The sequence below is a fragment of the Micrococcus sp. KRD096 genome, assembly GCF_017168495.1.
GTDB lineage: Bacteria > Actinomycetota > Actinomycetes > Actinomycetales > Micrococcaceae > Micrococcus > Micrococcus luteus.
Genome location: NZ_JABFAY010000017.1, coordinates 130050 through 176496, shown reverse-complemented (window position 1 = coordinate 176496; position 46447 = coordinate 130050). Strand labels below are relative to the sequence as shown.

Sequence of the window (46447 nt, the reverse complement as noted above, 5' to 3'; positions counted from 1 at the left end):
GGGTGGCGGAGGACATGGTCGGCTCCCGTTCGTCGGGTGGAGTGGGGGGGCGGTCCGTCACGCGGACGCCTGGGCCATTATGCGGCCCGGCCTATGCTGGGGGACGCACCCGGACCCCCTCGAAGGAGCGCCCCCTCGTGACCTCTGCCCAGTCAATCCCCACCGTCCTGGACACGGTGCCCCTGAAGCGGGCCCTGATCTCCGTGTACGACAAGACCGGCCTCGAGGAGCTCGCCACCAGGCTCCACGCCGCGAGCGTGCAGATCGTCTCGACCGGCTCCACCGCCCAGCGCATCGCCGCCGCCGGCGTGCCGGTGACCGAGGTCGCCGAGGTCACCGGGTTCCAGGAGTGCCTGGACGGCCGCGTGAAGACGCTGCACCCGCGCGTGCACGCGGGCATCCTGGCGGACCGTCGTCGCGAGGACCACGTGACCCAGCTGCGCGCGCTCGAGGTGGAGCCGTTCGACCTCGTCGTCGTGAACCTCTACCCGTTCGTGGACACCGTGAACTCGGGCGCCGCGGAGGACGCCGTCGTCGAGCAGATCGACATCGGCGGGCCGTCCATGGTGCGCGCGGCGGCGAAGAACCACGCGTCCGTGGCGATCGTCGTGGACCCGGCCCGCTACGGCGAGGTCGTCCAGGCCGCGCAGTCCGGCGGCTTCGACCTGCGCGCCCGCCGGCGCCTGGCCGCCCTGGCCTTCGCCCACACCGCGGCGTACGACAACGCCGTGGCCGCCTGGACCGCCGCCCACTTCGGCGAGGACACGCACGCCGACGAGATCCCCGTGTTCCCGCCCTACGCCGGCTTCTCCCTCGAGCGCGCGCAGATCCTGCGCTACGGCGAGAACCCGCACCAGCCCGCGGCGCTGTACCTGGACTCCTCGGCGGCCCCCGGCATCGCGCAGGCCGAGCTGCTGCACGGCAAGCCGATGAGCTACAACAACTACGTGGACGCCGACGCCGCGGTGCGCGCCGCCTTCGACCACCCGGTCCCGGCCGTGGCGATCGTCAAGCACGCCAACCCGTGCGGCGTGGCCGTCACGGACGAGGGCACGGATATCGCGCAGGCGCACGCCAAGGCCCACGCGTGCGACCCGGTCTCCGCGTTCGGCGGCGTGATCGCGGCCAACCGCCCCGTCACCGCCGCCATGGCCGCCCAGGTGAAGGACGTGTTCACGGAGGTCGTCGTGGCCCCGGCGTTCGAGCCCGAGGCCCTGGCGATCCTCTCCGCCAAGAAGAACCTGCGCCTGCTGAGCCTGCCCGAGGGCTTCCTGCGGGACGCGGTGGAGGCCAAGCAGGTCTCCGGCGGCATGCTGCTGCAGATCGCGGACGCGGTGGACGCGGACGGCGACGACCCGGCCACCTGGACCCTCGCCGCCGGCCCCGCCGCCGACGACGCCGTCCTGGCCGACCTGGCCTTCGCGTGGCGCACCGTGCGCGCGGCCAAGTCCAACGCCGTGCTGCTGGCCCATGACGGCGCCACGGTCGGCGTGGGCATGGGCCAGGTCAACCGCCTCGACTCCTGCCGCCTGGCCGTCGAGCGCGCCAACACCCTGGGCGCCGCGCAGACCGGCGGGCAGGACGTGAGCAGCGCCGGCGGCGCGGAGAACGTCTCCGGGGAGGGCGCCCCCGAGCGGGCCCGCGGGTCCGTGGCCGCCTCGGACGCGTTCTTCCCGTTCGCGGACGGGCTGCAGATCCTCATCGACGCCGGCGTGAAGGCCGTCGTCCAGCCGGGCGGCTCCGTCCGGGACGAGGAGGTCGTGGCCGCGGCCGAGGCCGCCGGCGTGACCCTGTACCTGACCGGGGCGCGCCACTTCTTCCACGGCTGAGCGCGGCGCGCCGCTGCCGGACGGGGGCCCGGACCGGGCCCCCGCGACCCCCAGGAGGTGACGAGGCGATGACCCGCCGCGAGGTTGAGAGCGTCGAGGACCGCATCCGCGAGCACCTGCGCAGGGACGACCTCGACAGCGCGGTCGAGCTGCTGCGCGCGCTGTCTCCGGGCGACGCGCTCGAACTGCTCGACCGCTCCGAGCCGCGCATGGTCCCCGTGCTGTTCCGGCTCCTGGACAAGTCGACGGCGGTCCACGTCTTCGCGGCGATGGAGACGGGCCAGCAGTCCGACCTGGTGCGCCAGCTCCAGGACGGTCAGGTCCAGGACCTCTTCGCCGAGCTGCGGGTCTCGGGCCAGGCCCGGCTGCTCGACGAGATGCCGGCCACCGTGGCCCGGAAGATGCTCGCCGGGCTCGACGCCGAGGCGCGCGGCGAGGTCGGTCGGCTCCTGGGCTACCCGGCGGACTCGGTGGGCCGCCGGCTGCGCATGGCGCCGGTGCGTCTGCGCGAGGACTGGACCGTGGCCGTGGCCCTGCAGAACCTCCGGGACCACGGCGGCCGGGAGCAGGCCGCCATCGTCTCCGTGCCGGTGGTGAGCCCGCAGGCGCGCCTGACCGGCGTCGTGGACGTCCCCGTCCTGGTCACGCAGCCGCTCGACGCGCGGGTCTCGGCGATCATGCGGGAACCGGTGTCCGCGGTCGCCACCGAGGACGCCGAGGAGGTGGCCCGGCTCTGTGCGGACCGCCGCCTGTGGACGGTCCCCGTGACGGACTCGGAGGGGCGCCTGATCGGCGTGTTCACCGTGGCCGACGCCCTCGAGGTCCTCGACGAGGAGTCGACGGAGGACGCGGCGCGCGCCGGTGGTGTGGAGCCCCTCGGCCGGCCCTATTTGGCGACCTCCGTGCTGGCGCTGATGCGCTCGCGCATCACGTGGCTGCTCGTGCTCGCGGTCGGCGCCACCCTCACCGTGCAGGTGCTCGGCGTCTTCGAGGACACGCTCGAGGAGATGGTCGTCCTCTCCCTGTTCATCCCGCTGATCATCGGCACCGGCGGCAACACGGGCAACCAGGCGGCCACCACGGTCACCCGGGCGCTCGCCCTCGACGACGTCCGGCCCCGCGACGCGCCGCGCGTGATGTTCCGCGAGCTGCGTGTCGGCATGGCCCTGGGCGGGTGCATCGGCCTGCTGGGCCTCGTGATCGCCGGGCTCGTGTTCTCGTGGCCCGTCGGTCTCGTGATCGGGGCGACGCTGTTCACCGTGTGCTCCTTCGCCGCCACCGTCGGCGGTCTCATGCCGTTGGCGGCCCGCACGATCGGCGCCGACCCCGCCGTGTTCTCGAACCCGTTCATCTCGACGCTCGTGGACGCCCTCGGCCTGGTCGTCTACTTCTTCATCGCCCAGGCCGTGCTCGGCATCTGAGCCGGCCACGGTCCACGCCGCCCTGCCCGCCTCGGCGAGGCGTTCCGGGGCGGGCCCGCCGGTCCGGCCGCGGGCGCTGACGCCGAGCCACACGAGCCACACACGGTGTGGCGCGTCCGGGGCGCCGGGTAGATTGGCGGGGAGTCACCCGTTCCCTGCCGACGAGGGCCGCGTCTCGAGTGCGGCCAGAAGGAGAGATCATCCGCATGTCGAAGATCATCTACACGCTCACGGACGAGGCCCCCATGCTGGCCACCGCGTCGCTGCTGCCGATCGTGCGCGCCTACGCGGGCACCGCCGGCGTGGAGCTGGAGACCCGTGACATCTCGCTGGCCGGCCGCATCCTCGCCGCGTTCAAGGACGTCCTGCCCGAGGACCAGCGCACCGCGGACGCCCTCGCCGAGCTCGGCGAGCTCGTGAAGTCCCCCGAGGCGAACGTCATCAAGCTGCCGAACATCTCCGCCTCCGTGCCGCAGCTGCGCGCCGCGATCAAGGAGCTGCAGGCGGACGGCTACGCGCTGCCGGAGTACCCGGACGAGCCGAAGACCGACGAGGAGAAGGACGCGAAGGCGCGCTACGACTCGGTCAAGGGCTCCGCCGTGAACCCGGTGCTGCGCGAGGGCAACTCGGACCGCCGCGCCCCGAAGGCCGTGAAGGCGTACGCCAAGCGCTTCCCCCACTCGATGGGCGAGTGGACCCCGGACTCCAAGACCGCCGTCGCCACCATGGGCGCGGACGACTTCCGCGCCAATGAGCAGTCCGTGACCCTGCCGGCCGCCGACGTGCTGACGATCGAGTTCACCGACGAGGACGGCAAGACCACCGTGCTCAAGGAGGGCCTGAAGGTCCTCAAGGGCGAGGTCGTGGACGGCACGTTCATGTCCGCCAAGGCCCTGGACGCGTTCCTCGCCGAGCAGGTCAAGCGCGCCAAGGAGGAGGGCATCCTCTTCTCCGCGCACCTGAAGGCCACCATGATGAAGGTCTCCGACCCGGTGATCTTCGGCCACGTCGTGAAGGCCTACTTCTCCGAGCTGTTCGAGAAGTACGGCGAGCAGCTGGCCGCCGCCGGCCTGTCCGCGAACAACGGCCTCGCCGCGATCGAGGGCGGCCTGGACAAGCTCGACGCCGAGACCGCCGAGGGTGTGCGCGCCGCCATCGCCGCCGCCTACGAGAACGGCCCGGACGTGGCCATGGTGAACTCCGCCAAGGGCATCACCAACCTCCACGTGCCCTCCGACGTGATCGTGGACGCCTCCATGCCCGCCATGATCCGCACCTCCGGCCGCATGTGGAACAAGGACGACCAGACCCAGGACACCCTGGCCGTCATCCCGGACTCCTCCTACGCCGGCGTCTACCAGGCCGTGATCGACGACTGCAAGGCCAACGGCGCCTACGACCCCACCACCATGGGCACCGTCCCGAACGTGGGCCTCATGGCGCAGAAGGCCGAGGAGTACGGCTCGCACGACAAGACGTTCATCATGGACGCCGCGGGCACCGTGGCCGTGAAGAACTCCGCCGGGGAGACCCTGCTCTCCCACGACGTCGAGGCCGGCGACATCTGGCGCGCCTGCCAGACCAAGGACGTCCCGGTGCGCGACTGGGTGAAGCTGGCCGTGACCCGCGCCCGCGCGTCCCAGACCCCGGCCGTGTTCTGGCTGGACGAGACCCGCGCCCACGACCGCGAGCTCATCAAGAAGGTCGAGGAGTACCTCAAGGAACACGACACCGAGGGCCTGGATCTGCGCATCCTCTCCCCGGTGGAGGCCACCAAGCTCTCGGTGGAGCGCATCCGCCGCGGCGAGGACACCATCTCCGTGACCGGCAACGTGCTGCGTGACTACAACACGGACCTGTTCCCGATCCTCGAGCTGGGCACGTCCGCGAAGATGCTGTCGATCGTCCCGCTGCTCAACGGCGGCGGCCTGTTCGAGACCGGCGCGGGCGGCTCCGCCCCGAAGCACGTGCAGCAGCTGCTGGAGGAGAACCACCTTCGCTGGGACTCCCTCGGCGAGTTCCTCGCGCTGGCCGTGTCCTTCGAGCACGAGGCGGTCGCGAACGAGAACCACCGCGCGCAGGTCCTGGCGGACACCCTGGACGCCGCCACCGGCACCCTGCTGATCGAGGGCAAGTCCCCGAAGCGCAAGGTCGGCGAGCTGGACAACCGCGGCAGCCACTTCTACCTGGCGCTGTACTGGGCCCGCGAGCTGGCGAAGCAGACCGAGGACGCCGAGCTGGCGGCCGCGGCGAAGCCGATCGCCGAGGAGCTGGGGGCCCAGGAGGAGACCATCCTGGCCGAGCTCAACGGCGTGCAGGGCTCCCCGGTGGACCTGGGCGGCTACTACGCGCCGGATATGGAGAAGGTCACCTCCGTGATGCGTCCGTCCGCGACGCTCAACGCGATCGTGGACAAGCTCTCCGTCTGAGCATCTGAGCGCCGGGGGCCGGGCCGCGTGCGTGGAGCGCGCGGCCCGGCCCCTTCTCGTTCCCCGGCGCCCGACGCCGACCCCCGGCCACCCGGCCACCCGAGACGGCTCCCCGCCCGCAACGCGGGTTGAGTTGTCACGGGTGTGCGTGCCCCGGACCCGTGACAACTCAACCGACGTTGCCGTGGCGAGGGGGTGGTCAGCCCGCGTGGGCCGCCTCGTGGGCCAGCAGGGCCTGCTTCGCGGCGGTGCCGTAGAGGTAGTGGCCGGCGGCGCCGTCGGCGCGCACCACGCGGTGGCAGGGCACGACGACGGCCACCAGGTTGGCGGCGCACGCCCCGCCGGCGGCGCGCACGGCCCGCGGGGCCCCGCACCGTTCGGCCAGGCCGCCGTAGGTGGCGGGGGAGCCGGGGGCGATGCCGCGCAGCTCCCGCCACGCCCGCTGCCGGAACGCGGTGCCCGGCTGGGTGACGTCGAGGGCGTCGAGCGCGGCCACGTCCCCCGCGGCGTAGGCGGCCAGGGCGTCGGCGACGGGCTGGGACACGCCCGGGCGCGGCTCCACGGGGCGCGGGTTCATCTCGCGGTCGGCGGTCTCCGGGTCCAGGGCCACGAGCCGGTCCATGAGCGTCTCGAGGAGGCGCCCGATCGCGGCGGCGGGGGGCTCCGAGTCCTCCGGCACGGCCACGCCGGAGGCGCGCACCGTCTGGTCCTCGGGGGAGAAGACGGCCACGAGGGTGAGCTCGGTGGCGGGCAGGGCGGCGGCGGTCCAGCGCAGCTCGGGAAGCAGGTCCATCCCCTCATTGTCCTGCACGGCCCGGCCCGGACAGGTGTTCGCCCGTCCGCTCCCTGTGTCAGGCTGGCGTCCATGACCGAGATCACCGTCTTCGAGCACCGCACCCTCCTGCGCCACCCGCGTGAGGTCGTCTTCCGCTGGCTGGAGAACCCCGGCGCGCTGGAGCGGCTCACCCCGCCCTTCGCCGGCGAGGTGGTCCAGGGACCCACGGACGGCCTCCGCGTGGGCTCCGAGTCGCGGCTGCGCATCCAGGCCCCGGGGGCGGCCGGCCTGTTCGCCGGCGCGGCCCATGGGATGCTCACGGGCCTGCTGCCGGACGCCGTCGCCTCCCGCCTGCCCGGTGGGGCGGCACCCGCGGTGCCGTGGCGGGCCCGCCACACGGCCTACGAGGAGGGCCGCATGTTCCGGGACGAGATGGTCTCCGGCCCTCTCGCCTCCTGGCGGCACACGCACCTGCTCGACGACGCTGCGCCCGGTGAGGCGGACACGGCGGACGGCCGGCGGGGCACGGTCGTGACGGACCACATCGAGTACGCCCTGCCGGGGGAGTCCCTGGTGTCCCGCGTGCCCGGTCTGGGCGCCGCGGCCTCGCGCCGCACCCACGAGGCCTTCGAGGCGGAGCTGGGCCGCCAGTTCGCCTATCGGGCCCGCGTGATGGCCGATGACCTGGACTTCCACGCCGCCCATCCCGGCCCCCTCGTCGGCGGGCCGGCTCGCACGGTCGCCGTGACGGGGTCCGGCGGACTGATCGGCCGGCAGCTCTGTGCCCTGCTCACCACCGGCGGCCACCGCGTCATCCGGCTCGTGCGGAGCCCGAAGAAGGCCGGCGCGCTGGACGCGGCGCTGTGGGACCCCGGCCGGGAGACCGTGGACGAGGACGCCCTGGCCGAGGCCGACCTCGTCGTGAACCTGGCGGGCGAGCCCATCGCCGGCCGGTTCTCGGACGCGCACAAGGAGGCCGTGCACGACTCGCGCGTGCGCGGCACGCGCACCCTCGTGGACGCGCTCGACCGGATCGCCGATCGGGAGGGGGACGACGCGCGGGCGCGGGCGCTCGTGAACGGCTCGGCGATCGGGTACTACGGGGCGGACGCGGGCACGGGCCCGTTCGGCAGCGGCCTCGTCGAGGATCTGGAGCCCGGGGACGACTTCCTCGCCGAGGTCGTCGCGGACTGGGAGGCGGAGGCCCGGCGCGCCGAGGGGGCCGGGATCCGGGTCGCGATGCTGCGGACCGGCGTGGTCCTGAGCCCGGCCGGGGGCATGCTGCAGCAGGTGCTGCCGCTGTTCCTCGCGGGTCTCGGCGGTCCGGTCGCGACCTCGGGTGGGGAGAGCCACGACGGCAGCCCGTGGCTGAGCTGGATCGGCGCGGATGACATCGCGGGGGCCTTCGCCCACGCGGTGCTCGACGACGGCGTCACCGGCCCGGTCAACGCGGTGGCGCCCGAGCCGGTCACGGCCCGGGAGTTCGCCACCGTGCTCGGGCGGGTGCTGCGCCGGCCCGCGGTCATCCCGGTGCCCGAGGCCGGGCCGCGCCTGCTGCTGGGCGAGGAGGGCCGGGTGGAGACCGTCGCGGCCGACCAGAAGGTCCTGGCGGACCGGCTGGTCTCCTCCGGCTACGAGATGCGCGACCCCGAACTGGAGGGCGCGTTGCGCCACGTCCTCGGGCGGTGACGGGGGTGGGGGCAGCGTCCCACGGGGACGCTGCCCCCGCGGGTCGTCAGTCCTGCAGCGCGCCGGTCTCCCGGATGAGCTGGCCCAGCGCGGTGAACGCGTCGCGGGCCAGCGCCTCCCACAGGGCCAGGGCCAGCTGGGGGAAGCCCTCCTGGAGCGCGACCATCACCTGGGCGGTGAGGACTCGCGCCGTGACCGGCCCGCGCGCGCGGACGGTGGAGGGCTGGCGGCCGGGCTGGCCCAGGGCCATCTCGCCGAACGTCATCCCCGGGGTGAGCAGGGTGCGGCGCACGCGGCGGCTGCCCGTGCCCTGACCCGAGAGCTCCACGGTGCCGGAGACGATCACGTAGATGCCGCCGAACGGCTGGCCGGCGCGGCGGATGATCTGGCCGTCCGAGTAGACCCGCTCGTCCATCATGGACTCGAGCAGACGCGCGTCGTCCGCGGAGAGGTGCTGCAGCAGGGGTGCTACGGCCGCCTCCTGGGCGTCCCGCGGCAGCAGGTGGGGGGCGTGCCGGGAGAGCAGCCGCTGCTCGGCCCACTGGGCGGCCCGCGAGCGGGAGTCGAAGAACACGAACTGCGCGCCCTCGGCGGCGGGGTCCACCCCCTCGGCCTCATCCTGCAGCGGCTCGGGCAGGTCCACCTCCACGGACTCCTCGACGGCCGACATCAGCTCCTTCATCTCGGCGGCGTCCCGGTCCACGACGACGACGTCGAGCCCGTTGCCCAGCGCGCGGGCGAACCACTGGGCCACCAGCAGGCGGGCCGGACGGGAGATGGAGCTGACCGAGCGCATGTCCACCACGAGCGTCTCGAGGGCCTCCGGCAGACCGCGGCTGACGCGGGCGATCGCGTCCACCTGGCTGAAGCCGAGGTGACCGCCCAGCTCCATGACGTGCACGGTGTCCGCGAACCGCCCGAGCGCCTCGAGGACGACGGCGCTGCGCACCGTGCCCGAGGGCGCCTGATCGATCCGGTAGTGGGTGCGCAGGGCCGCGCGCGGGGAACCGGTGACCACCGACGGGTGCAGCTCGAAGTCCTCGACGATGGTCCGCAGGGCGGCCATCGCCGCGGCGCCGAGCCCGTTCTCGTCCGTCGTGTCCGACTGCAGCGCCAGACCGAGGTGGCCCGGCACCACCACGAGCACCGTGCCGCCGCGCGTGGACGCCCAGCCGGGCTGGCCGACGTCGTACGCCCACCGGGAGTCCCGGGTGTCCATGCCGCAGGAGTCCATCACGGACAGCACACCGCGGACCGTCTCCTCGCTCAGCACCCGGTCCCCGGTGACGGGGTGGACACCGCCGTGCGCGAGGGTGCCGGCGAGCAGGGAGAGGTCCTCCACGGTCACGGCGGCGGCACGCACCGTGGCGATGTCCTCGAGCAGCGTCTCGGGGTCGGCGTCCAGCGTGTCGAGGGACTTCATCAGCCAGGCAGCGGACCGGGTGTGATGCTGGGCGCGGTTCTCCGCACGCGCGGCCGACTCCGTGACGGTGACCTCGCGGTCGAACAGGGCGGAGAGCAGCTGCATCATGCGTGCGGTGCGGTCGCGGCCACCGCGGCCCTTCACCAGGGAGGCCGTGGCCACCGCGCCCGCGTTCTGCAGCGGGTTGTGCGGCAGGCCCGTGACGGCGTCCACCTCGACCCGATGGTCCAGGTCGCGCACGGGGGCGGCTCCCACGCGCTCGCCCACCCGCACCGCGCCGAGGTCCTCGAGGGCCTGCGCGTGGAACAGGGGAGAGGCGAGCGTGGCCAGGGGCACGGCCGTCATGGATCCGGAGACGTAGCGGTGCCCGTCCACCATGAGCATCGCGACGCCCAGCCCGTCCGGGACCTCCCCCTCACCCGCGTGGGCCGACGTGAGGCGATCGAGGTGCTCCTGGACGGGTGTGGTCATGGGTCACAGCCTAGTCAGTGGGGCGGCCCCGGGACAGCGCGACGGAGGCGGGCACAATGGGTCCCGATGCCCACCCCCGTCGATCCCGTCTCCGTCCCCGCCTGCCTCTCCGCCGCTCTGGGCCGCCTCAGCACCGGCCTGACGTTCGCCGCCGCCCTGCCCGAGCTCGAAGACGCACTGGACGCGCGCGGGGCGGCCGTCGTCGAGGCGCCCCCGGGCACGGGCAAGACCACCGTGGTCCCGCCCGCGCTCGCGGTCCGGCTCGCGGACCACGGCGGTGGGCGCGTCCTGGTCACGCAGCCGCGGCGCGTCGCGGTGCGCGCGGCGTGGCGGCGGCTGCGCACGGCGGTGCTGGCCGCCGCGGCCGACGCGCAGCCCGGCGCCGACCCCGACGCGCAGGCTCGGCTCGGGGACGCCGCCGTCGGGTACGCCGTGCGCGGCGACGCGGCGGGCGGCGGGGCCTCGGCCGTCGAGTTCGTGACCCCGGGCCTGCTGCTGCGCCGCCTCTTGGCCGACCCCGGGCTCGACGGCGTGGGCGCGGTGGTCCTGGACGAGGTCCACGAGCGGGACCTGGACACGGATGTGCTCTTCGCCCTCCTCGCCGACCTGCGGCAGCTCCGTCCCGAACTCGTGCTCGTGGCCATGTCCGCCACCGTGGACGCGGCGGCCCTGGCCGCCCGCTGGGCCCGCGGCATGGGGGAGGAGGCGCCCCTGCCCGTGGTCTCCACCCCGGCCGTGCTGCACCCGCTGCGCGAGGAGCACGCCCCCTTCCGCGGCCACCGCCTCACCGCCGAGGGCCGCGTGGACCGGGCCTTCCTCGACCACGTCGCGGCCACGGCCGTGCGCGCCCACGCCGAGGCGCTCGAGGCCGACCCGACCGTGGATGCCCTCGTCTTCGTGCCCGGCGTGGCCGAGGTCGAGACCGTCGCGGGGCGCGTCGCCGCGCTCGCCCCGGACACCGAGGTCCGCGTCCTGCACGGCCGCCAGGAACCCGCCGACCAGGACGCCGCGCTCGCCGGCCGCGCCGACCCCGCCGTGCCGCGCGTCGTCGTCGCGACGGCGGTCGCCGAGTCCTCGCTGACCGTGCCGGGGGTGCGCCTCGTCGTCGACTCGGGCCTGGCTCGAGAGCCGCGCCGGGACCGGGGGCGCGGCATGGCCGGGCTCGTCACCGTCCAGGCCTCGCGCGCGGCCGCCGGCCAGCGCGCGGGCCGCGCCGCCCGCCTCGGCCCCGGCACCGTGGTCCGCTGCCACACCGCTGCAGCCCTGGGCACCGCGCCCGCAGCCCCGACGCCGGCCCTCGCCGTCGTCGACCTCGCGCCGGTGGCCCTGGCGTTCGCGGCGTGGGGCGCCCCGGGCGGCCACGGGTTGACCCTGCCCGAGGACCCGCCGGCCGACGCGATGGCCGCCGCCGAGCGCACGCTCGCCTCCCTCGACGCGGTGGACGCGGACGGGCGCATCACCCCGCACGGCGCCGTCCTGGCCGAGCTGCCCCTGGACCCGCCCCTCGGCCACGCCCTCCTGCGCGCGGCACCGTGGACGGGGCCCCGCCCCGCGGCCGAGGCGACGGCGGCCCTCGCCCTGGACCTGCGCGCCCCCGGGGCCGACCTCGAGGCGCTGGTCGCGGCCGTGCGGGACCGCCGGCACCCGGAGGCCGGGCGCTGGCGCCGGGAGGCGGACCGACTGGAACGACTCGCCCGTCGGCACGCGCACCACGCCCCGGACGAGCCCGGGCCCGAGGTGGCGGCGACCGCGCGGCGGCACCCCGCCGGCCTCGTGGCCGCCCTGGCCTTCCCCGCGTGGATCGCCCGACGCGCGGGGGAGGCGGGCGCGTACCTGCTCGCCTCCGGCACCCGCGCGGCCCTGCCCCGCGACGCCGTCGGCGGCGGCCTGGCGGGGCAGGAGTGGCTGGCCGTGGCCGAGGTCGCCCGCGTGGCCGGGGACGCGGCCGGCACGGGTGCCGTGATCCGCGCGGCCGCGCCGATCGACCGGCCGATCGTCGAGCTCGCCGGCGCGGGCCTGCGGCGCACCGAGGACACCGCCGACTGGCGTGGGGACCGGCTCACCGGCCGCCGCGTGGACCGGCTGGGCGCGCTCGTGCTGGCGCAGACGCCGGCCCCCGTCGCCCCGGCCGCCGCCTCGCAGGCCGTGCGCGCCGCACTCGCCGCGGACGGCCTCGCCCGGTTCGACCCGAGCGGTCGGGCCGAACGCCTGCGCCGCCGGGTGCACCTGCTCCACCGCGTCCTCGGCGCCCCGTGGCCGGACCTCTCGGATGCGGCGCTGCCCGGCCTGGACGCGCTGGTCGGCGGGCTCGCGGCCGACCTGGCCGCCGGGCGGTCCCTCGCGCACGTGGACGCCGAGGCGCTGCTGCGCGGTGCCCTGCCCTGGCCGGAGGCGGGCCGGCTGGACGAGCTCGCCCCCGAGCGCCTGCCCGTGCCGAGCGGGCGCGCCGTCGTCGTGGACTATCCGGCCGTCCACGAGGACACCCCGCCCGTGGTCGCCGCCAAGCTGCAGGAGTTCTTCGGGGCGCGTGTCACCCCCGCTGTCGCGGACGGTCGTGAGCCGGTGGTCCTGCACCTGCTCTCCCCGGCAGGTCGCCCGCTCGCCGTGACCGCCGACCTGCCCTCCTTCTGGGCCGGCCCCTACGCGCAGGTCCGCGCTGAGAACCGGGGGCGCTACCCCAAGCACCCGTGGCCCGAGGATCCCGCCGCCGCGGAGCCGACCGCCCGGACGAACCGCCGCGCCCGCTGAGAAAGGGGTCCGCGAAACGTGCAGGAATCGCTGTGATGCGTGATGATGGCCGTCACATCCGACTCGCATCGATTGAGGTTCCACTTGTGAGACACGACACGCGGGCACGTCAACGGCGCCGGGCCACGCTGGCCGGCGCCGTCGCCGCGGGCGCGCTGATCCTGGCCGGGTGTGCTCCGGCCGAGCAGACGCCCACCCTGACCTGGTACACCAACCCCGACGACGGCGGGCAGGCGAAGATCGCCGCCCAGTGCACCGACGCCGCGAACGGCCGGTACAGAGTCGAGACGTCCATGCTTCCGACGGACGCCGCCTCCCAGCGCGAGCAGCTGACCCGCCGCCTCGCCGCGGGCGATACGTCGATGGACATCATGTCCCTCGACCCGCCGTTCGTCCCCGAGCTCGCCGAGCCCGGCTTCCTGGCCCCCGTGCCGGAGGAGATGCAGGCCTACGCGAAGGACAACGCCCTGGAGGGCGCGCTCGCGGCCGCCAGCTGGAAGGACGAGCTCGTCACGGTCCCGTTCTGGGCCAACACGCAGCTGCTCTGGTACCGCAAGTCGGTCGCCGAGGCCGCGGGGCTGGACATGTCCCAGCCCGTCACGTGGGACCAGCTGATCGAGGCCGCCCGCAGCCAGGACAAGGACCTGGCCGTCCAGGGCGCCCGTGCGGAGTCCATGACCGTGTGGCTCAACGCGCTCATCGAGGGCGGCGGGGAGCAGATCGTCCCCAACGCCGAGGCGCCCACGGACGAGGTCACCACGAACCTCGACTCCGAGGCCGGCCGCACGGCCGCCCGGATCATCTCCACGATCGGCAAGGAGGGTCTCGGCAGCGCCGGCCTGCCGACGCAGGACGAGAACGCCTCCATGCTGCTCTTCCAGGGCAAGAACGGCTCGTTCATGGTCAACTGGCCGTTCGTCTGGCCGGCCACCCTCGGCTCCGTGGAGGAGGGCTCGCTGCCGGAGGACCTGCCCGAGGACATCGGCTGGGCCGTCTACCCCCGCACCGTCGAGGGCAAGGACGCCGCGCCGCCCGTGGGCGGCATCAACCTGGGGGTGGGCGCGAAGTCCGAGCACCAGGACCTCGCCTGGGACGCGATCTCCTGCATCACCACCACCGAGCACCAGAGCCAGTACTTCGTCGAGAACGGCAACCCGCCCGCCGACCCGGCGGCCTACGACGCCCCCGAGGTCGCCGAGAAGTACCCCATGGCGGACACCATCCGGGAGTCCCTCGAGCTCGGCGCCCCGCGTCCGCAGACCCCGTACTACAACGAGGTCTCCACCGCGATCCAGCAGCGCTACGCGCCGCCGTCGGGCGTCACCGAGTCCACCCCGGCCGAGACCGACGACTTCATCCAGGAAGTCCTGAGAGGGGAGCGTCTGCTGTGAGCCACGTCGACACCGCACCCGCCGCATCCACCCCGCGCGCCGCCGAGGGGCGCCGCCCCCGCCGGGTGAAGTCCCAGCGCGCGAAGTCCGAGGCGCGTCTCGGCTGGCTCCTGGCCGGCCCCGCGTTCTTCGTGATGCTGTTCGTGGTCCTGTACCCGATCCTGCAGGCCCTCTACGACTCGCTGTTCAAGTACCGGCTCACCGCGCCGGGCGACCGCGAGTTCGTGGGCCTGGGCAACTACGGCGTGATCCTCACGGACCCCGTGTTCTGGAAGGGCCTCGGGGTGACCTTGCTGATCACCGTGGTGACCGTGGTGGTCGAGCTCATCCTCGGCTTCCTGCTGGCCCTGGCCATGCACCACGCCATCAAGCAGACCCGCGGCCTGATCCGCACGATCATCCTGGTGCCGTACGGCATCATCACCGTGGTCTCCGCGTTCGCGTGGTTCTACATGTTCTCGATCGACTCGGGCTACATCAACGCCTGGTTCGAGTGGCTGCCGGGCGTCGACGCGGACCTGAACTGGTTCGCGCAGGGCAGCACCGCGCTGTTCGTGATCATGCTCTCCGAGATCTGGAAGACCACCCCGTTCATCTCCCTGCTCCTGCTGGCCGGCCTGGCCCAGGTGCCGGGCGACCTCACCGAGGCCGCCTCCGTCGACGGCGCCTCGTGGTGGCAGCGGATGAAGCTGGTCATCCTGCCGAACATGAAGGCCTCGATCATGGTGGCCGTCCTGTTCCGCGCGATGGACGCGTTCCGCATCTTCGACTCCATCTACATCATGACCAACGGCGCCTACGGCACCGAGGTCCTCTCGCTGCTGGCCTACCGCACGTCCATCGGCCGGCTCGAGATCGGCATGGGTTCGGCGGTCTCCGTGATCCTGTTCCTGTGCGTGGCCCTCATGGCGGTCATCGCCGTCAAGGGCTTCAAGGTGGACCTGGCCGACCGAGGAGGTTCCAAGTGAGCACCGCCGCATCCGCTCCCGCCCCCGAGGGCCGCGCGCCTGAGGGCCGCGCGCCCCACCGTCGCGGCACCGGGAAGGCCACCGCACTGTGGTGGATCCTCACCGTCGTGATCGGCGTGTGGTGCCTCTTCCCGCTGTTCTCGATCTTCGCGACCAGCTTCAAGACGCCCGCCGACCTCGCCAACGGCAAGCTGCTGCCCACCCAGTGGTCCACGGTGAACTACGAGGAGATCTTCGTGGGCGGCTCGCGCGAGCTGTTCCTCACGGCGCTGCGCAACTCGATCGGCATCACCGTGATCGCCACGATCATCGCCGTCATCCTGGCCACGCTGTGCGCCTACGCGATCGCCCGCCTGGACTTCCCGGGCAAGCGGATCGTGCTCACGGTGTCCCTGATGGTCTCGATGTTCCCCGTCATCTCCCTGGTGACGCCGCTGTTCAACATGTGGCGCACCCTCGGGCTGTACGACACGTGGGTCGGCCTGATCATTCCCTACCTGTCCCTGACCCTGCCGATCTCCATCTGGACCCTGGCCGCGTTCTTCCGCCAGATCCCGTGGGAGCTCGACCAGGCCGCGCAGGTGGACGGCGCCACCCCGCTCGAGGCGTTCCGCAAGGTGATCGTCCCGCTGGCCGCCCCCGGCGTCTTCACGACGGCGATCATCGCCTTCTTCATCGCCTGGAACGACTTCGTGTTCGGCATCTCCCTGACCTCCACCGAGACCGCGCGCACCGTGCCCGCCGCCCTGGCCTTCTTCACCGGCGCCTCGCAGTTCGAGTCGCCGACCGGGGCCATCTCGGCGGCCGCGATCATCGTGACCATCCCGATCGTGATCCTGGTGCTGGCGTTCCAGCGTCAGATCGTGGCCGGCCTGACCAACGGCGCGGTGAAGGGCTGAGGCCCGCACACGAGACCTCCTGAAAGGACCCCCCGATGGCCTCCATCACCCTGAACCACATCGACAAGACCTACGACGACGGCTTCCACGCCATCAAGGACGTGAACCTGGAGATCGAGGACGGCGAGTTCGTCATCCTCGTGGGCCCCTCCGGCTCCGGCAAGTCCACGCTGCTGCGCATGATCGTGGGCCTCGAGGACATCACCGACGGCGAGATGCTGATCGACGGCCGCCGCGTGAACGAGGCGGCCCCCAAGGACCGCAACCTCGCGATGGTGTTCCAGAACTACGCGCTGTACCCGCACCTGACGGTGTACGAGAACATCGCCTTCCCGCTGCGGCTGATCAAGGACAACAAGCCCTCCGAGGAGGAGATCGACCGCAAGGTGCGCGACGCCGCCCGCGTGCTCGAGCTCGAGGACCACCTCGAGCGCAAGCCCGGCAACCTCTCCGGCGGCCAGCGTCAGCGTGTGGCCATGGGCCGGGCGATCGTGCGCGAGGCGGACGCGTTCCTCTTCGACGAGCCGCTGTCCAACCTGGACGCCAAGCTGCGCGGGCAGATGCGCGCGGAGATCTCGCAGCTGCAGCGCCGCCTGGCCACGACCTCCGTCTACGTGACGCACGACCAGACCGAGGCCATGACCCTGGGCGACCGGGTGGCCGTGCTCAAGAAGGGCGAGCTGCAGCAGGTGGCCAGCCCGCGCGAGCTCTACGAGCAGCCGCTCAACCTGTTCGTGGCCGGCTTCATCGGCTCGCCGTCGATGAACTTCCTGCCCGCCTCGCTGAAGCAGAAGGAGGGCGGCCACGTGCTGTCCTCGCCGATCGGTGACATCCCGGTGCCGCCCGAGAAGGCCCGCGCCGCCGAGGGGCGGGACATCGTGTTCCTCGGCCTGCGGCCGGAGTTCTTCGAGGACGCCGAGCTGGTGGAGGACAGCCGCCGCGACCGGGGCTCCACCTTCGACGCGACGCTCACGCACCTGGAGTGGCTGGGCCACGAGCAGTACGGCTACATCGAGTTCGAGCCGGACCCGGCCGTGGCCGAGATGCTCTCCGCGCTGGCCAAGGACCTGGATGCGGATGAGCTGCGCCCCGTCGTCGTGGCCACCCTCTCCGGCGAGTCCCGCGCCCGGCCGGGCACGCCGACCCGCCTGTGGGTGGACACCACGCGGGTGCACCTGTTCGACCCGACGACCGGTGAGAACCTCACCCGCGACCCGGAGGTCGGCGCCGAGCTGACCCGCCGGGCCGGCGAGGAGCGCCGCCGCCAGATCGAGATGGCGGCCGAGCGTGACGCCGCCGAGCACGAGGCGGACGCGCCGCGCCGCTGAGCCGGCGCCGCGGGACGCCGGGGGCGGGTCAGTATCCGCCCTCGGCGTCCACCAGGCCCTCCAGCTCCGTCCCGGCCGCGCGGGCCCGCAGGTTCCGCTCGACCCGCGCGTGGAGCAGCGGGACGCACATCTCCGGGGTGTCCGCCGTGTGCGGCGTGATGAGGGCGCGCTCCTCGGTCCAGAGCGGGTGGCCGTCCGGGAGCGGCTCGGGGTCGGTGACGTCCGTGCCGTAGCCGTGCAGCCGGCCCGCCGCGAGGGCCTGGACGACGGCGTCCGTGTCCACCAGCGCCCCGCGGGCGACGTTCACGAGCACGGCGTCCTCGTCCAGGAGGGCGAGGCGGTCGGCGTCGAACATGCCGCGGGTCTCCTCGGTGGCCGCCGCGGCGATCATCACGACCTGCGCGCCGGGCAGGACCTCGTCGAGGCGGTCGGTCGTGACGGTGCGGTCCGCGCCGGGCACGTCGCCCGCGCGTCGGCGGACCGCGGTGACGTGCACGTCCCAGGTCTTGAGCAGGCGGATGTACTCCTGTGCGATCCCGCCGCCGCCCACGACCACGGCGGTCAGGCCGTTCAGGGTGCGACCGGAGGAGGGGCCCCATGTGGTGGCGCGGACGCGCGCGGGCAGGTCCCGCAGCAGGGCCAGGGTGAGCAGCAGCGCGTGTTCGGCCACCGGCGGCGCGTACGTGCCCTTGGCGGACGTCCACACGATGTCCGGGCGGCTGCGCACGAGGGGGACGAACGGCTCGATCCCGGCGAACGGGAGCTGCACCCAGCTCACGTGGGGGTGGGCGGCCAGGGCCGCGGCGAGCGCATCGACCGGGATCGGGCGGACCATCAGCAGGGCCGTGGCGGAGGTGTCGCCCTCGGCCACGGCGGCGCCGCCGACGTCGGCCACGGCTTGCTCGGCCAGCCGACGGGCGTGGGCGTAGGGGGTGCCGGCGACGTCCTGCGCCGCGGGGAGGACGAGCAGGCGCTCGGGGACGTCGTCGGGTCGGGTGCGGGGGAGAGCGGAAGTGGTGGGCATGGTGCCCACCGTCCCACATCCTCCGGGCCCGCTTCAGCCGGCGACGGCGTCCCGGTGCGCGGCGGACAGCCGCAGGTAGGTGGCCGCGTTCTTCTTGAGGCCCTCCCGCTCCTCGTCCGTGAGGGGGCGGCGGACCTTCGCGGGGACGCCCGCCACGAGCGAGCCGGCCGGGACCTGCGTCCCCTCGAGCACCAGGGCGCCGGCGGCCACGAGCGAACCGGCGCCGATGACCGCGCCGTTCATCACCGTGGCGGACATGCCGATCAGGCAGTCGTCCTCCACGGTGGCCCCGTGCACCACGGCGGAGTGGCCCACGGAGACACCGGCGCCCAGGGTGCACGGGAAGCCCTCGTCCGCGTGCAGCACCACGTTGTCCTGCAGGTTGGTGCCCGCCCCGACGCGGATGGGGGCGGAGTCACCGCGGGCGGAGACGCCGTAGAAGGCCGAGGAGCGCTCGGCCATCTCGACGTCGCCGGTGATCGCGGCGGTCGGGGCGAGGAAGACGGACTCGTGGATGCGCGGGGTGGCACCCGCGACGGTGATGATGTGGGCCATGCCACCAGCCTAGGCGGGCAGGACGACGGCGCCGCGTGGCGCCGTCGTCCCGGGCTCAGCTGAAGACGACGGTCCGCCGGCCGTCCGCGAGGACGCGGTGCTGGGCGTGCCAGCGCACGGCCTGCGCGAGCGTGGAGCCCTCGACGTCGCGGCCGCGGGCCACGAAGTCGGCGGCGGTCTGGGCGTGGGTCACCGGCTGCACGGACTGCGCGATGATCGGGCCCTCGTCCAGGTCGGCGGTCACGTAGTGGGCGGTGGCGCCGATGAGCTTCACGCCGCGTTCGTGCGCCTGGTGGTAGGGGCGGGCGCCCTTGAAGGAGGGCAGGAACGAGTGGTGGATGTTGATGGCCATCCCGGCCAGGTCCCGGCACAGCTCGTCCGAGAGGATCTGCATGTAGCGGGCCAGGACCACCAGCTCGATGTCGAACTGGGCGATCAGGTCGCGCAGCCGGTCCTCCGCGGCCTCCTTGGAGTCCCGGCTCGAGGGGTCCTTGGAGACGGGCACGTGGATGAAGGGCACGCCGTAGAAGGAGGCGAGCGGCTGCAGGTCCAGGTGGTTCGAGACCACCACGGGGATCTCGATGGGCAGGGTGCCGGCGCGCTGCTGGAAGAGCAGGTCGTTGAGGGTGTGCCCGTCCTTGGAGCACATCACGAGGGTGCGCATGCGGTGCGCCGCGTCCCACAGGCCCATGCGCATGCCGAACTCCTCGCGCACCGGCACGAGCGCCTGGTCGATGTCCTCCCGCGTGGCCGGGGTCACGAACTCCACGCGCATGAAGAAGTCGCCGGTGTCCGGGGAGTCGTACTGCTGCGACTCGGTGATGTCCGCCTCCACGCCCAGCAGGGCGCCCGTCACGGCGTGCACGATGCCCTTGCGGTTCGTGCAGGCCAGCGTGAGCACGCGGGCGTGCTCCGCGCCGGAGGCGGGGGAGGGGCTGGGGGAGAGGGCTGCCGTGTCCATGGCGTCGATGGTAGGCGGTGCCGGCCGCGCGGAACCGCGGGATGACGGGGCTGATCCCTGGTCGGGGGGCCGGGCCCCGTGTCATCCTCAAGACCAGGTTCCCCGCCGCGCGGCGGCGCGGGAAGCACGACGCGGCGCCCGGCCCGGCCGGTCGCCCCAGACGACCGAGGAGCACCCCCATGCCACAGTCCACCCTCTACTGGATCATCGCGGCGATCATCGTCGTGCTGCTGATCCTGATCATCCTCTCGGTGATCGCCTCCCGCCGTCGTCGCGAGGCCGAGGCCGAGGCCGCCGAGACCCGGCTCGAGCGTCGGGGTGTCACCGCGGACACCGCGGGTGAGCAGGCGGCCGCCCCCGCGGCCCCGACCCGCCTCTCCCGCCTGGACGAGGTGGTGGCAGAGAAGGACGCGCGCCCCGCAGCCGCGGTGAAGCCCGCCGGGGGTATGGCTGCGTTCGACACCGCCGCGGCGGACCGCGAGACCGACGAGTCCGTCGCCGGCGTGGCCGGCGGGGCGGGGGTGACCGTGGACCAGCACGACGCCCCGAGCACCGAGGCCGCCGCTGAGACCCACCGTCGCGATGCCGCGGTTCCGGCCACCCGGGGCACTCTGCGCCCCGCCGCGGCGGCGCCGAGCACGGCGCGCGAGACGGACACCGTGGGCCTGGGCGCGGCCGGTGTGGCCGGCGGCTCCGGCGTCACCCTGGACGAGCAGACGCCCGCGGCCGACGTCCCGGCGACCCCGGCCTCCCCGTCTCCGGTGACCGAGACCCCCGCCCCGGCGGCACCGGCCGCCGAGGCTCCGCAGCACAGAAGCCACCTCACCCCGGCTCCCGAGCACGTGCACGGGACCGTCCCCGCCGCCGAGGTCGCCACCGAGCACACCCCCACCAAGGAGTTCGCCACGGACGCGATCCCCGTCCCTCAGGGCGAGCACCTCGAGACGCACACGGTCGCCACCACCGCGCACGGCTCGGTCACCGTCGTGGCCACCGAGTCGGACCAGGCCCAGCAGAACGGCGCCGACGGGGCGGAGCGCTCGGCCGCCGGGTCCCTGCGCATCGACGGCACGCCCGGGGTGCCCGGTCGCGTGGCGGAGGCGGACCGCGAGCCGGCGCGCACCGATGACCACGGCGCGGACGTCGCGCAGCCGGCGGCGGTCGAGCCCGCGGCTGAGCGCCCGTCCCTCGAGGCCGCGGCCGAGCGCCCGTCCCTCGAGGCCACCCCGGCCACCCGACGGGCCGAGGCCCCGGAGACCCACGCCGGCACCACGCCGGCCACGCCCCTGGGCGGCGCCCCGGAGCTGGATCCGACCGCGGCCTCGTCCGGCCGTGCGGAGGACGCCACTCCGGCGACCCGCCGCGAGGCCCGCGCCGCGCAGTCGGCGGCAGCCGCCGGGACCGCCGCGCCGACGTCGTCGACGCCCACGACCGTGGCCCCGGACACCTCCACCTCCTCCGCCCCCACGGATGAGGAGCCCGCCGAGGACGACACCGAGGGCGCCGCCCTCCCGGACCTGCGGGCGGACCGCGACGAGACCCGAGCCTCGGACGCCGAGGGTGAGTCGAAGCTGGCCCAGGTCGGCGCCGTGGCGGCCTCCGCGTTCGAGACCGTGCGTGACAAGGTCGCCGTCCCGCTGCGGGACAACGTGGCCGTGCCCGCCAAGGACACGGTCGTGAAGGTGGTCAAGGACAAGCTGTCCCAGGCGCAGGAGCGCCGCTGGGGCAAGCGCTGACCGGAACAACCGCCCCACGACGACGGCGGCCGCCCCCTCGTGTGAGGGAGCGGCCGCCGCGCGTTCAGCGGAGCCCGCGCGGGCGCCCGCCGGGGGAAGGAGCCGTCAGATGCGGGCCTCGCCGCCGGCCTCGACGCCCGGGATGCCGTCGCCCTCGTGGCGCTTGACCTCGTCCTCGATGCGCTGGCCGATCGTGGCGTCCACGTTCTTCCAGTACTCGAAGGCGCGGGCCTGGACGTCCTGGCGGACGCCCTTCAGCGCGCCGGCCACGGTCTCCACGAAGTCCTCGCGCTCCTGGGCCGAGAAGACCTCGCGGACGAGGGTGCCGGCCTGACCGAAGTCGTCGTCGTCCGCGCGCAGGGCCTGGGCCTCGCGGGTCAGGGTGCCGTCGGCCTCCCAGCCGTCGTCCACCGGGCCGGTCTCGTCCGACCAGGAGTCGCCGTTGGAGTTCGGCGCGTAGGTGGAGCGGTCGCCGGTGTGGTCGTACCACATCTGGCCGTCGAAGGCGTAGTTGTGCACCGCGTTCTTGGGACGGTTCACCGGCAGCTGGTTCACGTGGGCGCCCACGCGGTACAGCTGGGCGTCGTGGTACGCGAAGGCGCGGCCCAGGAGCATGCGGTCCGGGGAGAGGCCGATGCCCGGCACGGTGTTGCTCGGGCTGAACGCGGCGGACTCGATCTGCGCGAAGTGGTTCTCCGGGTTGCGGTTCAGGGTCAGCGTGCCGACCTTGATGCGCGGGTAGTCCTTCTTGGAGATCGTCTTCGTCAGGTCGAAGGGGTTGAACCGGTAGGTCTTGCCCTCCTCGTAGGGGATCGCCTGGATGTAGAGGTCCCACTTGGGGTGGTCGCCCTTGGCGATGGACTCGAACAGGTCCTGGCGGTGGAAGTCGGCGTTCTCGCCGGCGATCTTGGTGGCCTCGTCGTTCGAGAGGCTGTGCACGCCCTGCTGGGAGATGAAGTGGTACTTCACCCAGTGCTTCTCGCCCTGGGCGTTGACCCACAGGTAGGTGTGGGAGCCGTAGCCGTTCATCTCACGCCAGGTGCGGGGCAGGCCGCGCGGGCCCATCAGGTAGGTCACCTGGTGCGCCGACTCGGGGTTGTTGGTCCAGAAGTCCCACTGCATGGTGGCATCGCGCAGGCCGGAGTCCGGCAGACGCTTCTGCGAGCGGATGAAGTGGGTGAACTTCATCGGGTCGCGCAGGAAGAAGATCGGGGTGTTGTTGCCGACGATGTCGTAGTTGCCCTCCTCGCTGTAGAAGCGCAGCGCGAAGCCGCGCACGTCGCGCCAGGTGTCCGGGGAGCCGAGCTCGCCGGCCACGGTGGAGAAGCGCAGGAGGGTCTCGGTCTTCGTGCCCGGCTGGAACACGAGGGCCTTGGTGTACTTCGACACGTCCTCGGTCACCTCGAACTCGCCGAAGGCGCCGGAGCCCTTGGCGTGCGGGCGGCGCTCCGGGATGTTCATGCGGTTGAAGTGCTGGTGGGTCTCCAGCAGGTGGGTGTCGTGCAGGACGATGGGCCCCTCGCTGCCCACGGTCAGGGACTGGCGGTCGCTGACGGCCGGGGCGCCGTTCTGGCGGGTGGAACCGGTCGCGTGCGGGGTCTTCTTCTGGTACTCCGTCATGGAACTCTCCTTCGTCGATCGACGTCGGCCGCGCACCGATCGGCGCGGTGGGCGGCGTCACCCCCGATCTTGGCATATTTCTGAATCAGTCAAAAGAACCGGGTGCCGGGGTCGGTCGCCGGGGCCGCGGGCCGCCGTCGCGCAGGCCCGACGACGGCGCCTGGTCACTAGGATGGAGGGCACCGGAGCCTTCCGGCCGCACAGACCCCCGTTCGAAGGGAACCCCCGTGACGCAGACGCCCGACATCAACACCCAGCCCCTCGCCGAGGTGGACCCGGAGATCGCCGCGGCGCTCGCGGACGAGCTCGGCCGCCAGCGGGGCACGCTCGAGATGATCGCCTCGGAGAACTTCGTGCCGCGCGCCATCCTCGAGACGCAGGGCTCGGTGCTGACCAACAAGTACGCGGAGGGCTACCCGGGCCGCCGCTACTACGGCGGCTGCGAGTTCGTGGACGTGGCCGAGAACCTGGCCATCCAGCGCGCCAAGGACCTGTTCGGCGCCGAGCACGCCAACGTCCAGCCGCACGCCGGCGCCCAGGCCAACGTGGCCGTGATGACCTCGCTGCTGGACCACGGGGACACGATGATGGGCCTGTCCCTGGCGCACGGCGGCCACCTGACGCACGGCATGAAGCTGAACTTCTCCGGCAAGAACTACAGCATCGCCGCGTACGAGGTGGAGCCGGACACCCACCGCATCGACATGGACAAGGTGCGCGAGAAGGCCCTCGAGGCCCGGCCGAAGGTGATCGTGGCCGGCTGGTCCGCCTACCCCCGTCAGCTCGACTTCGCCGCCTTCCGCTCGATCGCGGACGAGGTCGGCGCCCGGCTCTGGGTGGACATGGCCCACTTCGCCGGCCTCGTGGCCGCCGGCCTGCACCCGAACCCGGTGCCGCACGCCGACGTCGTCTCCTCCACCGTGCACAAGACCCTCGCCGGCCCCCGTTCGGGCTTCATCCTCTCCACCGAGGAGCTGAAGAAGAAGATCGACTCCGCCGTGTTCCCGGGCCAGCAGGGCGGCCCGCTGATGCACGCGATCGCGGGCAAGGCCGTGGCCTTCAAGATCGCCGGCTCCGCGGACTTCAAGGAGAAGCAGGAGCGCACCCTGGCCGGCGCGCAGATCCTGGCCGAGCGCCTGACCGCCCCGGACATGGCCGAGCACGGCATCTCGGTGCTCACCGGCGGCACGGACGTGCACCTGGTCCTGGTGGACCTGCGCGAGTCCCAGCTGGACGGCAGGCAGGGCGAGGACATCCTGCACGAGGTCGGCATCACGGTGAACCGCAACTCGGTGCCGTGGGACCCGCGTCCGCCGATGACCACCTCCGGCCTGCGCATCGGCACCCCCGCGCTGGCCTCCCGCGGCTTCGGCGAGGCCGAGTTCCGCGAGGTGTCCGACGTCATCGCCGAGGCGCTGAAGCCGAGCCCGGACGTGGAGGCGCTGCGCGCCCGCGTCGTGAAGCTCACCGAGGACTTCCCGCTGTACGACGGCCTCGAGGGCTGGTGAGCCGCCGATGACCGCGAAGGTCCTGGACGGCAAGGCCACCGCCGCCGCGATCAAGGAGGAGCTGCGCGGCCGCGTGGCCGCCCTCGCCGAGCGCGGGCACACCCCCGGCCTCGGCACCCTGCTCGTCGGTGAGGACGCCGGCTCGCAGAAGTACGTGGCGGGCAAGCACCGCGACTGCGCCGAGGTGGGCATCGAGTCCATCCAGCGTGAGCTGCCCGCGGACGCGACGGAGGAGCAGATCCTCGACGTCGTGCGCGAGCTGAACGAGGACCCGGCCTGCACGGGCTACATCGTCCAGCTGCCGCTGCCGAAGCACGTGGACACCCAGAAGGTGCTCGAGGCCATCGACCCGGACAAGGACGCGGACGGCCTGCACCCCATGAACCTGGGGCGGCTCGTGGCCTCGGTCGGCGGCGAGCTGGACTCGCCGCTGCCGTGCACCCCGGCCGGCTGCGTCGAGCTGCTGCGCCACCACGGTGTGGGGCTGGCCGGCAAGCACGTGCTCGTGATCGGCCGCGGCGTGACCATCGGCCGGCCCGCCGGCCTCGTGCTCACCCGCCGCGAGGTCAACGCCACCGTGACCCTGGCCCACACCGGCACCACGAACCTCGACGAGCTGCTGGCGAGCGCCGACGTCGTGATCGCCGCCGCCGGCTCCGCCCACATGGTGAAGCCGGAGCAGGTCAAGGAGGGCGTGATCGTCCTGGACGTGGGCGTCTCGCGCGTGACCGGCCAGGACGGGAAGTCCCGCGTCCTGGGCGATGTGGACCCGGCCGTGAAGGAGAAGGCGGCCTGGATGGCGCCGAACCCGGGCGGCGTCGGGCCGATGACCCGCGTCATGCTGCTGGCGAACGTCGTCGAGGCCGCCGAGCGCGCCGCCGAGGACGACGGCCGCGCCGGGGAGCGGGCCGGAGCCTGACCTCTCCCACTCCCGCGACGAACCCTGCGAATCGCAGGGTTCGCCGCCGAGGGGGCGGCACGCGTCCGGGCGGGCGGTGCGCCTATGCTGTCGGCTTGTGAGCCCCACCACTCTGCACGCGTCCCCCGGCCCCTCCTCCGTCATCCGTGCCCGTGGGCTGCGCAAGCAGTACGGCGAGTTCCACGCCGTGAAGGGCATCGACCTGGACGTGCGCCCCGGCGAGTGCTTCGGCCTGCTCGGCCCCAACGGCGCGGGCAAGTCCACCACCATGCGCATGCTCGCGGGCACCTCGCAGCGCACCGCGGGCGAGCTGACCATCCTGGGCATCGACCCGGAGGAGGACGGACCGGCCGTCCGCGCGCGCCTGGGCGTGGTGCCCCAGCAGGACAACCTGGACGAGGAGCTCACCGCCCGGGAGAACATCCTGATCTACGGCCGCTACTTCGGCCTGCCCTACTCGTACCTGCGGCCCAAGGCCGAGGAGCTGCTGGCCTTCGCCCAGCTCACCGAGAAGGCGGACGCCAAGGTCACCGACCTCTCCGGCGGCATGAAGCGCCGGCTCGTGATCGCCCGCGCCCTGGTCAACGAGCCGGCCCTCTTCCTCCTCGACGAGCCCACCACGGGCCTGGACCCGCAGGCCCGCCACATCCTGTGGGACCGCCTCTACCGGCTCAAGGAACGCGGCACCACGCTGCTGTTGACCACGCACCACATGGACGAGGCGGAGCAGCTGTGCGACCGGCTCGTCGTGGTCGACGGCGGCGAGATCATGGCCGCCGGCACCCCCGCCGAGCTCATCCGCGAGCACGCCTCCCGCGAGGTCCTCGAGGCGCGCTTCGGCGCGGACCGCAACGAGGCCGCAGCCCGCACCGTCCAGGCCCACGCGGGTGACGGCGTCGTGCACCGCGTCGAGGTCCTCCCGGACCGCGTCCTCGTCTACGCCCGACGCGCGGACGACCTGCACGACGTCGTGCAGCGCCTCGTCGACGAGGGCGCCCTGCCCGCCCCCGCCACCACGCTGACCCGCCGCGCGAGCCTCGAGGACGTGTTCCTCATCCTCACCGGCCGCACCCTGGTGGACTGACCCGTGCCGTCCCCCACCACGACGACGACCCCCGGCCCCGCCTCGCCCGCCGAGCCGCTGCGCCCGCCGGTCACCGCGGCGGCGTCCGTGGAGCGTGTGAGGCGCCGCGGCGTCCTGCTCTACGCCGAGCACCAGCTGCGGAACATGCGTCGCTACGGCGCGGTGCTGCTCGTCGGGGCGCTCGGCGAGCCCGTGCTCTACCTGCTGGCCATGGGCCTGGGCCTGGCCCAGCTCATGGGCGGGGGGATGCCGCAGGACGCCCTGGGCGGGGTCTCCTACGTCGCGTTCATCGCCCCGGCGCTGCTGGCCTCGGGCGCGCTGATGACCGCGTCCGTCGAGTTCTCCTACCCGGTGATGGGCGGGTTCCAGTGGCAGCGCACGTACTACGCGGCGCAGGCCACTCCGCTGTCTCCGGCGCAGATCGCCCTGGGCCACCTCGCGGCCGTGAGCCTGCGGTTCGTGTTCCAGGCTGCCGTGTTCCTGCTGGTGATGCTGGCGTTCGGCGTGGTCTCCAGCCCGTGGGCGTGGGTGCAGGTCCTCACCGCCACGCTCGGCGGACTCGCCGTCGGCGCGCCGATCATGGCGTTCGCGGCCTCCCTGAAGGAGGACAAGGGCCAGTTCGCCACCCTGCAGCGGCTCGTGGTCATGCCCCTGTTCCTGTTCTCCGCCACCTTCTACCCGCTCGAGGCGCTGCCGGTGTGGCTGCGCTGGATCGGCTGGCTCTCCCCGCAGTGGCACGCCGCCCAGCTCGGCCGCGTGCTCTCCTACCGGATGGTCGAGCCGGCCTGGCTCACCGTGGTGCACGTGGCGTTCCTGCTGGCTCTCGCGCTCGGCGGGGCCTGGCTCGCGGTGCGGATCTACACGCGCCGCCTCGGCTGGGTCCGAGGCACCCCGGACCGCGGCGCCGTCACGGCCGCCCGTCGGGACCGTGCCCCGCGCCTGGGCCGCCGTGCCCCGCGCCTGGGCAGCCGTGCCGCGCGCACCGGGGCCGCCCGCGCCGACGTCGCACCCGCCGCCGCGCAGGCGGACCCGGCCGCGCCGTCGTCGTCGGTGGTGCGGGAACACGCCGTCGCCGTGCCGCCCATGCCCGAGATCCCCGTGCGCCGCGGGCCGCTGGCCGGCGCGTACTCGGGCAACGTGCGCGCGGTGATGGAGCGGGCGTTCCTCTCCCTGAAGTCCAACAACTGGGTGGTGTTCTTCTCCGGGTTCTTCGAGCCCGTGCTCTACCTGGCCTCCCTGGGACTGGGTCTCGGTGCGCTGGTCGGCGACGTGGCCGGCCCGGACGGCACCCCCGTCCCGTACGGCATGTACCTCGCCCCCGCACTGCTGGCGGTCTCGGCGATGAACGGCGCCATCTACGACTCCACGTGGAACGTGTTCTTCAAGCTGCGCTACGCGAAGACGTACCAGACCATGCTCTCCACGCGGCTGGGCCCGCTGGACGTGGCGCTCGGGGAGATCGCGATGGCGCTGCTGCGCGGGCTGATCTACGCGGTCGGCTTCCTGATCGTCATGACCGTGGCCGGGCTCGTCACCTCGTGGACGGCGCTGCTCATGATCCCCGGCGCCCTGCTCGTGGCGCTGGGCTTCGCCTCCCTCGGCATGGCGGTGACGAGCTGGATGAAGACGTTCCAGCACATGGACTGGGTCCAGATCGTGCTGATGCCCATGTTCCTGTTCTCGGCCACGTTCTTCCCGCTCGCGGTCTACCCGGAGCCGATCCAGTGGGTGATCCGCGTGTTCCCGCTGTGGCACGCCGTGGAGATGATGCGCGCCCTCGCGGTGGGCGTGCTGAGCTGGGCGACCGCCGGCCACGTCCTCTACTTCGTGGTGATGGCCGGCGTCGGGGTGTGGCTCGCCGCCCGCCGGCTCGGCGCGCTGTTCCTGCGCTGAGGCCCCCGCGGGCCGGTCAGGCCGCGCGCGCGGCGCGGCGCCGCCGGACCACGTCCAGGGCCGCGACCGCGGCGGTGAGCGCCCAGCACACGGCCACCATGCCCATGGCGGTCGAGGCCGCGTGCGCGTACGCCGCGGCCGACGGCGGACCGGCGCTCTCGGCTGCGGCGCCGGCCAGGGCCGCGAAGAACGCGCCCGTCACCACGGACAGGCCCAGGGCGGTGCCGAGACGCTGCGCCGTCTGGGCGACGCCGCCGGCCGCCCCCGCCTCGTGGCCGGCGACGTCGTCCATCATCAGCACCTGCGTGCTGGTGAGCAGCAGGGCCTGCGAGGCCGACTGCACGATCAGCCCCACCCCCACGATCCACGGCGACCACGCGCCGGCCGCGCTGCGCTCGAACGCGAGCGCGAGCACCCCCAGCGACACGAGGCCCACCAGAGCGCCGAGCAGCACGAGCACGGGCCCCCGCCGCTGCACCATCGAACCCACCCACGGGGACAGGGAGGCCACGACGACGGCGCCGGGCAGACCCACGAGGCCGGCCTCGAGCGGCGTGAACCCCATGCCGCGCTGCAGGAAGATCGCCACGATCGCGAACACCGCCGGCATGGTGGCCAGGTAGATGGTGGACTCGAGCGCGCCGATCGTGAAGGACGGCCGCCGGAACAGGGCCGGGTCCACCATGGGCTGCACGCCGGTGGCCGACGCCCGGGCCTTCACGCGCTTCTCCCACAGCCACCACGCCGTCACGAGCGCGGCGGCGAGCACCAGCAGCCAGGCGGTGCCCGGGACGATGAACGGCACCATGAGGCTCACCCCGCCGGCGCCGAGCAGCAGGGCGCCCACCGGGTCGAGCGCGGCGATCCCGCGCGGTCCGGGGGCGGGGGGCAGGCCGTGCACGCGGGTGGGCGGCGGCAGCCAGAGGGCGCCCATCGCGACGGCGGCCAGGCCCACGGGCACGTTCATGAGGAACGTGGAGCGCCAGCCCCACTCGGGGCCGAACGCGCCGAGGAACAGCCCGCCGAGCAGGGGCCCCACGGCCACGCCGAGGCCCACCACGGTGCCGAAGAGCCCGTAGGCCCGCCCGCGGGCGCGGCCGTGGAAGTTCGACTGGATGAACCCGATGACCTGGGGGTTGAACACGCCCGCGCCCAGGCCCGTGAGCAGGCGCCCGGCATTGAGCAGCAGAGTGTCCCCGGCCAGGCCGGAGAGCAGGGAGCCGAGCATGTACAGCGTGATGCCCGCCAGGAACAGGTTCTTGCGCCCCCACAGGTCGCCGGCGCGGCCCGCGGCCACGAGCACGGTGCCGAACGTCAGCGTGTACCCCGCCAGCACCCACTGCAGATCCGCGCTCGTGGCGTCCAGGCCCGACTCGATGGCCGGCAGCGCCACGTTCACCACGGACACGCTCATCAGCGCGAGGAAGAGCGGCATGAGCAGTGCGGTGAGGATGCGGCGCTGGTCAGGGGTGAAGGCCCCGGACGTGCGGGGGGCGGGGGGTCATCGCCTCAGGATAGGCACCGACGCGGGCCGCCCGATTCGGACCCCACCCCACGATGCGGGATGATGGAGGGCAGACCCCACGAGCCCCTCCGGAGGAGCACCCATGTCCCAGTCCCTGACCCCCGGTCCCGACGGCGCGCGCCGCGGCCCCCGCGCCGGCCTGCGCGTGGGATCGCTCGGCTTCGTCGCGATGATCGTCATCCTGATCGTGGCGATCATCTTCGCCGCGAACCAGAACGACGTGATCGGGTGGCTCGTGGTCGCCGTCGCCGCCGGCTGGCTCGTGTTCGCGGTGGTCGTGTACCTGCAGATGCGCCGCGGCGTCCAGGCCGCGGGCCGAAAGGTGGACACCGCCATGCAGAACGCCCGCGCCGACGTCGCCGCCCTGCGCGGCCGGGACACCGACGCCGCAGCCCCCGCGGTGGCCCCGCCGGCGCCGGCCGCGGACCCCATGCGGGACACCAAGCTGGACCACTCGTTCAAGATCGCCCAGGTGCAGGTGCGCGTGGTGCGCGAGCAGCTCGCCGCGGGCGAGGGCATGGACCGCGAGATGGTGGACCGCGCCCTGGAGACCATCGACATCACGGCCTCCAACGCCCGCGACATGATCAAGGAGTCCCGGGCCGGCGGCGCCGAGGGCCCGGTGAGCGGGACGGTGATCGGCTGATGACGGCGCTGCCCGAGAAGGACCCCGTCACCGGGAAGTACCCCGAGCCCGCCGAGGGCGAGCCCGTGGTGCACGCCCACGCCGGGGCGCCCAAGGCCGACGGCGCCGTGCGCGTGGCCACCGTGAACGTCAACGGCATCCGCGCCTCGCACCGCAAGGGCATGCGCGAGTGGTTCGCCGGCCGCGGCGTGGACGTGCTCACCCTCCAGGAGGTGCGCGCCCCCGCGGACGTCACGGCGCAGCTGGTCCGCGAGATCGTGGGCGAGGACTGGGACGAGGTGCACCTGGCGGACGCCGTGGCCGCCGCCAAGGGGCGGGCCGGCGTCGCGATCGCCTCGCGGTTCCCGCTCGGCGAGGTCCGCACCGGCATCGCCGACGCCGACGGATACTTCGACGACGCCGGCCGCTGGATCGAGGCCGACCTGCGCCTGCCGGACGGCTCGCCGCTGACCGTGGTCTCCGCGTACGTGCACTCGGGCGAGGTCGACACCCCGAAGCAGGTGGACAAGTACCGGTTCCTCGACGAGATGGTCCGCCGCCTCTCCGAGCTGGCTGCGGGGGAGGGGCACGCCCTCGTCACGGGCGACCTCAACGTGGGCCACACCGAGCTGGACATCAAGAACTGGAAGGGCAACGTGAAGAAGGCCGGCTTCCTGCCCGAGGAGCGCGCCTACTTCGACCGGTTCTTCGGCGAGCTCGGCTTCACGGACGTGCACCGCGCTCTCGCCGGGCCGGTGCCGGGCCCGTACACGTGGTGGTCCATGCGCGGCAAGGCCTTCGACAACGACGCCGGGTGGCGCATCGACTACCACATGGCGACCGCGGGCCTGGCCGAGCGGGCGACGACCGCCGTCGTGGACCGCGCCCCCAGCTGGGGCACCCGCTTCTCCGACCACGCCCCGCTCGTGGTCGACTACCAGTTCTGACCGTGCAGGAGAGACCCGAGGCTGAGATGACCATGAAGAAGAACTCCGTGCAGGACGTCCTGGCCCAGGACGCCGCCGCCACCGCCCACCTGGCCGGCGCGTCCGCCCGGCACCGCGTGCTCTCCGGCATGCAGCCCTCGGCGGACTCCCTCCACCTGGGCAACTACCTCGGCGCCCTCGTGAACTGGGAGCGCACCCAGGCCGACTTCGAGGCGTTCTTCTTCATCCCCGACCTGCACGCCATCACCGTGCCGCAGGACCCGGCCGCGCTCGCGGAGCGCACGCGGGTGGCCGCCGCGCAGTTCATCGCCGGCGGCATCGACCCCGAGCGCTCCACGCTGTTCGTCCAGTCCCAGGTGCCCGAGCACGCGCAGCTGGCCTGGGTGCTGACCTGCATGACCGGCATGGGCGAGGCCATGCGCATGACCCAGTTCAAGGACAAGTCCGCCAAGCAGGGCGCGGACGCGGCCGGTGTCGGCCTGCTCGCGTACCCCATGCTCATGGCCGCGGACATCCTGCTCTACCAGCCGCATGGCGTGCCCGTGGGCGACGACCAGCGCCAGCACGTGGAGCTCACCCGCGACCTCGCCCAGCGCTTCAACCACCGCTACGGCGAGACGTTCGTGGTGCCCACCGGCTTCTACCCGGAGACCGGCGCGCGCATCTACGACCTGCAGGACCCCACGTCGAAGATGTCCAAGTCCGCGGCGTCCCCGAACGGGCTCATCAACATCCTCGAGGAGCCGAAGAAGACCGCCAAGAAGATCAAGTCCGCGGTCACCGACGACGGCACCGAGGTGCGCTTCGACCGCGAGGCCAAGCCCGGCGTCTCCAACCTGCTGACCATCCTCTCCGCGGTGTCCGGCACGCCGATCCCGCAGCTCGAGGAGGAGTTCGTCGGCAAGATGTACGGGCACCTCAAGGTCGCGGTGGCGGACGCCGTCGTCGAGCGCCTGGCCCCCGTGCGCGAGCGCGCCCTCGCGCTGCTGGACGACCCCGCCGAGCTCGACCGCATCCTCGCCGCCGGCGCCGAGAAGGCCCGCGCCGTGGCCACGCCCGTGCTCGAGGACGTCTACGCCAAGGTCGGCTTCCTGCCGCCGCTGCGCTGAGCCGGGCCGCACCGGCCCCGCGGCCTCCCGACGACGGCCCGCGCCCCCGACCTGCGGGGGACGTGGGCCGTCGTGTTCTCCGACTCGAGGCGGAGGTGGCGGCGCGTGCCCGGCTGTCAGGATGGGTGCACTGCCTCCGCTCCTGCCGCAGCGGGGGCGAGCCCCACCGAGAGGAGTGCCGGAGCCATGTCCACCGCGGTCCCCATCCCCGCCGTCGCCGAGGTCCCACCCGGCGCCGAGCCCGTCCTGGAGACGGAGAACCTCGTCAAGGTCTACGGCCGCGGGGCGTCCCGCTTCGACGCGCTGAAGGGCATCACCCTGCAGATCCAGCGCGGCGAGTCCCTGGCCGTCGTCGGCAAGTCCGGCTCCGGCAAGTCCACCCTGATGCACCTGCTGGCGCTGCTGGACCAGCCCTCCGCCGGCGTCGTCGCGATGGACGGCCGTCCCGTCTCCCAGCTCAAGGCCGCGGAGATCTCCCAGCTGCGCAACGAGCGGTTCGGCTTCGTGTTCCAGCAGTTCTTCCTGAACCCGAACCAGACGGTCCTGGAGAACACCGTGCTGCCGCTGAAGATCGCCGGCGTGGGCCGGGCCGAGCGCGCCCGCCGCGGCATGGCGGTGCTCGAGCGGCTCGAGCTCGCGGACAAGGCGAAGAACAGGGCCACGGACCTCTCCGGCGGCCAGAAGCAGCGCGTGTGCATCGCCCGCGCGCTCGTGAACAACCCGACGGTGCTGTTCGCGGACGAGCCCACGGGCAACCTGGACTCCGCCACCTCGGCGGCCGTGGAGGACATCCTCTTCGGCCTGCACCGCGACGAGGGCATCACCCTCGTGGTGGTCACCCACGACGACGACCTGGCCGCCCAGTGCGACCGTCGCGTCGAGCTGCAGGACGGCGTGGTCATCGCCGACGAGCGCGTCGGCACCGAGCAGGACGGAGCACGGGCATGAAGGCCACCGACGTCGCGGGCACGGCGCTCGCCAACACGATGCGCTCCAAGCTGCGCACCTTCCTCACCGTCGTCGCGATCGTGATCGGCGCATTCACGCTGACCCTCACCACGGGGCTCGGCGCGGGCATCAACAAGTACGTGGACAACGTGGTCGAGGGCTTCGGCAAGCCCGGCGAGCTGACCGTGATGAAGCAGCAGGACATGTCCTCGGCCGGTGTGGCGAGCGGTTCGCCCCAGGAGTACACGGAGCAGGACGCCGCCGGCGGCGAGATGTTCGGCATGCCACTGCTCACCCAGGAGGACCTCGCCGCGATCGAGGACACCGAGCACGTCACCGAGGTGAAGACCTATCGGGTGGCCGAGCCGGAGTACATCCAGGGCCCGGACGACCGCAAGTGGCAGACCGGCTTCATGGGCAGCTCCGGTGAGATCGACATGCTCACCTTCTCCGCCGGCCGTGCCCCCGAGGCCGGCGCCGCGGAGATCGTCATGCCCGAGTCGTGGGTGGAGGACCTGGGCGCCAGCGACGCCGAGGACCTGATCGGCACGGAGCTGACCGTCGTGGCGGCGACCCCGCTGCAGGAGCACAAGTCCGTGACGGCCACCGTGGTCGGTGTGACGAAGGCGGCCGCGTCCGGTGCGGGCACCGCCCCGACGCCGTCGGAGTCGCTCGAGCAGGCGATCTACGACATCACGACGGAGGGCCTGCCGGAGTCCCAGCGGGACACCTACTTCCAGGCCACGGCGATCGTGGAGGACCCGGAGGCCAACGAGGACGCCGTGAAGCAGGCGCTGGCCGACCAGGGCCTGCTGGCGCAGACCCTCGAGGAGCAGCTCGGCGTGATCCGCGGCATCATCGACGCCGTCACGTGGGTGCTCACCGGCTTCGCACTCATCGCACTGCTCGCCGCTAGCTTCGGCATCATCAACACCCTGCTCATGGCGGTGCAGGAGCGCACCCGGGAGATCGGCCTCATGAAGGCCCTCGGCATGACCGGCGGGAAGATCTTCGGCCTGTTCACCATGGAGGCCGTCGTGATCGGCCTGCTCGGCTCGCTGATCGGCATCGGCCTGGGCGTCGCCGTCGGACTCATCGCGAACCAGGTGCTGACCACCGGCCCCCTCAGCGGCGTCACCGGCCTGGTCCTGTTCGCGGTCAACCCCCTCGCCCTGCTGCTGATCCTGCTGCTGATCGTGGCCATCGCGTTCATCGCCGGCACCTTGCCCGCCCTGCGTGCGGCCCGCAAGGATCCCATCGAGGCACTGCGGCACGAGTGATCCTGCCGCCGCGCCCGTCATCACCACCACCCGCACCCCCGACACCGAGGAGCACACCATGACCACCGATCGACCGAACCCGGACCCGGAGCAGCCCGCCGTTGGCTCCCGCTACGGCACGCAGCCCTACGCGGCCCCGGGCCATGGTGCCCAGCCGGGCAGCTCGTACGGCATCGTCCCGGAGCCGGCCGCGTTCCCCGCGCTCCTGACGCTGACGCTCACGTCGCTCGCGCTGTACGTGCTGTCCTCCCTGCCGGCCCTGTTCGGCGGCGAGGAGAGCATCGAACGCATGCGGGACTCCCTTCGCCAGAGCGGCCTCACCCCCGAGCAGGTGGAGGAGATCGCGCCTGTCGTGGGCGCCTCCGTGACGGTGGGCACGATCATCGTCCTGCTCATCGGCGTGGCCCTGTACGCCCTGGTGTACTTCAACCTCCGCGGGGCCAAGAACTGGGCCCGCATCCTCGGCATCGTCGTCGCGATCCTGGGCACCCTCAGCGCCGTCGGCGGCATCTTCTCCTTCGTGACCTACCCCGGCATCGGCGGCGTCCTGGCCTCCGTGCTCAGCCTGGCGCTGGTGATCGTGAACATCCTGTGGCTGGTCAAGGCCTTCAACCCGCAGGTCGCGGCCTACACCCGTCAGGGCCGCCGCGCCTGATCCCGACGCCGTTCGCCGGCGGCGAGTCCTGGGTCGCCAGCCCTCGCCCCGGCGTCGGCCAGCGGAGACCATGGCGACATGGCCTCCGATCATCGACCCCCGCATCCCGTGTCCCCCCACTCCGACGACCTGGACGGCGGCGGGCGGCCCGTGGTGGGCCCGGATGAGGCGCGGCGGCGCATCGCCGGGCACTCCGGCCCGGACGCCCGCCCGCTCATCCGCCCCGATGCCCGCACGCCCGGCGTGTTCCGGGCGCTGCTCGGACTGACGGTCGCGTCCGCGGTCCTCTACGCCGCGTCGATCCTGCGCAACCTCCTCCCGGGCGCGGCCCAGGACATCGCGGACTCGCTGCCCGAGGGCGGCGCGCAGTCGCCCGCGATGACCGCCGAGGCGATCGAGGGCGCCCTCACCGGCAGTGTCTGGTTCGCGACCCTGCTGGGTCTGGCGGTCTACGCGATCGTCCTCGTCGGGCTGACCCGGCACAGCAACACGGCGCGCATCATGGGTGCCCTGTTCGCCTCGATCGCCATCTTCGTGACGCTGCTGGGGACCATCCGCCTGTTCGTCTTCCCCGCCGGGGACGTGGTGCTGCCCCTGGTCCTGGGCGGGCTGTTCGCGCTCGTGAACGCGGCCTGGCTCGTGTGCGCCTTCAACCCGGGCCTCGCAACGACCTTCCTGCGCCGCCGGGCATGATGGGGGCATGCACCCCCTCGACGACGATCCCCACGAGACCACGGACCCCGCCCCCGATCTCGCGTCGCTGCGTCCCCTGCGCCTGTTCCAGACCGTCACGGCAGTCACGGGGGCACTGAGCGCGGCCGGCGTGGGGGGCGTGCTCGCGCTGCAGTCGTCGCCCGGCTACGCCCGCGCCGTGCTGGAGGCGCGCTCCTGGGGCGCGAGCGAGGTCACCGACGCCGACGTCGCCGCGTTCCTCACCCCGGCGGGGGCGTGGCCGGTGGCCGCCGCGGCGGTGGTCGTCCTGACCCTGGTGCTCCTGGCCGGCATCACCCGCCGCATCCGGGCCGTGCGCCCCGTGGGGAGCGTGCTCGTGGTGCTGGGGATGCTCACGGCGGCCTTCTGGATGGTCGACGGCGGGCGGATGGTGCAGGCCGGGGGAGGGGGCCCGGTCGTGCTGGGCGCCGTCGTCGGGATGCTCGTGTCCAGCGCCGTGTGGCTGCGTGTGGCGCACCGGCGGGAGACGCGCGACGCCTTCGACGGCTGAGCCCGGACCGCACCCGCCTCCGTCCCCACCCCGCCCCCACGCTGAGGCCCGCAGACACGCCGCTACGCCGGGCCGGTGACGGCGCGTCTGCGGGCCTCGGCGGGAGGGGCACCACGCACGACGACGGCGGCCCGCCCCCTCGAGGTGAGGAGACGGGCCGCCGTCGTGGTGCGGGGGATCAGAACTGGCGGGCCAGGATGGCCTGCTTCACCTCGGAGATCGCCTTGGTCACCTGGATGCCGCGGGGGCACGCGTCGGTGCAGTTGAAGGTCGTGCGGCAGCGCCACACGCCCTCCTTGTCGTTCAGGATCTCCAGGCGCATGTCGCCGGCCTCGTCACGCGAGTCGAAGATGAACCGGTGCGCGTTCACGATGGCGGCCGGGCCGAAGTACTGGCCGTCCGTCCAGAACACCGGGCAGGACGAGGTGCACGCGGCGCACAGGATGCACTTCGTGGTGTCGTCGTAGATCGCCCGGTCGGCCTGGGACTGGTAGCGCTCCTTGGTGGGCGCGTGGCCCTCGGCGACCAGGAACGGCATGATCTCGCGGTAGGACTGGAAGAACGGGTCCATGTCCACGATCAGGTCCTTCTCCACCGGCAGGCCCTTGATGGGCTCCACCAGGATGGGCTTGGACAGGTCGAGGTCCTTCAGGAGCGTCTTGCAGGCCAGGCGGTTGCGGCCGTTGATGCGCATGGCGTCGGAGCCGCACACGCCGTGGGCGCAGGAGCGGCGGAACGACAGGGTGCCGTCGTGGTCCCACTTGACCTTGTGCAGGGCGTCCAGCACGCGGTCAGTGCCGTACATGGTCAGGCGCCACTCGTCCCAGTAGGACTCCTCGGAGGACTCCGGGAGGTAGCGGCGGACCTTGAGTACGATGTCGAAGCTCTCGACCTCGCCTGCGCCGCCACCGGCGGACTGGGTCTGCGCCTGGGCCACGGGGGCCTCGGTCTCGGTTGCTGAGTGGCTCATCAGTACTTACGCTCCATCGGCTGGTAACGGGTCACGACGACGGGCTTGGTCTCGAAGCGGATGCCCTTGACGCCCTCCATCTCCGCGGTCTCGTCACGGTAGATCATGGTGTGCGCCATGAAGTTCTCGTCGTCGCGGTCGGGGTAGTCCTCGCGGTAGTGCCCGCCGCGGGACTCCTTGCGGCCCAGGGCCGCGAGGGTCATGGCCTCGGCGATGTCCAGGAGGTAGCCCAGCTCCATGCCCTCGAGCAGGTCGAGGTTGAAGCGGTGGCCCTTGTCCTGGACGGACACGTTCTCGTAGCGGCCGCGCAGCTCCTCGATCTTGGCCAGTGCGCGGCGGATCGAGTCCTCGTCGCGGAAGACCTGCATGTCCGCGTCCATGGACTCCTGGAGCTCGGCGCGGATGTCCGCGACGCGCTCGGACCCGGTGGCGGAGCGCAGGTTCTCGATGTGCTCCACGGTCGGCAGCTCGCCGCCCTCGGGCAGCTCCACCCAGTCCGCCTGCGCGGCGTACTCGGCGGCGTAGATGCCTGCGCGGCGGCCGAACACGTTGATGTCCAGCAGCGAGTTGGTGCCCAGGCGGTTGGACCCGTGCACGGACACGCAGGCCACCTCGCCGGCGGCGTACAGGCCCGGCACGACGGTGTCGTTGTCCTGGAGGACCTCGGCCTTGATGTTCGTGGGGATGCCGCCCATGAAGTAGTGGCAGGTGGGGAACACCGGCACCGGCTCCGTGTAGGGCTCGACGCCCAGGTACGTGCGGGCGAACTCGGTGATGTCCGGGAGCTTCTCGTCGATGTGCGAGGGCTCCAGGTGCGTCAGATCGAGCAGCACGTAGTCCTTGTTGGGACCGGCGCCGCGGCCCTGACGGACCTCCTCGGCCATGGACCGGGCCACGATGTCGCGCGGGGCGAGGTCCTTGATGGTGGGGGCGTAGCGCTCCATGAAGCGCTCGCCGTCCGCGTTGCGGAGGATGCCGCCCTCGCCGCGTGCGGCCTCGGAGAGCAGGATGCCCAGGCCGGCCAGGCCGGTCGGGTGGAACTGCACGAACTCCATGTCCTCCAGCGGCAGGCCCGCGCGGTAGGCGATGGCCATGCCGTCGCCGGTGAGGGTGTGGGCGTTCGAGGTGGTCTTGTACACCTTGCCGGCGCCGCCGGTGGCGAAGACGACCGACTTGGCCTGGAAGACGTGGATCTCGCCGGTGGCCAGCTCGTAGGAGACGACGCCGGCGGTGCGCTTCTGCTTGTAGGCGGTGCCGTCCTCGCGCACGGCGTCCTCCTCCACCAGCAGCAGGTCGAGCACGTAGAACTCGTTGTAGAACTCCACGTTGTGCTTGACGCAGTTCTGGTACAGCGTCTGGAGGATCATGTGGCCGGTGCGGTCCGCGGCGTAGCAGGCGCGGCGCACGGGCGCCTTGCCGTGGTCACGGGTGTGGCCGCCGAAGCGTCGCTGGTCGATCTTGCCCTCGGGGGTGCGGTTGAAGGGCAGGCCCATCTTCTCGAGGTCGAGCACCGCGTCGATGGCCTCCTTGGCCATGACCTCCGCGGCGTCCTGGTCCACCAGGTAGTCGCCGCCCTTGACGGTGTCGAACGTGTGCCACTCCCAGTTGTCCTCCTCGACGTTGGCGAGGGCCGCGCACATGCCGCCCTGGGCCGCGCCGGTGTGGGAACGCGTGGGGTAGATCTTGGTGAGGACGGCGGTGTGCGCGCGCTGACCGGCCTCGATGGCCGCGCGCATGCCCGCGCCGCCGGCGCCGACGATCACCACGTCGTACTTGTGCACCTGCATTCAGGTCTCTCTTTCTGGGTGTCTGTGACGCGGCGGCCGCTCGGGCCGGCCGCACCGCAGGGTGAACGTTGCCGGGGTCAGCCGCAGAAGGCCGGGGAGCCCTCGAGCAGGGCGCCGGAGGCGTCCACCATGCAGGGATCGAAGGTGAAGATCACCAGGGTGCCGAGGATGATGATCACGGCCGTGGCGATGTACAGGATCATCGTCAGCCAGAAGCGGGCGCTGCCGCGGCGGGTGTAGTCGTTGATGATCGTGCGCACGCCGTTGGCGCCGTGCAGCATGGCCAGCCACAGGAGGGCCAGGTCCCAGAACTGCCACAGCGGGTGCGCCCACTTGCCGGCCACGAAGCCGAAGTCGATGGCGTGGATGCCGTCGCCCACCAGCAGGTTGGTGGTCAGGTGCACGGCGATCAGCACGACGAGGAAGACACCAGAGATGCGCATGAACAGCCAGGCGAGCATCTCGAAGTTGCCGCGGCCGCCGCCGTCGCGCGTGTACTTGGGGTCCAGACGGCGGCTGCGGGGCGCCGCGATGGTGGTCTCAGCGGTGGTGCTCATGGCTCAGTGACCTCCGAGTGCGAGGCTGAAATGACGGATGGCGAAGCCCAGGGTCAGGACGACCCACAGCCCCAGCACGATCCACAGCAGGGTCTTGTGGTGCTGGGTGCCGCCCTTCCAGAAGTCGACCAGGATGATGCGCAGGCCGTTCAGGGCGTGGAAGATGATCGCCGCGACGAGGCCGGCCTCGCCGAGCGCGAAGTACCACGTCTTGTACGAGCCGATCACGGCGTCGTAAGCCTCGGGGGAGACCCGGACCAGGGCCGTGTCCAGCACGTGGACGAGCAGGTAGAAGAAGATGACGACGCCGGTGACGCGGTGGCCCACCCAGGACCACATGCCGCCGTGGCCCCGGTACAGGGTTCCGCGGCCGTTCTTGGCCGGGGCCTGCGCAGTGGCGCTAGACACGGTTGATACCTCCAGGGGGAATGCACGATCCCGGTCCTCCGCCGTGGGACGACGACGGGCAGGGGCGTGTGCGAGTGGATTCCTCCGCCTAGGGTAGACCCTTCCCGCGCCTCCGTGCCCGATCGGGGACCCGGGCGACCACTGTGACGCGTGCTGCGCCCCGCCGCCGTCCTGTTCGGTCTGGGCTGTGCCCCGCCTGGGACGCGTCGAGTGGTCCCCCGTCCGGACGGTTCCGTAGTCTGGGCCGGTGAGCACCGATCCGAACCTGACCGATGCCCCGCGCGAGGCCGCGCCGGGCACGGCCCTGTCCCGCTTCCAGGCCGTGATCCCCGCCGGGGGCGTGGGCACCCGCCTGTGGCCCCTCTCGCGGGCCGCCGCGCCGAAGTTCCTCCACGACCTCACCGGCTCGGGCCAGACCCTGATCCGTGCCACGTGGGACCGTCTGGCGCCCCTGGCCGCGGGCATGCTCGTGGTGACCGGGGAGGCCCACCGGGAGGCGGTGTGCACGCAGCTGCCGGCCCTGGCGGAGACGGATCTGGTGCTCGAGCCCTCGCCGAAGGACTCCGCGGCCGCCATCGGCCTGGCCGCGGCGATCCTCTCCCTGCGCGACCCGGACACGATCATGGGCTCGTTCGCGGCGGATCAGGTGATCTCCCCGGTGGAGGTCTTCCAGGACGCGGTGCGGCAGGCCGTCGAGACGGCGGCCACGGGCCGGATCGTGACCATCGGCATCGAGCCCACGCACGCGGCCACGGGCTTCGGCTACATCCGCCGGGGCCGCCGCCTCCGCGTGGCCGGCGCCCCGGACGCGCACGACGTCGCCGCGTTCGTGGAGAAGCCGGACCTGAAGGTCGCCCAGCAGTACGTGAAGTCCGGCCGCTACCTCTGGAACGCGGGCATGTTCGTGGCGCCCGTGGGCCTCATGCTGGCCCACCTCGAGGAGAACGAGCCCGCGCTGCACGCCGGCCTGATGGAGATCGCCCGCGCGTGGGAGACGCCGGAGCGGGACGAGGTCATGGCCCGGGTGTGGCCCGAGCTGACGAAGACCGCCATCGACTACGCCGTGGCCGAGCCCGCCGCCGCCGTCGGCGACGTGGCCGTGATCCCCGGCTCCTTCACGTGGGACGACGTGGGGGACTTCGCGGCGATCGCCCGCCTGAACCCGGTCAAGGACGCCTCCGGCATCACGGTGATCGGCGACACCCCGCGCGTGTACTCGGACGACGCGTCCGGCGTCGTGGTGACGGACACGAAGCGCGTCATCGCGCTGATCGGCATCGAGGACGTCGTCGTCGTGGACACCGAGGACGCGCTGCTGGTCACCACCACGGAGCACGCCCAGGAGGTCAAGAAGGCCGTCGAGGCGCTCAAGGCGGAGGGCGTGGACGAGGTCCTCTGACCGCGCCCTGGGCCGGGTCCGGCCCGCACCGACCGGCACCCCCGGAGTAGGGTGCTGGGCCATGACCACCTCCGACTCCGTGCTGACCGGGCCCCGTCCGACCTCCGTCCCCTCGGTGGGCCCCGTGGTGGCCGAGCTCGAGGACGAGATCGTGTCCTTCCGCCGGGACCTGCACCGGCATCCCGAGCTCTCCTATGAGGAGTACCGCACCACCGACCGCATCGTGGAGCTGCTCTCCGGCTACGGGCTCTCGCCCGTGCGGATGGAGTCCACGGGCGCCTACGTGGACGTCGGGGAGGGGCCGGTGGTGCTGGCCCTGCGCGCGGACATCGACGCGCTGCCGGTCGAGGAGGAGACCGGCCTGCCCTACGTGTCCGTCAATGACGGCGTCGCGCACGCGTGCGGCCACGACATGCACACCGCCGTCATGGCGGGTGTGGCCGTCGCCCTCGGCCGCATCCTCCGCGGGGCCACCGCCGACGCCGACCTGCGCGCGGCCGGCGAGCGGGTCCACGGCACGGTCCGCGTCATCTTCCAGCCCGCGGAGGAGCGGCTGCCCGGCGGCTCCCTGGCCGTGCTGCGCCAGGGGATCCTCGACGACGTGCCCCGCATCCTGGCGGCGCACTGCGACCCCCAGGTCGACGTCGGCTCGATCGGCACCCGCATCGGCGCCATCACCTCGGCGGCGGACACCATCCGGATCACCCTCACCGGACGCGGGGGGCACACCTCGCGGCCCCACCTCACCGAGGACATGGTCTTCGCCCTGTCCCAGATCGCCGTGAACGTGCCCGCCGTGCTCTCCCGGCGGATCGACGTGCGCTCGGCCGTCTCGGTGGTGTGGGGGCAGATCGCCGCCGGCAGCGCGCCCAACGCGATCGACAACACCGGCTACCTGGCCGGGACCATGCGCTGCCTCGACGCGGACGTGTGGGAGGAGGCCGGTGCGCTGCTCGACGAGGTGGTCCGGCAGGTGGCCGCGCCGTACGGCGTGCACGTGCAGCTCGAGCACGTGCGCGGCGTCCCGCCGGTGCACAACACCGAGGGCGAGACGGCGCTGATCGAGACCGCGGCGCGGCGGGAGCTCGGCTCGCGGGCGATCGTCCTGACCCCGCAGTCGATGGGCGGCGAGGACTTCGCCTGGATGACCCAGAAGGTGCCCGGCTCCATGCTGCGCCTCGGCACCCGGTCCCCGGGTGGCCCCATCTACGATCTGCACCGCGGGGACTACGCGCCGGACGAGCGGGCCATCGGCGTGGGCATGCGGGTCTTCACCGCCGCCGCGCTGCAGGTGCTCACGGGCGAGGACCACCACTGACCCCGCCGCCCGCACCCGCCGGAGGGGACGGGCCCACCGTTCGGTAGACTCGCGCTCATCCGGACGGGGCCGCCCGCACGGGCCCCGTCTTTCCGCGGCCACCGGCCGCGGGCCTCGCACCGTGCCTTCCGAAATGAGGACCCCATGGGCATCGCCACCCCGTCGGCCGCGCGCCGTCGTCGTCTCCTGCTCCCCGTCGCCGCGCTCGGCGTCTCCGGCCTGCTGCTGACCGCGTGCGGCGCCCCGCCGGAGCAGTCCGAGGCCTCGGGCTCCGGCGCCGCCGAGAGCGAGGCCATCGCCACCGTGGACGGCGTCGGCTCGGACAACAAGGACTACAAGGCCTGCATCGTCTCGGACGAGGGCGGCTTCGACGACCGCTCCTTCAACCAGTCCTCCTACGAGGGCCTCAAGGCCGCCGAGAAGGCCTACGGCATCACCACCAGCGAGGCCGAGTCGAACGAGCCCAGCGAGTTCACCCCGAACGTGACCGCCATGGTCAACGCCGACTGCGACGCCGTCATCGGCGTGGGCTTCCTCCTCGGCGACGCCATGAAGCCGATCGCCGCGCAGCACTCGGACACCCACTTCTTCGGCGTGGACGTCACCGCGGAGGGCTTCTCCGACAACTTCCAGAAGCTCACCTACGACACGGCGCAGGCGGCGTTCCTGGCCGGCTACCTGGCGGCGGGCACCACCGAGACCGGCACCGTGGCCACCTATGGCGGCATGGAGATCCCCACCGTCACCATCTTCATGGACGGCTTCGCCCGCGGCGTGGAGCACTACAACGAGGTCAAGGACAAGGACGTCAAGGTCCTGGGCTGGGACAAGGACGCGAAGACCGGCTCCTTCACGGGCGACTTCAAGAACGTGGCCAACGGCAAGACGAACACCGCCAACTTCATCAACGAGGGCGCCGACATCGTGATGCCGGTGGCCGGCCCCGTGGGCCTGGGCACCCTGGACGCCGTCCGCGAGGCGAACCAGGGCGGCAAGGACGTCAAGGTCATCTGGCCGGACTCGGACGGCTACGAGTCCACCAAGGACGGCAACCTGATCCTCACCTCGGTGAAGAAGAACATGGGCCAGTCCGTCGCCGACGTGATCGCCGCGGACCTGAAGGACGAGTTCTCGGCCGAGCCCTACGTGGGCACGTTGGAGAACAAGGGCGTCGAGCTGGCCCCGTTCCACGACTTCGAGGACACGGTGCCGCAGGAGCTCAAGGACGAGCTCAAGGATCTCGAGGCCAAGATCGTCTCGGGCGAGCTGAAGGTCGGCTCGGAGTACTCCCCGGAGGCCTGACCCGCCTCGCCACCGCCGCAGGGCCGGCCCGGACCCCTCCGGACCGGCCCCGCGGCGCGCGGGCGCCCGGCCCGCCCCCGCCGCCGAGCGCGGCACCACGAGCATCGACCAGACGGAAGGCCCTCGATGAGGCTCGAACTGCGCGGGATCACCAAGCGCTTCGGCTCGTTCGCCGCGAACGAGGACGTGAACCTGACCGTGGAGTCGGGGCGGGTGCACACCCTCCTCGGCGAGAACGGCGCCGGCAAGTCCACCCTGATGAACGTCCTCTTCGGGCTCTACGAGCCCACCGAGGGGGAGATCCTGCTCGACGGCGAGCCCGTCCGGTTCTCCGGCCCCGGCGAGGCCATGCGCGCGGGCATCGGCATGGTGCACCAGCACTTCATGCTCGTGCCCGTCTTCACGGTGGCCGAGAACGTGGCCCTCGGCGACGAGCACACCCGCGCCCTGGGCGTGCTCGACCTCGAGGCCACCCGCCGGCGGATCCGGGAGATCTCCGCGCAGTACGGCTTCGACGTGGACCCGGACGCCGTCGTCGAGGACCTGCCCGTGGGCGTGCAGCAGCGCGTCGAGATCATCAAGGCCCTCGTCCGCGACGCGCGCATCCTCATCCTGGACGAGCCGACCGCCGTGCTCACCCCCCAGGAGACCGACGAGCTGCTCGGCATCATCCGGCAGCTGCGGGCGGACGGCACGGCGATCGTGTTCATCTCCCACAAGCTGCGCGAGGTCAAGGCCGTCTCGGACGACATCACCGTGCTGCGCCGCGGCCGCGTGGTCGGCACGGCGGAGCCCTCCGCCGAGGCCGCCGAGCTGGCCGCCCTCATGGTGGGCCGGAACGTCGTCCTCGAGCGGCGCAAGACGGCCCCGACCCTGGGGGAGGAGACGTTCCGCGTCGAGGACCTCTCCGTCGTCTCGCCCACGGGCCAGGTGCTGCTGGACGCCGTGTCCTTCGCCGTCCGCCAGGGCGAGGTCCTCGCCGTGGCCGGTGTGCAGGGCAACGGGCAGACCGAGCTGACCGAGGCGATCATGGGCCTGGTCAAGGCCACCGGCTCCGTCACCCTGGACGGTCGGGAGCTGATCGGCCGGTCCACCCGCCAGATCATCCGCGCCGGCGTCGGCTTCGTGCCCGAGGACCGCTCCACGGACGGGCTCGTCGGCCCGTTCTCCGTGGCGGAGAACATGGTGCTCAACCGGTACGACGTCGCCCCGGCCGGCAACGCCGTGCAGATGCGCCCCGCCGCGGTGCGGGCGCTCGCCGAGCGCCGCGTGGCCGAGTTCGACGTCCGCACCCAGGGCGTGGACCTGCCGGTCTCCTCCCTCTCGGGAGGCAACCAGCAGAAGGTCGTCATGGCCCGCGAACTCGTGGACGGGCTGCGCCTGTTCATCGCCTCGCAGCCCACGCGCGGCGTGGACGTCGGCTCGATCGAGTTCCTGCACGACCGGATCATCGCCGAGCGCGACGCCGGCACCCCCGTGCTGATCGTCTCCACCGAGCTGGACGAGGTCCTCGAGCTGGCGGACCGGATCGCCGTGATGTACCACGGGCGGATCGTCGGCATCGTGCCGGGGGACACCTCGCGCGAGACGCTCGGCCTCATGATGGCCGGCCAGACCCCCGACGACGCGGCCCTCGCCTCCGGCGCAGACGTCGCCGCGGGCACGCCCGGCACCGCCGGTGAGGCGCCCGCCGCCCACCCCACCACGGAAGGAGAGCGCCCGTG

At 72.9% G+C, this 46447-nt stretch carries 37 protein-coding genes; 26 read left to right on the top strand and 11 right to left on the bottom strand.

Features of this window, described 5'->3' with window-relative positions; all coding sequences use genetic code 11:
* The first annotated feature begins 137 nt into the window (after positions 1-137).
* The 3 genes from purH (at position 138) to J1M41_RS08625 (ending at position 5679) form a co-directional block, all read left to right on the top strand.
* On the top strand, positions 138-1829 hold the full coding sequence (gene purH / locus J1M41_RS08635) for a bifunctional phosphoribosylaminoimidazolecarboxamide formyltransferase/IMP cyclohydrolase (protein ID WP_206451574.1): 1692 nt from the start codon (positions 138-140) through the stop codon (positions 1827-1829).
* 68 nt (positions 1830-1897) lie between these two features.
* Positions 1898-3250, top strand: a complete 1353-nt coding sequence (gene mgtE / locus J1M41_RS08630; protein WP_206451573.1) for a magnesium transporter — start codon at positions 1898-1900, stop codon at positions 3248-3250.
* Between the two features lie 206 nt (positions 3251-3456).
* Positions 3457-5679 (top strand): NADP-dependent isocitrate dehydrogenase, encoded by a 2223-nt coding sequence (locus tag J1M41_RS08625; protein ID WP_206451572.1) that lies wholly within the window; start codon positions 3457-3459, stop codon positions 5677-5679.
* A 199-nt stretch (positions 5680-5878) separates the two neighbouring features.
* Here J1M41_RS08625 and J1M41_RS08620 read toward each other — a convergent pair whose 3' ends face one another.
* Positions 5879-6472, bottom strand: a complete 594-nt coding sequence (locus J1M41_RS08620) for a methylated-DNA--[protein]-cysteine S-methyltransferase (protein WP_134416276.1) — start codon at positions 6470-6472, stop codon at positions 5879-5881.
* Between the two features lie 72 nt (positions 6473-6544).
* Between J1M41_RS08620 and J1M41_RS08615 the strand changes: the two genes are divergently transcribed.
* Positions 6545-8143, top strand: a complete 1599-nt coding sequence (locus tag J1M41_RS08615) for a TIGR01777 family oxidoreductase (RefSeq protein WP_206451571.1) — start codon at positions 6545-6547, stop codon at positions 8141-8143.
* 46 nt (positions 8144-8189) lie between these two features.
* Here the strand turns inward: J1M41_RS08615 and J1M41_RS08610 are convergent, their stop codons facing one another.
* Positions 8190-10037 carry a glutaminase gene (locus tag J1M41_RS08610; protein WP_206451570.1) on the bottom strand — a complete coding sequence of 616 codons (1848 nt, stop codon included), beginning with the start codon at positions 10035-10037 and terminating at the stop codon, positions 8190-8192.
* 66 nt (positions 10038-10103) lie between these two features.
* Between J1M41_RS08610 and hrpB the strand changes: the two genes are divergently transcribed.
* The 5 genes from hrpB (at position 10104) to J1M41_RS08585 (ending at position 17371) form a co-directional block, all read left to right on the top strand.
* Positions 10104-12785 carry an ATP-dependent helicase HrpB gene (hrpB, locus tag J1M41_RS08605; protein WP_206451569.1) on the top strand — a complete coding sequence of 894 codons (2682 nt, stop codon included), beginning with the start codon at positions 10104-10106 and terminating at the stop codon, positions 12783-12785.
* Between the two features lie 86 nt (positions 12786-12871).
* On the top strand, positions 12872-14176 hold the full coding sequence (locus J1M41_RS08600) for an extracellular solute-binding protein (protein ID WP_144826109.1): 1305 nt from the start codon (positions 12872-12874) through the stop codon (positions 14174-14176).
* A complete protein-coding gene (locus J1M41_RS08595) occupies positions 14173-15144 on the top strand; it encodes a carbohydrate ABC transporter permease (protein WP_041102962.1) in 972 nt (323 codons plus the stop codon). The genes J1M41_RS08600 and J1M41_RS08595 overlap by 4 nt, the downstream gene beginning before the upstream one ends.
* Positions 15141-16043 (top strand): carbohydrate ABC transporter permease, encoded by a 903-nt coding sequence (locus tag J1M41_RS08590; RefSeq protein ID WP_080695955.1) that lies wholly within the window; start codon positions 15141-15143, stop codon positions 16041-16043. Before J1M41_RS08595 ends, J1M41_RS08590 begins: the two co-directional genes overlap by 4 nt.
* 35 nt (positions 16044-16078) lie before the next feature.
* Complete coding sequence (locus tag J1M41_RS08585; RefSeq protein ID WP_041102958.1) at positions 16079-17371, top strand: ABC transporter ATP-binding protein; 1293 nt, start codon at positions 16079-16081, stop codon at positions 17369-17371.
* Between the two features lie 28 nt (positions 17372-17399).
* Here the strand turns inward: J1M41_RS08585 and J1M41_RS08580 are convergent, their stop codons facing one another.
* Genes J1M41_RS08580 through J1M41_RS08570 form a run of 3 tightly spaced genes read right to left on the bottom strand, consistent with a single transcriptional unit; the run spans position 17400 to position 19911 of the window.
* Positions 17400-18404, bottom strand: coding sequence for a D-isomer specific 2-hydroxyacid dehydrogenase family protein (locus J1M41_RS08580; RefSeq protein ID WP_206451568.1), 1005 nt, complete (start codon positions 18402-18404; stop codon positions 17400-17402).
* Between the two features lie 24 nt (positions 18405-18428).
* Positions 18429-18950 carry a gamma carbonic anhydrase family protein gene (locus J1M41_RS08575; RefSeq protein ID WP_036314590.1) on the bottom strand — a complete coding sequence of 174 codons (522 nt, stop codon included), beginning with the start codon at positions 18948-18950 and terminating at the stop codon, positions 18429-18431.
* Between the two features lie 55 nt (positions 18951-19005).
* On the bottom strand, positions 19006-19911 hold the full coding sequence (locus J1M41_RS08570; protein WP_206451567.1) for a formyltetrahydrofolate deformylase: 906 nt from the start codon (positions 19909-19911) through the stop codon (positions 19006-19008).
* Positions 19912-20090: 179 nt separating this feature from the next.
* On the opposite strand from J1M41_RS08570, the gene J1M41_RS08565 reads away from it, so the two are divergent.
* Positions 20091-21647, top strand: coding sequence for a hypothetical protein (locus J1M41_RS08565; RefSeq protein WP_206451566.1), 1557 nt, complete (start codon positions 20091-20093; stop codon positions 21645-21647).
* 105 nt (positions 21648-21752) lie between these two features.
* Here the strand turns inward: J1M41_RS08565 and J1M41_RS08560 are convergent, their stop codons facing one another.
* Positions 21753-23267 carry a catalase gene (locus J1M41_RS08560; protein WP_119217521.1) on the bottom strand — a complete coding sequence of 505 codons (1515 nt, stop codon included), beginning with the start codon at positions 23265-23267 and terminating at the stop codon, positions 21753-21755.
* 227 nt (positions 23268-23494) lie between these two features.
* Between J1M41_RS08560 and glyA the strand changes: the two genes are divergently transcribed.
* From glyA to J1M41_RS12325, 4 genes are all read left to right on the top strand, one after another.
* Complete coding sequence (glyA, locus tag J1M41_RS08555; protein ID WP_010079361.1) at positions 23495-24775, top strand: serine hydroxymethyltransferase; 1281 nt, start codon at positions 23495-23497, stop codon at positions 24773-24775.
* 7 nt (positions 24776-24782) lie between these two features.
* Positions 24783-25694, top strand: a complete 912-nt coding sequence (locus tag J1M41_RS08550) for a bifunctional methylenetetrahydrofolate dehydrogenase/methenyltetrahydrofolate cyclohydrolase (RefSeq protein WP_206451565.1) — start codon at positions 24783-24785, stop codon at positions 25692-25694.
* 97 nt (positions 25695-25791) lie between these two features.
* Positions 25792-26778, top strand: a complete 987-nt coding sequence (locus J1M41_RS08545) for an ABC transporter ATP-binding protein (protein ID WP_206451564.1) — start codon at positions 25792-25794, stop codon at positions 26776-26778.
* A gap of 3 nt (positions 26779-26781) precedes the next feature.
* On the top strand, positions 26782-28671 hold the full coding sequence (locus J1M41_RS12325; protein WP_102708605.1) for an ABC transporter permease: 1890 nt from the start codon (positions 26782-26784) through the stop codon (positions 28669-28671).
* Positions 28672-28687: 16 nt separating this feature from the next.
* Here the strand turns inward: J1M41_RS12325 and J1M41_RS08535 are convergent, their stop codons facing one another.
* Positions 28688-30106 carry an MFS transporter gene (locus J1M41_RS08535; protein WP_135019849.1) on the bottom strand — a complete coding sequence of 473 codons (1419 nt, stop codon included), beginning with the start codon at positions 30104-30106 and terminating at the stop codon, positions 28688-28690.
* Between the two features lie 172 nt (positions 30107-30278).
* Here J1M41_RS08535 and J1M41_RS08530 point away from each other — a divergent pair, with 172 nt between their 5' ends.
* From J1M41_RS08530 to J1M41_RS08495, 8 genes are all read left to right on the top strand, one after another.
* On the top strand, positions 30279-30842 hold the full coding sequence (locus tag J1M41_RS08530) for a hypothetical protein (protein ID WP_206451563.1): 564 nt from the start codon (positions 30279-30281) through the stop codon (positions 30840-30842).
* Positions 30842-31768: an exodeoxyribonuclease III gene (locus J1M41_RS08525; protein ID WP_060973412.1), complete on the top strand. Its 927-nt coding sequence runs from the start codon at positions 30842-30844 to the stop codon at positions 31766-31768. Before J1M41_RS08530 ends, J1M41_RS08525 begins: the two co-directional genes overlap by 1 nt.
* Before the next feature lie 26 nt (positions 31769-31794).
* A complete protein-coding gene (trpS, locus tag J1M41_RS08520; protein ID WP_002856591.1) occupies positions 31795-32877 on the top strand; it encodes a tryptophan--tRNA ligase in 1083 nt (360 codons plus the stop codon).
* Positions 32878-33063: 186 nt separating this feature from the next.
* Positions 33064-33825 carry an ABC transporter ATP-binding protein gene (locus J1M41_RS08515; protein WP_129867141.1) on the top strand — a complete coding sequence of 254 codons (762 nt, stop codon included), beginning with the start codon at positions 33064-33066 and terminating at the stop codon, positions 33823-33825.
* Entirely contained in the window at positions 33822-35105 is a 1284-nt protein-coding gene (locus J1M41_RS08510; protein WP_206451562.1) for an ABC transporter permease, read from the top strand. Before J1M41_RS08515 ends, J1M41_RS08510 begins: the two co-directional genes overlap by 4 nt.
* A 58-nt stretch (positions 35106-35163) precedes the next feature.
* Positions 35164-35760, top strand: coding sequence for a hypothetical protein (locus tag J1M41_RS08505; RefSeq protein WP_206451561.1), 597 nt, complete (start codon positions 35164-35166; stop codon positions 35758-35760).
* Between the two features lie 108 nt (positions 35761-35868).
* Positions 35869-36453: a hypothetical protein gene (locus J1M41_RS08500; protein ID WP_342214093.1), complete on the top strand. Its 585-nt coding sequence runs from the start codon at positions 35869-35871 to the stop codon at positions 36451-36453.
* 7 nt (positions 36454-36460) lie between these two features.
* Positions 36461-36982: a hypothetical protein gene (locus tag J1M41_RS08495; protein ID WP_206451559.1), complete on the top strand. Its 522-nt coding sequence runs from the start codon at positions 36461-36463 to the stop codon at positions 36980-36982.
* Between the two features lie 178 nt (positions 36983-37160).
* On the opposite strand, the gene J1M41_RS08490 is transcribed toward J1M41_RS08495, so the two are convergent.
* The 4 genes from J1M41_RS08490 to sdhC form a co-directional block, all read right to left on the bottom strand.
* On the bottom strand, positions 37161-37952 hold the full coding sequence (locus J1M41_RS08490) for a succinate dehydrogenase iron-sulfur subunit (RefSeq protein WP_002856582.1): 792 nt from the start codon (positions 37950-37952) through the stop codon (positions 37161-37163).
* Positions 37952-39739, bottom strand: coding sequence for a succinate dehydrogenase flavoprotein subunit (gene sdhA, locus J1M41_RS08485; RefSeq protein ID WP_100057761.1), 1788 nt, complete (start codon positions 39737-39739; stop codon positions 37952-37954). The genes J1M41_RS08490 and sdhA overlap by 1 nt, the downstream gene beginning before the upstream one ends.
* A gap of 77 nt (positions 39740-39816) precedes the next feature.
* Positions 39817-40296: a succinate dehydrogenase hydrophobic membrane anchor subunit gene (locus J1M41_RS08480; RefSeq protein WP_036314556.1), complete on the bottom strand. Its 480-nt coding sequence runs from the start codon at positions 40294-40296 to the stop codon at positions 39817-39819.
* A gap of 3 nt (positions 40297-40299) precedes the next feature.
* Entirely contained in the window at positions 40300-40704 is a 405-nt protein-coding gene (gene sdhC / locus J1M41_RS08475) for a succinate dehydrogenase, cytochrome b556 subunit (protein ID WP_010079344.1), read from the bottom strand.
* A 247-nt stretch (positions 40705-40951) separates the two neighbouring features.
* Here sdhC and J1M41_RS08470 point away from each other — a divergent pair, with 247 nt between their 5' ends.
* From J1M41_RS08470 to J1M41_RS08455, 4 genes are all read left to right on the top strand, one after another.
* Positions 40952-42103 (top strand): mannose-1-phosphate guanylyltransferase, encoded by a 1152-nt coding sequence (locus J1M41_RS08470; RefSeq protein WP_206451558.1) that lies wholly within the window; start codon positions 40952-40954, stop codon positions 42101-42103.
* 61 nt (positions 42104-42164) lie between these two features.
* Positions 42165-43421, top strand: a complete 1257-nt coding sequence (locus tag J1M41_RS08465) for an amidohydrolase (protein WP_061866929.1) — start codon at positions 42165-42167, stop codon at positions 43419-43421.
* 144 nt (positions 43422-43565) lie between these two features.
* The gene (locus tag J1M41_RS08460; RefSeq protein WP_061866928.1) at positions 43566-44723 is read left to right on the top strand and encodes a BMP family protein; all 1158 of its coding nucleotides are present in this window, start codon (positions 43566-43568) and stop codon (positions 44721-44723) included.
* Between the two features lie 126 nt (positions 44724-44849).
* Positions 44850-46447, top strand: a 1598-nt coding sequence (locus J1M41_RS08455) for an ABC transporter ATP-binding protein (RefSeq protein ID WP_036313325.1), incomplete at its 3' end; no start/stop codon positions are given.

Excerpts from the sequence above, each read along its gene's own strand:
- J1M41_RS08560 (WP_119217521.1), bottom strand. The coding sequence starts at position 23,267 with ATGACGGAGTACCAGAAGAAGACCCCGCACGCGACCGGTTCCACCCGC.
- sdhA (WP_100057761.1), bottom strand. The coding sequence starts at position 39,739 with ATGCAGGTGCACAAGTACGACGTGGTGATCGTCGGCGCCGGCGGCGCG.
- J1M41_RS08575 (WP_036314590.1), bottom strand. The coding sequence starts at position 18,950 with ATGGCCCACATCATCACCGTCGCGGGTGCCACCCCGCGCATCCACGAG.
- J1M41_RS08570 (WP_206451567.1), bottom strand. The coding sequence starts at position 19,911 with ATGGACACGGCAGCCCTCTCCCCCAGCCCCTCCCCCGCCTCCGGCGCG.
- J1M41_RS08495 (WP_206451559.1), top strand. The coding sequence starts at position 36,461 with ATGCACCCCCTCGACGACGATCCCCACGAGACCACGGACCCCGCCCCC.
- trpS (WP_002856591.1), top strand. The coding sequence starts at position 31,795 with ATGACCATGAAGAAGAACTCCGTGCAGGACGTCCTGGCCCAGGACGCC.
- J1M41_RS08585 (WP_041102958.1), top strand. The coding sequence starts at position 16,079 with ATGGCCTCCATCACCCTGAACCACATCGACAAGACCTACGACGACGGC.
- J1M41_RS08510 (WP_206451562.1), top strand. The coding sequence starts at position 33,822 with ATGAAGGCCACCGACGTCGCGGGCACGGCGCTCGCCAACACGATGCGC.
- J1M41_RS08530 (WP_206451563.1), top strand. The coding sequence starts at position 30,279 with ATGTCCCAGTCCCTGACCCCCGGTCCCGACGGCGCGCGCCGCGGCCCC.
- J1M41_RS08465 (WP_061866929.1), top strand. The coding sequence starts at position 42,165 with ATGACCACCTCCGACTCCGTGCTGACCGGGCCCCGTCCGACCTCCGTC.
- mgtE (WP_206451573.1), top strand. The coding sequence starts at position 1,898 with ATGACCCGCCGCGAGGTTGAGAGCGTCGAGGACCGCATCCGCGAGCAC.
- J1M41_RS08550 (WP_206451565.1), top strand. The coding sequence starts at position 24,783 with ATGACCGCGAAGGTCCTGGACGGCAAGGCCACCGCCGCCGCGATCAAG.
- J1M41_RS08505 (WP_206451561.1), top strand. The coding sequence starts at position 35,164 with ATGACCACCGATCGACCGAACCCGGACCCGGAGCAGCCCGCCGTTGGC.
- J1M41_RS08625 (WP_206451572.1), top strand. The coding sequence starts at position 3,457 with ATGTCGAAGATCATCTACACGCTCACGGACGAGGCCCCCATGCTGGCC.
- J1M41_RS08460 (WP_061866928.1), top strand. The coding sequence starts at position 43,566 with ATGGGCATCGCCACCCCGTCGGCCGCGCGCCGTCGTCGTCTCCTGCTC.
- J1M41_RS08490 (WP_002856582.1), bottom strand. The coding sequence starts at position 37,952 with ATGAGCCACTCAGCAACCGAGACCGAGGCCCCCGTGGCCCAGGCGCAG.
- J1M41_RS08535 (WP_135019849.1), bottom strand. The coding sequence starts at position 30,106 with ATGCCGCTCTTCCTCGCGCTGATGAGCGTGTCCGTGGTGAACGTGGCG.
- J1M41_RS08610 (WP_206451570.1), bottom strand. The coding sequence starts at position 10,037 with ATGACCACACCCGTCCAGGAGCACCTCGATCGCCTCACGTCGGCCCAC.
- J1M41_RS08525 (WP_060973412.1), top strand. The coding sequence starts at position 30,842 with ATGACGGCGCTGCCCGAGAAGGACCCCGTCACCGGGAAGTACCCCGAG.
- J1M41_RS08515 (WP_129867141.1), top strand. The coding sequence starts at position 33,064 with ATGTCCACCGCGGTCCCCATCCCCGCCGTCGCCGAGGTCCCACCCGGC.
- J1M41_RS08480 (WP_036314556.1), bottom strand. The coding sequence starts at position 40,296 with ATGAGCACCACCGCTGAGACCACCATCGCGGCGCCCCGCAGCCGCCGT.
- J1M41_RS08620 (WP_134416276.1), bottom strand. The coding sequence starts at position 6,472 with ATGGACCTGCTTCCCGAGCTGCGCTGGACCGCCGCCGCCCTGCCCGCC.
- hrpB (WP_206451569.1), top strand. The coding sequence starts at position 10,104 with ATGCCCACCCCCGTCGATCCCGTCTCCGTCCCCGCCTGCCTCTCCGCC.
- J1M41_RS08615 (WP_206451571.1), top strand. The coding sequence starts at position 6,545 with ATGACCGAGATCACCGTCTTCGAGCACCGCACCCTCCTGCGCCACCCG.
- J1M41_RS08565 (WP_206451566.1), top strand. The coding sequence starts at position 20,091 with ATGCCACAGTCCACCCTCTACTGGATCATCGCGGCGATCATCGTCGTG.